This window comes from Sporosarcina sp. SAFN-010 (assembly GCF_059415065.1).
The window spans coordinates 1-55,767 of record NZ_JBPFDS010000011.1; the positions used below are offsets into that span (position 1 = coordinate 1).

76 protein-coding genes and 1 riboswitch (1 of these 77 only partly in view) are annotated in these 55,767 nt (G+C 42.0%); of the genes, 67 read left to right on the forward strand and 9 right to left on the reverse strand.

All coding sequences use genetic code 11. The features are described from left to right. On the forward strand, positions 1–939 hold a 939-nt coding region (locus ACR65F_RS12590; protein WP_440504604.1), incomplete at its 5' end, for a transposase. Between the two features lie 242 nt (positions 940–1,181). On the opposite strand, the gene ACR65F_RS12595 is transcribed toward ACR65F_RS12590, so the two are convergent. Then, positions 1,182–1,646: a hypothetical protein gene (locus ACR65F_RS12595; RefSeq protein WP_440504605.1), complete on the reverse strand. Its 465-nt coding sequence runs from the start codon at positions 1,644–1,646 to the stop codon at positions 1,182–1,184. Continuing rightward, on the reverse strand, positions 1,643–2,002 hold the full coding sequence (locus ACR65F_RS12600; RefSeq protein ID WP_052245959.1) for a hypothetical protein: 360 nt from the start codon (positions 2,000–2,002) through the stop codon (positions 1,643–1,645). Before ACR65F_RS12600 ends, ACR65F_RS12595 begins: the two co-directional genes overlap by 4 nt. Before the next feature lie 169 nt (positions 2,003–2,171). On the opposite strand from ACR65F_RS12600, the gene rpmG reads away from it, so the two are divergent. The 4 genes from rpmG to ACR65F_RS12620 all read left to right on the forward strand — a co-directional run bounded on the left by rpmG (position 2,172) and on the right by ACR65F_RS12620 (position 5,185). Then, the gene (gene rpmG / locus ACR65F_RS12605) at positions 2,172–2,321 is read left to right on the forward strand and encodes a 50S ribosomal protein L33 (protein WP_025784754.1); all 150 of its coding nucleotides are present in this window, start codon (positions 2,172–2,174) and stop codon (positions 2,319–2,321) included. A 66-nt stretch (positions 2,322–2,387) separates the two neighbouring features. Further along, positions 2,388–2,957, forward strand: coding sequence for a 5-formyltetrahydrofolate cyclo-ligase (locus ACR65F_RS12610; protein WP_039043815.1), 570 nt, complete (start codon positions 2,388–2,390; stop codon positions 2,955–2,957). Next, a complete protein-coding gene (locus ACR65F_RS12615) occupies positions 2,939–3,160 on the forward strand; it encodes a YqgQ family protein (RefSeq protein WP_231567276.1) in 222 nt (73 codons plus the stop codon). The genes ACR65F_RS12610 and ACR65F_RS12615 overlap by 19 nt, the downstream gene beginning before the upstream one ends. Positions 3,161–3,262: 102 nt before the next feature. Further along, on the forward strand, positions 3,263–5,185 hold the full coding sequence (locus ACR65F_RS12620) for an LTA synthase family protein (RefSeq protein WP_039043816.1): 1,923 nt from the start codon (positions 3,263–3,265) through the stop codon (positions 5,183–5,185). Positions 5,186–5,296: 111 nt separating this feature from the next. Here the strand turns inward: ACR65F_RS12620 and ACR65F_RS12625 are convergent, their stop codons facing one another. Beyond that, positions 5,297–5,476: a DUF2759 domain-containing protein gene (locus ACR65F_RS12625; protein ID WP_025784750.1), complete on the reverse strand. Its 180-nt coding sequence runs from the start codon at positions 5,474–5,476 to the stop codon at positions 5,297–5,299. A 161-nt stretch (positions 5,477–5,637) separates the two neighbouring features. On the opposite strand from ACR65F_RS12625, the gene ACR65F_RS12630 reads away from it, so the two are divergent. Beyond that, a complete protein-coding gene (locus tag ACR65F_RS12630; RefSeq protein WP_440504606.1) occupies positions 5,638–6,273 on the forward strand; it encodes an MBL fold metallo-hydrolase in 636 nt (211 codons plus the stop codon). Between the two features lie 32 nt (positions 6,274–6,305). Here the strand turns inward: ACR65F_RS12630 and ACR65F_RS12635 are convergent, their stop codons facing one another. Next, positions 6,306–6,548, reverse strand: coding sequence for a DUF2626 domain-containing protein (locus ACR65F_RS12635; protein ID WP_025784748.1), 243 nt, complete (start codon positions 6,546–6,548; stop codon positions 6,306–6,308). A 263-nt stretch (positions 6,549–6,811) separates the two neighbouring features. Here ACR65F_RS12635 and comGA point away from each other — a divergent pair, with 263 nt between their 5' ends. Genes comGA through ACR65F_RS12650 form a run of 3 tightly spaced genes read left to right on the forward strand, consistent with a single transcriptional unit; the run spans position 6,812 to position 8,959 of the window. Beyond that, complete coding sequence (comGA, locus tag ACR65F_RS12640) at positions 6,812–7,813, forward strand: competence type IV pilus ATPase ComGA (protein WP_440504607.1); 1,002 nt, start codon at positions 6,812–6,814, stop codon at positions 7,811–7,813. Continuing rightward, entirely contained in the window at positions 7,776–8,861 is a 1,086-nt protein-coding gene (gene comGB, locus ACR65F_RS12645) for a competence type IV pilus assembly protein ComGB (RefSeq protein WP_440504608.1), read from the forward strand. The genes comGA and comGB overlap by 38 nt, the downstream gene beginning before the upstream one ends. 14 nt (positions 8,862–8,875) lie before the next feature. Beyond that, a complete protein-coding gene (locus ACR65F_RS12650; protein WP_440504703.1) occupies positions 8,876–8,959 on the forward strand; it encodes a prepilin-type N-terminal cleavage/methylation domain-containing protein in 84 nt (27 codons plus the stop codon). A gap of 53 nt (positions 8,960–9,012) precedes the next feature. On the opposite strand, the gene ACR65F_RS12655 is transcribed toward ACR65F_RS12650, so the two are convergent. From ACR65F_RS12655 to ACR65F_RS12665, 3 genes are read right to left on the reverse strand one after another with little or no spacing between them, the layout of a single operon-like run. Then, a complete protein-coding gene (locus tag ACR65F_RS12655) occupies positions 9,013–10,875 on the reverse strand; it encodes a recombinase family protein (RefSeq protein WP_440504609.1) in 1,863 nt (620 codons plus the stop codon). A 16-nt stretch (positions 10,876–10,891) separates the two neighbouring features. After that, positions 10,892–11,365 (reverse strand): ImmA/IrrE family metallo-endopeptidase, encoded by a 474-nt coding sequence (locus ACR65F_RS12660; RefSeq protein WP_440504610.1) that lies wholly within the window; start codon positions 11,363–11,365, stop codon positions 10,892–10,894. Then, the gene (locus ACR65F_RS12665; RefSeq protein WP_440504611.1) at positions 11,362–11,673 is read right to left on the reverse strand and encodes a helix-turn-helix domain-containing protein; all 312 of its coding nucleotides are present in this window, start codon (positions 11,671–11,673) and stop codon (positions 11,362–11,364) included. Before ACR65F_RS12665 ends, ACR65F_RS12660 begins: the two co-directional genes overlap by 4 nt. A gap of 338 nt (positions 11,674–12,011) precedes the next feature. On the opposite strand from ACR65F_RS12665, the gene ACR65F_RS12670 reads away from it, so the two are divergent. The 8 genes from ACR65F_RS12670 (at position 12,012) to ACR65F_RS12705 (ending at position 17,803) form a co-directional block, all read left to right on the forward strand. Continuing rightward, a complete protein-coding gene (locus ACR65F_RS12670; RefSeq protein WP_440504612.1) occupies positions 12,012–12,194 on the forward strand; it encodes a helix-turn-helix domain-containing protein in 183 nt (60 codons plus the stop codon). Positions 12,195–12,212: 18 nt separating this feature from the next. Continuing rightward, the gene (locus tag ACR65F_RS12675) at positions 12,213–12,407 is read left to right on the forward strand and encodes a hypothetical protein (protein ID WP_440504613.1); all 195 of its coding nucleotides are present in this window, start codon (positions 12,213–12,215) and stop codon (positions 12,405–12,407) included. An 86-nt stretch (positions 12,408–12,493) separates the two neighbouring features. Continuing rightward, positions 12,494–12,772, forward strand: a complete 279-nt coding sequence (locus ACR65F_RS12680) for a hypothetical protein (protein ID WP_440504614.1) — start codon at positions 12,494–12,496, stop codon at positions 12,770–12,772. Positions 12,773–12,787: 15 nt separating this feature from the next. Further along, the gene (locus tag ACR65F_RS12685) at positions 12,788–13,096 is read left to right on the forward strand and encodes a hypothetical protein (RefSeq protein ID WP_440504615.1); all 309 of its coding nucleotides are present in this window, start codon (positions 12,788–12,790) and stop codon (positions 13,094–13,096) included. Positions 13,097–13,168: 72 nt separating this feature from the next. Further along, a complete protein-coding gene (locus tag ACR65F_RS12690) occupies positions 13,169–14,485 on the forward strand; it encodes a coiled-coil domain-containing protein (protein ID WP_440504616.1) in 1,317 nt (438 codons plus the stop codon). Then, the gene (locus ACR65F_RS12695; RefSeq protein ID WP_440504617.1) at positions 14,485–15,591 is read left to right on the forward strand and encodes an ATP-binding protein; all 1,107 of its coding nucleotides are present in this window, start codon (positions 14,485–14,487) and stop codon (positions 15,589–15,591) included. Before ACR65F_RS12690 ends, ACR65F_RS12695 begins: the two co-directional genes overlap by 1 nt. Positions 15,592–15,616: 25 nt before the next feature. After that, a complete protein-coding gene (locus ACR65F_RS12700; protein ID WP_440504618.1) occupies positions 15,617–16,204 on the forward strand; it encodes a hypothetical protein in 588 nt (195 codons plus the stop codon). A gap of 21 nt (positions 16,205–16,225) precedes the next feature. After that, positions 16,226–17,803, forward strand: coding sequence for a DEAD/DEAH box helicase (locus tag ACR65F_RS12705; protein ID WP_440504619.1), 1,578 nt, complete (start codon positions 16,226–16,228; stop codon positions 17,801–17,803). A 218-nt stretch (positions 17,804–18,021) separates the two neighbouring features. Here ACR65F_RS12705 and ACR65F_RS12710 read toward each other — a convergent pair whose 3' ends face one another. Further along, entirely contained in the window at positions 18,022–18,456 is a 435-nt protein-coding gene (locus ACR65F_RS12710) for an immunoglobulin-like domain-containing protein (protein WP_440504620.1), read from the reverse strand. Between the two features lie 111 nt (positions 18,457–18,567). Here ACR65F_RS12710 and ACR65F_RS12715 point away from each other — a divergent pair, with 111 nt between their 5' ends. From ACR65F_RS12715 to ACR65F_RS12920, 42 genes are all read left to right on the forward strand, one after another. Beyond that, complete coding sequence (locus tag ACR65F_RS12715; protein ID WP_440504621.1) at positions 18,568–18,693, forward strand: hypothetical protein; 126 nt, start codon at positions 18,568–18,570, stop codon at positions 18,691–18,693. Positions 18,694–18,833: 140 nt separating this feature from the next. After that, the gene (locus tag ACR65F_RS12720; protein ID WP_440504622.1) at positions 18,834–19,073 is read left to right on the forward strand and encodes a hypothetical protein; all 240 of its coding nucleotides are present in this window, start codon (positions 18,834–18,836) and stop codon (positions 19,071–19,073) included. A gap of 131 nt (positions 19,074–19,204) precedes the next feature. Further along, positions 19,205–21,424 (forward strand): AAA family ATPase, encoded by a 2,220-nt coding sequence (locus ACR65F_RS12725; RefSeq protein ID WP_440504623.1) that lies wholly within the window; start codon positions 19,205–19,207, stop codon positions 21,422–21,424. Between the two features lie 307 nt (positions 21,425–21,731). After that, entirely contained in the window at positions 21,732–22,037 is a 306-nt protein-coding gene (locus ACR65F_RS12730) for a MazG-like family protein (RefSeq protein WP_440504624.1), read from the forward strand. After that, entirely contained in the window at positions 22,034–22,432 is a 399-nt protein-coding gene (locus ACR65F_RS12735; protein WP_440504625.1) for a RusA family crossover junction endodeoxyribonuclease, read from the forward strand. The genes ACR65F_RS12730 and ACR65F_RS12735 overlap by 4 nt, the downstream gene beginning before the upstream one ends. Further along, positions 22,432–22,647: a hypothetical protein gene (locus ACR65F_RS12740; protein WP_440504626.1), complete on the forward strand. Its 216-nt coding sequence runs from the start codon at positions 22,432–22,434 to the stop codon at positions 22,645–22,647. Before ACR65F_RS12735 ends, ACR65F_RS12740 begins: the two co-directional genes overlap by 1 nt. A gap of 142 nt (positions 22,648–22,789) precedes the next feature. Then, positions 22,790–23,203, forward strand: coding sequence for a DUF722 domain-containing protein (locus tag ACR65F_RS12745; RefSeq protein WP_440504627.1), 414 nt, complete (start codon positions 22,790–22,792; stop codon positions 23,201–23,203). Positions 23,204–23,400: 197 nt separating this feature from the next. Beyond that, positions 23,401–24,006, forward strand: a complete 606-nt coding sequence (locus ACR65F_RS12750; RefSeq protein WP_440504628.1) for a BA5345 family protein — start codon at positions 23,401–23,403, stop codon at positions 24,004–24,006. A 155-nt stretch (positions 24,007–24,161) separates the two neighbouring features. Continuing rightward, the gene (locus ACR65F_RS12755; RefSeq protein ID WP_440504629.1) at positions 24,162–24,602 is read left to right on the forward strand and encodes a hypothetical protein; all 441 of its coding nucleotides are present in this window, start codon (positions 24,162–24,164) and stop codon (positions 24,600–24,602) included. Between the two features lie 100 nt (positions 24,603–24,702). Further along, complete coding sequence (locus tag ACR65F_RS12760; protein WP_440504630.1) at positions 24,703–25,539, forward strand: terminase small subunit; 837 nt, start codon at positions 24,703–24,705, stop codon at positions 25,537–25,539. Continuing rightward, positions 25,514–26,713 carry a PBSX family phage terminase large subunit gene (locus ACR65F_RS12765; RefSeq protein WP_440504631.1) on the forward strand — a complete coding sequence of 400 codons (1,200 nt, stop codon included), beginning with the start codon at positions 25,514–25,516 and terminating at the stop codon, positions 26,711–26,713. The genes ACR65F_RS12760 and ACR65F_RS12765 overlap by 26 nt, the downstream gene beginning before the upstream one ends. A gap of 9 nt (positions 26,714–26,722) precedes the next feature. Beyond that, the gene (locus ACR65F_RS12770; RefSeq protein WP_440504632.1) at positions 26,723–28,084 is read left to right on the forward strand and encodes a phage portal protein; all 1,362 of its coding nucleotides are present in this window, start codon (positions 26,723–26,725) and stop codon (positions 28,082–28,084) included. Further along, a complete protein-coding gene (locus ACR65F_RS12775; RefSeq protein WP_440504633.1) occupies positions 28,081–29,103 on the forward strand; it encodes a phage minor head protein in 1,023 nt (340 codons plus the stop codon). Before ACR65F_RS12770 ends, ACR65F_RS12775 begins: the two co-directional genes overlap by 4 nt. 440 nt (positions 29,104–29,543) lie before the next feature. After that, the gene (locus tag ACR65F_RS12780; protein ID WP_440504634.1) at positions 29,544–30,128 is read left to right on the forward strand and encodes a DUF4355 domain-containing protein; all 585 of its coding nucleotides are present in this window, start codon (positions 29,544–29,546) and stop codon (positions 30,126–30,128) included. 124 nt (positions 30,129–30,252) lie between these two features. Continuing rightward, positions 30,253–31,137 carry a phage major capsid protein gene (locus tag ACR65F_RS12785; protein WP_440504704.1) on the forward strand — a complete coding sequence of 295 codons (885 nt, stop codon included), beginning with the start codon at positions 30,253–30,255 and terminating at the stop codon, positions 31,135–31,137. Positions 31,138–31,163: 26 nt separating this feature from the next. Next, the gene (locus ACR65F_RS12790) at positions 31,164–31,463 is read left to right on the forward strand and encodes a hypothetical protein (protein ID WP_440504635.1); all 300 of its coding nucleotides are present in this window, start codon (positions 31,164–31,166) and stop codon (positions 31,461–31,463) included. A gap of 9 nt (positions 31,464–31,472) precedes the next feature. Next, entirely contained in the window at positions 31,473–31,829 is a 357-nt protein-coding gene (locus ACR65F_RS12795; protein WP_440504636.1) for a phage head-tail connector protein, read from the forward strand. Beyond that, positions 31,816–32,136 carry a phage head closure protein gene (locus ACR65F_RS12800; protein WP_440504637.1) on the forward strand — a complete coding sequence of 107 codons (321 nt, stop codon included), beginning with the start codon at positions 31,816–31,818 and terminating at the stop codon, positions 32,134–32,136. The genes ACR65F_RS12795 and ACR65F_RS12800 overlap by 14 nt, the downstream gene beginning before the upstream one ends. After that, complete coding sequence (locus tag ACR65F_RS12805) at positions 32,136–32,561, forward strand: HK97-gp10 family putative phage morphogenesis protein (protein WP_440504638.1); 426 nt, start codon at positions 32,136–32,138, stop codon at positions 32,559–32,561. Before ACR65F_RS12800 ends, ACR65F_RS12805 begins: the two co-directional genes overlap by 1 nt. Positions 32,562–32,565: 4 nt before the next feature. Beyond that, positions 32,566–32,967, forward strand: coding sequence for a DUF3168 domain-containing protein (locus tag ACR65F_RS12810; protein WP_440504639.1), 402 nt, complete (start codon positions 32,566–32,568; stop codon positions 32,965–32,967). A gap of 11 nt (positions 32,968–32,978) precedes the next feature. Then, positions 32,979–33,503, forward strand: a complete 525-nt coding sequence (locus tag ACR65F_RS12815) for a phage major tail protein, TP901-1 family (RefSeq protein WP_440504640.1) — start codon at positions 32,979–32,981, stop codon at positions 33,501–33,503. 70 nt (positions 33,504–33,573) lie between these two features. Beyond that, a complete protein-coding gene (locus ACR65F_RS12820; protein WP_440504641.1) occupies positions 33,574–34,026 on the forward strand; it encodes a tail assembly chaperone in 453 nt (150 codons plus the stop codon). A gap of 116 nt (positions 34,027–34,142) precedes the next feature. After that, the gene (locus tag ACR65F_RS12825; RefSeq protein WP_440504642.1) at positions 34,143–34,349 is read left to right on the forward strand and encodes a hypothetical protein; all 207 of its coding nucleotides are present in this window, start codon (positions 34,143–34,145) and stop codon (positions 34,347–34,349) included. Positions 34,350–34,365: 16 nt separating this feature from the next. Beyond that, a complete protein-coding gene (locus ACR65F_RS12830; protein ID WP_440504643.1) occupies positions 34,366–38,427 on the forward strand; it encodes a phage tail protein in 4,062 nt (1,353 codons plus the stop codon). Then, positions 38,428–39,321 carry a phage tail family protein gene (locus tag ACR65F_RS12835; protein WP_440504644.1) on the forward strand — a complete coding sequence of 298 codons (894 nt, stop codon included), beginning with the start codon at positions 38,428–38,430 and terminating at the stop codon, positions 39,319–39,321. Between the two features lie 14 nt (positions 39,322–39,335). Further along, positions 39,336–40,136 (forward strand): hypothetical protein, encoded by an 801-nt coding sequence (locus tag ACR65F_RS12840; protein ID WP_440504645.1) that lies wholly within the window; start codon positions 39,336–39,338, stop codon positions 40,134–40,136. 13 nt (positions 40,137–40,149) lie between these two features. After that, the gene (locus ACR65F_RS12845; RefSeq protein WP_440504646.1) at positions 40,150–43,377 is read left to right on the forward strand and encodes a Gp37-like protein; all 3,228 of its coding nucleotides are present in this window, start codon (positions 40,150–40,152) and stop codon (positions 43,375–43,377) included. 13 nt (positions 43,378–43,390) lie between these two features. Beyond that, positions 43,391–44,335: a hypothetical protein gene (locus ACR65F_RS12850; protein WP_440504647.1), complete on the forward strand. Its 945-nt coding sequence runs from the start codon at positions 43,391–43,393 to the stop codon at positions 44,333–44,335. Between the two features lie 17 nt (positions 44,336–44,352). Next, complete coding sequence (locus ACR65F_RS12855) at positions 44,353–44,592, forward strand: hypothetical protein (RefSeq protein ID WP_440504648.1); 240 nt, start codon at positions 44,353–44,355, stop codon at positions 44,590–44,592. Between the two features lies 1 nt (position 44,593). Then, entirely contained in the window at positions 44,594–44,743 is a 150-nt protein-coding gene (locus ACR65F_RS12860) for a hypothetical protein (RefSeq protein WP_440504649.1), read from the forward strand. 151 nt (positions 44,744–44,894) lie between these two features. Continuing rightward, complete coding sequence (locus ACR65F_RS12865) at positions 44,895–45,116, forward strand: hypothetical protein (protein WP_440504650.1); 222 nt, start codon at positions 44,895–44,897, stop codon at positions 45,114–45,116. An 86-nt stretch (positions 45,117–45,202) separates the two neighbouring features. After that, positions 45,203–45,781 (forward strand): hypothetical protein, encoded by a 579-nt coding sequence (locus ACR65F_RS12870; protein ID WP_440504651.1) that lies wholly within the window; start codon positions 45,203–45,205, stop codon positions 45,779–45,781. Between the two features lie 85 nt (positions 45,782–45,866). Continuing rightward, positions 45,867–46,406, forward strand: a complete 540-nt coding sequence (locus tag ACR65F_RS12875) for a phage holin family protein (RefSeq protein ID WP_440504652.1) — start codon at positions 45,867–45,869, stop codon at positions 46,404–46,406. Next, positions 46,403–46,669, forward strand: a complete 267-nt coding sequence (locus tag ACR65F_RS12880; RefSeq protein WP_440504653.1) for a holin — start codon at positions 46,403–46,405, stop codon at positions 46,667–46,669. Before ACR65F_RS12875 ends, ACR65F_RS12880 begins: the two co-directional genes overlap by 4 nt. A gap of 2 nt (positions 46,670–46,671) precedes the next feature. Then, positions 46,672–46,803: a hypothetical protein gene (locus ACR65F_RS12885; RefSeq protein WP_440504654.1), complete on the forward strand. Its 132-nt coding sequence runs from the start codon at positions 46,672–46,674 to the stop codon at positions 46,801–46,803. Then, positions 46,796–47,560 (forward strand): N-acetylmuramoyl-L-alanine amidase family protein, encoded by a 765-nt coding sequence (locus ACR65F_RS12890; RefSeq protein ID WP_440504655.1) that lies wholly within the window; start codon positions 46,796–46,798, stop codon positions 47,558–47,560. Before ACR65F_RS12885 ends, ACR65F_RS12890 begins: the two co-directional genes overlap by 8 nt. Before the next feature lie 268 nt (positions 47,561–47,828). Beyond that, complete coding sequence (locus ACR65F_RS12895; RefSeq protein ID WP_440504656.1) at positions 47,829–48,716, forward strand: M23 family metallopeptidase; 888 nt, start codon at positions 47,829–47,831, stop codon at positions 48,714–48,716. Positions 48,717–48,973: 257 nt separating this feature from the next. Continuing rightward, the gene (locus ACR65F_RS12900) at positions 48,974–49,195 is read left to right on the forward strand and encodes a transcriptional regulator (protein WP_440504657.1); all 222 of its coding nucleotides are present in this window, start codon (positions 48,974–48,976) and stop codon (positions 49,193–49,195) included. A 17-nt stretch (positions 49,196–49,212) separates the two neighbouring features. Beyond that, complete coding sequence (locus tag ACR65F_RS12905) at positions 49,213–49,605, forward strand: YhjD family protein (protein ID WP_440504658.1); 393 nt, start codon at positions 49,213–49,215, stop codon at positions 49,603–49,605. Then, positions 49,606–49,875, forward strand: coding sequence for a YolD-like family protein (locus ACR65F_RS12910; protein WP_440504659.1), 270 nt, complete (start codon positions 49,606–49,608; stop codon positions 49,873–49,875). A gap of 15 nt (positions 49,876–49,890) precedes the next feature. Then, the gene (locus ACR65F_RS12915) at positions 49,891–50,220 is read left to right on the forward strand and encodes a YolD-like family protein (RefSeq protein ID WP_440504660.1); all 330 of its coding nucleotides are present in this window, start codon (positions 49,891–49,893) and stop codon (positions 50,218–50,220) included. A gap of 74 nt (positions 50,221–50,294) precedes the next feature. Further along, a complete protein-coding gene (locus tag ACR65F_RS12920) occupies positions 50,295–50,504 on the forward strand; it encodes a hypothetical protein (protein ID WP_440504661.1) in 210 nt (69 codons plus the stop codon). A 37-nt stretch (positions 50,505–50,541) separates the two neighbouring features. On the opposite strand, the gene ACR65F_RS12925 is transcribed toward ACR65F_RS12920, so the two are convergent. Continuing rightward, a complete protein-coding gene (locus ACR65F_RS12925; protein WP_440504662.1) occupies positions 50,542–50,733 on the reverse strand; it encodes a hypothetical protein in 192 nt (63 codons plus the stop codon). A gap of 415 nt (positions 50,734–51,148) precedes the next feature. Between ACR65F_RS12925 and ACR65F_RS12930 the strand changes: the two genes are divergently transcribed. The 8 genes from ACR65F_RS12930 to gcvPA form a co-directional block, all read left to right on the forward strand. Further along, positions 51,149–51,382, forward strand: a complete 234-nt coding sequence (locus tag ACR65F_RS12930) for a competence type IV pilus major pilin ComGC (protein WP_495160521.1) — start codon at positions 51,149–51,151, stop codon at positions 51,380–51,382. A 20-nt stretch (positions 51,383–51,402) separates the two neighbouring features. Continuing rightward, the gene (locus ACR65F_RS12935; protein ID WP_440504705.1) at positions 51,403–51,816 is read left to right on the forward strand and encodes a hypothetical protein; all 414 of its coding nucleotides are present in this window, start codon (positions 51,403–51,405) and stop codon (positions 51,814–51,816) included. Further along, on the forward strand, positions 51,809–52,105 hold the full coding sequence (locus ACR65F_RS12940) for a hypothetical protein (protein ID WP_440504664.1): 297 nt from the start codon (positions 51,809–51,811) through the stop codon (positions 52,103–52,105). Before ACR65F_RS12935 ends, ACR65F_RS12940 begins: the two co-directional genes overlap by 8 nt. After that, the gene (gene comGF / locus ACR65F_RS12945; protein ID WP_440504665.1) at positions 52,102–52,548 is read left to right on the forward strand and encodes a competence type IV pilus minor pilin ComGF; all 447 of its coding nucleotides are present in this window, start codon (positions 52,102–52,104) and stop codon (positions 52,546–52,548) included. Before ACR65F_RS12940 ends, comGF begins: the two co-directional genes overlap by 4 nt. Next, on the forward strand, positions 52,529–52,705 hold the full coding sequence (locus ACR65F_RS12950) for a hypothetical protein (RefSeq protein WP_185737028.1): 177 nt from the start codon (positions 52,529–52,531) through the stop codon (positions 52,703–52,705). The genes comGF and ACR65F_RS12950 overlap by 20 nt, the downstream gene beginning before the upstream one ends. A 4-nt stretch (positions 52,706–52,709) precedes the next feature. Continuing rightward, complete coding sequence (locus ACR65F_RS12955) at positions 52,710–53,270, forward strand: shikimate kinase (protein WP_052245960.1); 561 nt, start codon at positions 52,710–52,712, stop codon at positions 53,268–53,270. A gap of 91 nt (positions 53,271–53,361) precedes the next feature. After that, positions 53,362–53,453, forward strand: a riboswitch (glycine riboswitch). Between the two features lie 141 nt (positions 53,454–53,594). Next, positions 53,595–54,695 (forward strand): glycine cleavage system aminomethyltransferase GcvT, encoded by a 1,101-nt coding sequence (gene gcvT, locus ACR65F_RS12960; RefSeq protein WP_440504666.1) that lies wholly within the window; start codon positions 53,595–53,597, stop codon positions 54,693–54,695. Positions 54,696–54,743: 48 nt separating this feature from the next. Next, on the forward strand, positions 54,744–55,767 hold the 5' portion of the coding sequence (gene gcvPA, locus ACR65F_RS12965) for an aminomethyl-transferring glycine dehydrogenase subunit GcvPA (RefSeq protein ID WP_440504667.1). The gene runs 323 nt beyond the window's last position; the window shows 1,024 of its 1,347 coding nt (coding positions 1–1,024); it begins with the start codon at positions 54,744–54,746; the stop codon falls past the right edge of the window.

The window sequence follows — 55,767 nt, forward strand, 5'->3', positions numbered from 1 at the left end:
ACAGATCTATTCGAACAGATCTTTTATCGAGTACTAAAGGAAGTCGCAGATCGTGGGCTACTTAGCTCGGAACACGTGAAAGCAAGTGCAAACAAACGGAAGTTCCAAAAGAAAGTTGTCCGTATAGAAAGCAGAGCCTATGAACGAAAGCTCCAGGAAGAGCTCAACATAGATCGTGAGAAGAACGGTAAAAAACCATTTCCACCAGAGAAGTTTGAAAAAGACGAGCACAAAGAAATTAAAGAATCCACAACAGATCCGGAAAGTGGCTACTATGTAAAAGATGAGCGGACAAAGCAGTTTGCTTATTCTTATCACGCAGCCACGGATGAAAGAGGGTTTGTGCTCGCAACTATCGTCACTCCCGGTAATGTTCACGATAGCAATATGCTTCAACCGCTCGTCCAGAAAATTATCGATAAAGTAAAGCGTCCACTGGCTGTCGCCGCTGACGCTGCCTATAAGACACTAGCTATCGCAAACTATCTCCTAGAAAATCAGATATTGCCGGTGCTTCCTTATAAACGGTCCATGACAAAGGAAGGCTTCTTCAAGAAAGATGAGTACGTCTATGATGAGCATTTCGATTGTTACCTTTGTCCAGTGATTGATCAGTGCACGAAAAGTAAGAATCAACAAAAGCTGATTCAGCGTCACATCAGGCAAGAATATCTAGATGCAGCAGAAGAATTGAGACATCATTATGAAATCAAAGAAATATACGGGAAACGCAAAGAGACGGTTGAACGAGTCTTTGCCGATGCCAAAGAGAAGCATGGTATGCGATGGACAACCCTGAGGGGACTTAAAAAAATGTCTATGCAGGCGATGCTTACTTTCGCTGCCCAAAATCTGAAGAAACTTGCCAACTGGACATGGATCCCACCTGTAAGGGGAAATGCACATACATATGGAATGTCCTGTGGGACATCGAGTTGATTGGAGAGCAGGGCGGCGACTCCTGGGGGATCAGCGCAGCGCGAAGACCCCGCAGGAGCAAAGCGACGAGGAGGCTGAGGGCAAGCCCCCTGGAAAGCGTCCGACCGGAACGGAGATCAACGGCTCTTGACCAGTTGCAGATTTATACGAACAAAAATCAAAAGGGTTGGAAATCATTTCGATTTCCAACCCTTTTGTCTACAGTCTGAGACAAGCTTAGTATCACTAAGCTTGTCTTTTTGTTAGTGCTTTACAGTTGTAAGTTCTTTGGCAAGATCCGCGAAATTCATGGATGAATCTACTTCATGTTGCCCGATCTGCATCTTTCCAGATAAGCCATTTTTAGTTAGATATCCTTCAAATTCGGTTGCACTTTTTATAATTCCCGATTTTTCAAGAGAATCAGAAGCATCTTTAGAAGTATCACCGGACGACAAGGTGAGAATCATCTTGGTAACAGAGTCCTTCTTCTCGGATTCGTCGGACTTTTGTGTAGATACTGTAGTTTTATCATCAGCTTTGGTAGCTTTTTGTGCGTCTGCTAAAGCAGCTTTAACAGTAGCTAATTCTTGATTGAGCTCTGCAATTGCCTTGTCCTGATTCACAGAGTCTTTGTCTTCTGAAGAAATAGTCGCGCTTGTGAAAAATAAAACAGCGCCTGCTGTTAAGCACCCGACGCCTATAAGTTGGAGGAGTTGTCGGATCATACGCGCACACCTTTCGAACGGAGGACTGAAAGTACCTGTTCAGAAGGGAGGGAAGAGCGTTTGGATATGTCGTCAATAGAATATCCTTGCCCGTGAAGTGCAATAATCTGACTTACGATAATCGTATGTACTGGTTTCTGCATTTCATTAGTTCGGGGTAGTTGAGTGATTGGTGCTGGCTCTACCATTAACTCTTCTTCTAGTGCCTTCAACCTTTTTTTCAATTGGCTGGTCTCTTGGTGTAAACTGATTGAAATTTTTTCGATTTCGTCTGTATTCGGTTGCTTTGAACCAAAAAAGATGGAAACGAACAAAGCAATAATCCCTACTATCATAAGGGTGATAGGCAGTGACACAATAGCGCCCTCCTTGGTAAGTTAGTTTACTTAATGGTACCATATCAAAAACCAATTAGGGAATTTAGATTTCTTGCTAGACAATCATTGAATTTATGATACAATAGAACAGTCGTATAAATCATGCTCATAAATACTCTACTATCGCTGATGAGTGGGAGGGACAACAATGCGCGTAAATATTACACTTGCTTGCACAGAATGTGGTGAGCGTAACTATATCACAAAGAAAAACAAGCGTAACAATCCAGAACGTCTTGAAATGAAAAAATATTGCTCACGTGAAATGAAGCAAACGCTTCACCGTGAAACGAAATAATTGCTCATGCCAAAACCTATCACGGTTTTGGTTTTTTCTTTCAAAAAGAAGGGAAGAGAGTATATAATGAAAACTATAATCAGGAAAAATTGTTTATTGAAATTGAAAAATATGTCTGCGGATGAATATATAAGAAAGTCAGAATGTATCCGTTTACGCTTACTTAAAACCGCAGAATTTATAAAAGCTGAAACGATAGCTATTACTATATCACGTCAGACCGAAGTTCAAACACGTACAATTATTGAAGCATGTTGGACTTTAGGGAAAAATGTTGTAGTTCCGAAGTGTAACCCGGAACAAAAAACAATGGATTTCAGAGGGATTACTTCATTTGAACAACTAGAGACAGTTTACTTAGATTTACAAGAGCCTAATCTATTAACGACAGACTCTTTGAATAAGATTGAAATCGATTTACTGATCGTTCCCGGAGTTGTGTTCACAAAAGAGGGGTACCGCATAGGCTATGGAGGCGGTTATTATGATCGTTATCTAGAAACTTATACTGGAGAAACTATATCCATTGCTTTTGAACTTCAGCTTGTCGACCAAGTACCGATTGAAAATCATGATGTACCAGTGCGAAAAATAATCACAGAAGAGCGTGAAATTCAATGCAACATACAGGAATGAAAGAATTTTGGGACGTCATAAGACTTATGAAGCGTTTCGGTGCATATATCTATACGGGTGATAGAAGAGCGGATATATTATTAATGCAGTCCGAACTGAAAGATTTGTATGATGACAAACTTATCATGAAAGAAGACTATATCAGTGCATCATTACTTATACGAAATGAGTTGTCCAAATGTGTGGAAACTCCCGAAAAGTAGACACATCATTCCAATGTATTTTGTTATAGTGAAACTTTTGTGTGTCCTAAAACGTTATTATAAGGTAGATGCATGTTTTCGATTTAGAAAGGACGAGATGAAATGAATAGAATTAACTGGCCGAAACACTCCGTGCTAGTGGTTGCAGTTCTTGCAACCTGGCTAACGACCTACTTCGGTTATTTGACAAGTTTTAATATGAGTATAGATAATATGGTTCAACAACTAATTCTTTTTATAAACCCACTTAGTTTTTTATTGTTAGTTTATGGAGTAGCACTATTTATCAAAACAACGAAACGTCGTAATATTTATATAATCACTATCAGTGTAATGACATCGATTGTAATGTTCGCGAACGCAGTGTTTTATCGTTTCTTCAGTGACTTCATAACCATTCCAACGCTTTTCCAAACAAATAACTTCGGAGACTTGTCTTCATCGGTCATGGCAAATATTCATGGCACTGATATTTTCTTTTTCACGGATGTAATTATTGTGGCACTTGCTGTGAAATTTATCCCCCAGCCAACCGAGACCGTAAATCAATTTAAAATGGGTCGCCGGTTATATTTCATCGCAACAGCGGCATTGTTTATGGTGAACTTAGGTCTTGCTGAGGCAGAGCGTCCTCAATTATTGACACGAAGCTTTGATCGTGAATTGCTTGTGAAAAACATTGGTACGTACAACTATCACATTTATGACTTGATTATCCAGTCGAAGTCACATGCACAGCGTGTACTGGCTGATGGCAGTGAGCTTTCTGAAGTCGAGAACTATGTACATGCGAATCATAAAGAACCAAGTGTAGATATGTTCGAAGATGCAAAAGGACGTAATATTATTACGATTTCTCTTGAATCCCTTCAAAGTTTTGTCATTAACCAAGAAATGGATGGTCATGTAATTACACCATTCCTTAACGAATTGACAAAGGATGAAGATACATTCTACTTCGATAACTTCTACCACCAAACAGGGTTAGGAAAAACATCGGATGCAGAATTTATTGTTGAAAACTCAATTTATCCGAGAAATGGTAGTGCCGTGTTCTTTACACACAGTGGTAATACATTCGATTCTATGTCAGAAAAACTAGCTGACAACGGTTATTTTACTAACGTAATGCACGCGAATAACCGGAGCTTCTGGAACCGTGACATCATGTACAAAGCTCTCGGTATTGAAAAGTTCTATGATGTAGAGAGTTATGATATTGGTGAAGGTCAAGCTGTAAACTGGGGAATGAAAGATATTCCATACTTTGAACAGTCTGTAGAGATGATGAAAGAGATGCCACAGCCATTTTCTTCTCGTTTGTTGACTTTAACCAATCACCACCCTTTTGACTTGGATGATGAGGATATGCTAATTCCTCCATATACATCAAATTCGAAAACGTTAAACAAATACTTCCAAACGTCTCGCTACTTGGATGAATCGATCAAAGTATTATTCGAAGAGCTAAAAGAGAGTGGACTTTACGATAATTCCATTATTGTGATGTATGGTGACCACTATGGTATTTCTGAAAATCACAACAAAGCAATGAGTATGTATTTAGATAAAGAAATTACACCGTTTGACAATACTGAGCTTCAAAAAGTGCCATTCTTCATTCACATTCCTGGCAATGGTAAAGGAAAAGTGATGCATGAACTTGCTGGCCAAATGGATATTCGTCCTACAGTACTAAACTTGGCCGGAATTGATACGAAAGACGATTTACAGTTCGGCTCTGACTTGTTCTCGAAAGAACATGAAGACTTTGTAATTTTTAGAGACGGCAGATTTGTAACGGACAAATACGTTTATGCACATGAGGTTTGTTATGATGCTGAAACGGGTGAACCTACAGATGGAGAGCTATGTGCGCCTTATGTAGAGCGAGCATCCAAAGAACTTGAGTACTCAGATACAATTATTAATGGTGACTTGCTACGATTTAAAGATGGGCAAGGTAATCATTCAGAACCGCAGACAGAAATAAAACAACAAACAGAAACAAAAGGTAAAGAATAAGAAAAAACCCGATTGCGAGTTATTATGCGCAATCGGGTTTTCTGTGTGATCTAATAAGGAGAAAAAAGAAAACGTCTTTTGCAATTAAGCAAAAGACGTTTTCGATTGACATTAATGTAGGGATGGTGGATAGCCTTGGAAAACAATTGTAGCAATTGTAAAGCCACCAAAAATTACGGCTGCCAATAAGTTAAATACAATACTGAGCAAGTTACGCTCTTTGAATCCTTGCACGGTACCAACTACAGCTAAAATAGCAATAAGACCAAAAATAACCATTAAAAGATTCATGAATGATGACACTCCTTTCAAAAAAGAACAGATGAATGCCTAGTTAGCAATACTCACCTTCTATTGTACTGTTTCGTTGATAGTTTGTCGAGTTGTAAACGTGACGATTGTTTGAAATTTTTGCAAGGATTCCGTACTATAAAGTAGAGGAGGCGATTCTTATGAAAATTAAAACCTTACCACTCGGACCTATACAAGCGAATTGTTATCTGATTAGTAGTCCCAACGGTAATTGCCTAATAATCGATCCAGGAGAAGAGCCAGAGAAAATTATTGAAGCAATCGAAGCGGCAAATATGAAGCCGATAGCGATTTTACTGACACATGCACACTTCGATCATATTGGAGCACTTGAGCCAATACGTAAGCGATACGACATTCCGGTATACATCCATAAAGATGAAAATTTATGGTTACGCAATCCGGATTTAAATGGATCAGCGAAATATCCAATGTTAGCACCTGTTGTATGTCAACTGGCAGATCATACTATTGACCGTGAAGGTACAATGCAACTCGGTCCTTTTGAGTTCGAAGTACGCCACACCCCAGGCCACTCACCAGGAAGCGTAAGTTACGTTTTTCATGATAATCGGTTCGTTATTGTTGGAGACACGTTGTTCCGCCAAGGAGTTGGTCGTACAGACCTTCCTGGAGGTAACACACATCAATTGCTGACAGCGATTGAGCAGAAGTTATTATCTTTAGACGAAGATTATAAAGTCTATCCAGGACACGGGCCAAAAACAACTCCTAAAGACGAGATGGACTCAAATCCATTTCTAAATGGATTTTAAAAAAAACAGCCGAATTTCGGCTGTTTTTACTTTTAGTGTCCTGCTCCTGGTACGTGAATGAATGTTGCATAGTACGTGAACCCAACTGTAAATAACATTAAGTACGCGCCAAACATATACAAGTACATTCTTTCAGTAAGTTTCATGTAGCCAAGCAGCATGAAGAAAATAGTACTTGCGACAAATAAAAGTGCGACTTGGTCCATATGACCAACAAAAAACATAACTGCGAAAATCCCTGTCCAGAAACCACACAGCTTGAACATATTATCCATAAGTGCGTCCCTCCTTACAACAATACAATAAACTCCTCTCTATTATATAGGATAGTGCTGTCAAAAGTAAACTCAAAGTAAAGGGTTCGATGTGACAAATCCGTGATTTTAAAATAATTTTAATTAAATGAAAATTAAATTGACATACGGCTATGGGTATCCAAAATGCTACTTTCGCGCAAACTATTCCATTTTGTCTTAAGGGGCATTATACTATGGGCAAGACATAAAGCGGTCTTATGTTTATAGAGAGAGGGGTGTACATGGAAACTCAAGAAAATGTGATTGAACAAAAGTGTTTTCAATTATTGCAAAAAGCAATTGATGTGGATGCAACAGATATTCACCTTGTACCAACTGAAGATGGCTATGGCTTGTTTCACAAAAAAAGCACCAAGCTGGAACGGATCGGTAAACTCCCCCCACAGTTAGCGACCCGCATGATTTCTTTTTACAAATTCCTATCTTCCCTCGATATTAGCGACCGCCGAAAACCTCAAAGCGGTTCATTCCACAAACAATTCAACAAAAGTAACTACTCATTTCGTATTTCAACAATTCCATCCATACATTTAAATGAAAGTGCGGTCATACGGATTCAACAACATGACCGGATTGTATCACTTGATCAATTATGCATCGAACCATCATGGGCTGAAATGCTGAAACACTCCATAACTAAGCAACAAGGTCTTTTCATGATCACAGGTCCAACTGGCTCCGGCAAGACCACGACTATCTATTCATTAACTGCACATTGTGTTAATGAGTTAGAGCGTCACGTAATTACATTAGAAGATCCCGTTGAGAATCCTCATAGTCATTTATTGCAAATTCAGGTGAATGAACGTGCGGGTATGTCTTATGCAGCGGGACTCAAAGCAATTCTACGCCATTCGCCGGATGTCATTATGATAGGTGAAATTCGTGACGCAGAAACAGCGAAAATTGCTGTGCAAGCTTCTTTAACGGGTCACTTAGTTTTAACTACTGTCCACGCAAAAGATCCTTTAGGCTGCTTTTATAGGATGATGGATTTCGGTATCTCGCCAGAGGAACTGCGGCAGACGGCCGTTTGCATTTCAGCTCAGCGTCTCATTCGTAAATCTGATGGCGAATTGGCAGCTGTTTTTGAGATTTATCAAGATGAAGAATTAGAGAATCTTAAAGACTCCCTTAGTAAGAAAGAACCGATCTATCTCTCTGAGGAAGGGAGTGTAGAGGCAGTTGCGAGAAAATACAGTAACTCCAATTATTCATCCTAAGCGTTGGTATTCACGAAAAAGAAATTCGTTATACGTTGTAAAAGACAAGTCGCTGTTTCTTTTGCGTGCTTCTGAATTACTGCAGGAAGGCTATACGATTCACGAATGTTTTTCTTTATTACTACCTCATCACAGTTTAAATAGTTTGAGCTTGATACAAGAAGTTGATGACATTTTTAGAGAAGGAGCAAACGTTTCCGAAGTACTTAGAGTACTAGGATTTCCAGACAGGATTTTATTGTCTGTTGAGTTGTCGGAGACTGATGGAAGGTTAGCAGAAGCGTTGAATGGCGCGTCCCTACGTCTAGAAGCAGCACAACAAAGAAAACAGAAATTCATTCAAGCAGCGACTTATCCAGTTGTACTCATGTTGGCTATGGCGTTATTGCTGATTGCATTCAAGATTTATTTTCTACCGAACTTCGAGACACTAGCAACTTCTCGTTCGGTAACAACTCAAGGTATTGAAAAATACTTACCTCGTGTGGTAGCGAAAGCACCTGATATGTTATTAGGAGGAATCGGCGCTGGTGGGGCTTTGTTAGTATTTACTAGAATCTATTTGAAACGATTAAGTCCTGCAGCAAAAATCAAAAGAGTAGTAGCGCTTCCGTTTGTTGGTGAAATGTATAGTAGCGTTTTGACGAGACTATTTGCTTCTGAAACCGGAAACTTACTCTCAGCGGGTAATTCAATTCAAGAAGCGATGACTATTTTAACGAAACAAAAAACGGATCCCATTTTAGCGCGAGTTGCACAATCGATTCATGAGGAAGCAGGAAAAGGAGAACCTTTTCATATAGCGATAAATCTTACAGATGGGCTTACACGAGACTTATCGTTCTTTGCAAAACACGGATCTGACAGTGGCCATTTAGCTAAGGAATTGTTGCTCTATAGTGAGCAGTTAGGGAGCACAATTGATCGAAAAGTGAATCGGATGATGGCCATGTTGCAACCAGTTTTGTTTGTCGCTCTAGCCGTTTGCATAATTGCAGCGTATTTAGCACTATTATTGCCCGTATACGGAATGATAAAAAACATGTAAAAGGAGCAAATCCAATGAAATTTTTACGCAATGAGAAAGCGTTCACTCTGATAGAAATGATGATTGTTCTATTAATTATTTCTGTTGTTAATATATAGATTTGAAATAATGACTATATCAATGCGTGTTTAATTATAAAAAAATATATGGACTACCTTAGATTGAACTCCCTAATATATTTCAATACCGTTCCTTGTGATGTTTTTAATTCATGTGCAATATCTATACTACTTATTTTTTGATTTTTAGAAAGTATATCTTTGATGCCTTGTACTAATACCGCTTTTCTCTCCGGACTACCTTTACCTAGTTTCATGTTTGAATAGGGACCGAAGCGTCTTTCATCCTCTCGTAAAGTCTGTGCATTCAGCTCTGTAAGTCGTTTCAATTCCATAAATGATATAGGCTTAGGTTGAGCTTTTAAAAGCTCCTGTGTGGACTCATAGCGTGCTTTTTGAGAGGCTATCAACATCTCTTCATATACTAACACCGTATCATCTATTTTAATTTTAACCTCAATTGGTAAGTTTCTTAGTGTGTGTAATTTCAATACCAATTCATTAGTGTCAGGTAATAGAATAGCACTTTCAAACAATGTACCAAATAATTCTTCTTTATCACGATCGTTATATTCTTCTTCGAGCCGATGGATAGACGCTAAATGTTCCTCTATATAGGTTAAATTATCAATGATGATTTCATAGCTGTATTGATCAGACTTTATTAGTTCTATCTTTTTCAAGACATCCGTTAATGTCTTATTAAACTCCAAACTTTTCAACTCAATTTCCTTGGATTTATTATCAAGTTTTTCTTTAGACCATTTACCATCAACATATAGATCTAATAACTTATCGAGTTTTTCGTTGTTTTCAACGATAGAAGTTTGTAGGAAGTTTGCTTTAATTTCTAATTCGTTTAACCTTTCAGTATCTGTAAATTCAATATCAAGATATAATTTAGCTGTTTCTTCACTCAGTAAAATGTCTTTTACTGCTTTTGTAAGCGGTCTGACAACTTGTAGAGCGTTGTATCTTGGCTCTGCAGGACAAGGATCTGCCAGTCTTCCATTATGACTTAAATACCATCTACGTTTGCCAGTTTTATCTGCTTGAGCTTGTTGCAACCTAATTTTGCGATTGCATATTCCACATTCGATATTTAACAGGCCTAATGGATGATGATCATGCCTGTAACTAGGGAATTGAATATCATTATTTTTAACGCGATGTTGAATCCGATCATAGTTTTCTTTTGATCTTAGATTTGGATATGCCCCTTCAGCAAAAATTGTTTCTCCATTTGAAAATGTTTTTTCAAGAACGCCGTGATATGTTTTGGCGTTTAATTTTGTGTAAACGGTATTGGAATGCCAGGGTCTTCCGTTGGGTGTTTTGGAAAAAGTATTTAGGTGATGTGCTATTGCCCCAACCCCATATCCATCTTCAAGGAACATTTTATCAATGTATGGAATAACCCATGCGAATTGTTCGTTAATTGAAACTGTCTTTGTTTCTTTATCAAATATATATTCATCTGGCTGCCGCCCCCAAAGTTTTCCTTCTCGAGTGTATTGTCTCAAACCTCTCGACATTTTTCGGAGCATATCTTTTCTTGATCGTTGTGCAAGTAGATTTTTCAAATCAGACATGAACTCATCATCAATATTAGTTAAATCTACAATGTTACCAGGCTCTGCAATTTTAACTTGGTTATCTCGTAGTACACCTTTAAGGTATTCCCACTTCACGGTATCTAAACGAGATAAACGGTCTTGTTCGATACAAAGTACAACATCCACAAGTCCCTCTTCAACCGCATCCAACATCGCTTCTAACCCATCTTTTTTTAATTTAGTACCACTATCCACGTCCTTATAAATATCGACAATTTTCCAATCCATCGAATTTGCATATCTTTTTAATTCGTATATTTGAGCACTTAAACTATATCTATCTTCTTGCAATTTAGTGGACACGCGGATATAGATAGCGACACGTAAATTAATTGACATATAAAATAAACCTCCTTTAGAATCTATTTTTTTCTAATACGCCAAGCGGTTCGAAGTACACCGCATAATCATCTACAATCGCAAAAAGGCCATGCTCCTCTTTATAACGATAGAGTGTTTCCTCGATAAAGGGTTCAGTTACTCCCAAATAAAAAGCCAATTCATATCTGTTTTTAATGCCGGATTTATATGCGTCTATAAAACTAGATAAAGGTACTAGCCTCTTGTAAGCCCAATTTCTCGCTCTTTTCTCCTGCTTCCTATTCATTAGCTTTGTTTGATCTAATATGACTCCACAGGAAGTATGATAGTGCCCTAGCTCCTCGGCTAGGACACAGCATTTTTCAATACTCGTGGGAATTAATTTATTGATTTTAATAAAGTTGTCAGAATATAAACCTTTGATTCTTCCTTTCAAAGGTTCCTCGTAGACTTCTACGCCCTGTTGAAATGCTTCATGCAGTAATTTCTCGTAAGGCAAATAAATCACTCCTGACCTTTTCGCTTCATACGTACGAATTCTTTAAAACGCTCAATTTCGTCTAGTTCATCATCTGTCCACTCTTCACCGTCATGGTGTGCAGCTATTGTTTCAATGTGAGTCTCTTCAGTGCGACCCAAAAGGTAATCAACGGAGACATTAAAGTAGTCTGCAACTTTTTGTACATTCTCAGTTTTAGGGGAAGATGTATCCCATCTGCGAATTTGCCCATTTGAAATACCAGTCTTTCTTTCTACCTCTGCAATAGTAACTTTTTTCATAGTGCATAATTTTTTAATCCTATTGACTAAACTCACTTATATCAACCTTTCGTGAGCTTATGAAAATAAAAATAGCATTTGCGCTATTTATGTATTGACAATTAGCGAGCGCGCTACTATACTTTGTTCATAAGCTACTTTATTCGCTAAAAAGCAACAAAAAACAGGACCTATTAAAATACATTTTTTCGTTGGGGAACGGTTAAATGGCGTATTTAAAGGCTTTTTTAAGTCTTATTTAGCTATGCATTGATAATAGCATGTACGCTAATTTAGGTCAATACATTAGCGAATAATTTAGCTTAGTATTCTTTGGAGCGCTGTGATACCGAGCCAATGACGGTATATCTCATGAAAAGAAAGGTGGTTCTGATATGTCGCAAGATTTAGGGATACAAGTTAGGTCGGAATTATTCAAACGAAAGATGAAACAAAAAGAGCTGGCCGATTTGGTAGGCATTTCAAATGCTTACTTGTCCGATATTATAAACGGTCGGAAAGATGGTCCCAAGGCCCAAGAACATATTAAGCACATCCAAAAAATCTTATCCATCTAATAATAAAGAGGTGTTTTCATGGAATTGATAAACCGTGAGTTAGTAAAAATACGTACACACCTACCTGAAAAACTGGCAAAGTTATCAGTTCGAAACTCTCAACAAGCTTTAGATTTAATTCAGCATTGGGGAAATGGAACGAAACCCCTTAGAGAAATATGGGATTTGGCGAACGACAATTTAACGGAGGTAATCGAATGTCCATCAAAGTAAAGGCTTGGAAAAATCTAACGCTACAACAAAAGTTGGCATTAATTTATTTCGCTTCACAAAAGTAATTAATAGAAAGGAGTCTAATCATGGAAAGGACAAGCGTTTGTATCCTACCAGGTAAACCAGAAATAGCATTCAAAGAAATGCGGGAAATCTGGACGTCTAAATGCGGATCTTGGAAAGTCGAAGCAAAAGTGGAGGGTTTAGAAAGCGTCCCGAAGTTTAAAGTTCGAACTGTACGGATCTTGCGTAGAAATTCGAAAACAGGGGAATTTTACGATGCGGATTTGAATCCAAAGCTCAACATCCCATCGCCAGTGAAGAGAATCTATGGAGACTTTCGGAAGCTTGTTAGGGAATTTTGAGAGGAGGTGAAACAGATGAATATTACAAAGGCTGATGAACTGAAGGAGCTTTCAGAATCGGGACGTGTTGAATTTGAGAAAGGCGTGTTGGAAGGCCCCTTTTTTAAAAATATTCTTGGTCAAATGGAAGAAGCGGCACTGAAAGGATACAGCGGATTTGAGAAAACTATCTACGACACTGAGGAGATTCGAGAGTTGAAAGTTATTCAAAAAGCATTTTTAGATGCAGGTTACGAGTGCAAATTTGAGTTTGAGAACCACAAAAATCTATTGGGTTTATCGTATACCACTCGAAAATTCGTAGTCGACTGGAACAAAAAATGACCGTCTGGCAGGACGGCCACTTAACACATTACACACATTCAGTTTACCACGTATGAGGGAGGAATTGGACAAATGATTAAAATCAATAAGTTGGAAATCGAAAACGTCAAGCGTGTCAAAGCCATCAAGATTGAGCCGACTACTAACGGTCTCACAATCGTTGGTGGGAGAAATAACCAAGGTAAAACAAGCGTGCTGGACTCTATCGCTTGGGGGTTAGGTGGCAATAAGTACAAGCCGAGCCAAGCAGACCGAGAAGGAAGCATGGTTCCACCTTATCTCAACATCACGCTGTCCAATGGATTGGTGGTTGAGCGTAAAGGTAAAAACAGCGAACTGAAGGTATTAGACCCGAATGGCGAGAAAGCCGGTCAACAATTGCTGAATAGCTTTGTCGAAGAGTTCGCTATTAATCTTCCAAAGTTTATGAATGCGTCGAACCAGGAGAAAGCGAACATCCTGCTTCGTATTATCGGGGTAGGCGAACAACTTGCTCAATTCGAGAAAGTAGAGAAAGAAGCATATAACAAACGCTTAACTATCGGTCAGATTGCTGACCAAAAACAAAAGTATGCGAAAGAAATGGCTTACCATAACGATGCACCGAAAGAGTTGATTTCTGCGTCTGATCTTATTCAGCAACAGCAAGCAATCCTTGCGAAGAATGGTGAGAATCAACGTAAACGTGAGCAGGTGCAGTATATCCAGAATAATTTTGACCAGCAAATACGGGAAGTCGAGAGGATACGTAAAGAGCTGCAAATCGCAGAAGGTAATTTGCAGAAAACATCGCAGGACTTGGAGACAGCTAAGAAATCTGCAATCAATCTACACGATGAATCGACTGAGGAGCTACAGGCGAATATCCAACAGATCGATGATATCAATCGGAAAGTCCGTGCGAATCTCGATAAGGACAAAGCTGAGCAGGACGCTTCGGAATATCGTGTCCAGTACGAAAAGTTGACTGCAGAAATTACAGATATTCGAAAGAGCAAAACGGATTTGCTGCAAAATGCAAATCTTCCACTTGAAGGATTGTCGGTCGAAGACGGCGAGTTAATCTTCAATAGTCAGAAGTGGGACAACATGTCCGGCGCTGATCAGTTACGTGTTTCCACTGCCATCGTAAGAAAATTGAAGCCCGACTGCGGTTTTATCCTACTAGACAAATTGGAACAGATGGATTTAGAAACATTGAATGAATTTGGGACATGGCTAGAAGGAGAGGGGTTACAGGCAATCGCTACTCGTGTCAGTACTGGAGAAGAATGCTCCATCATTATCGAGGACGGCTATGTGGCTGGACAAGCAATCGTAGAAAGCCAAGTCGAGGAAAAAGCGGCACCAGCACAACAGCCTACAACGTGGAAAGCAGGTGAGTTCTGATGCAAGTTATCAGTGGGAAAATGCAGACAGCAAAAAAAGTTGCAATCTATGGTCCAGAAGGTGTCGGAAAGACGTCACTTGCAGCACAATTTCCGAAACCGATTTTTCTTGACGTGGAAGGCTCTACTACTGAACTAGTAGTAGATCGTCTGCCAAAGCCATCGAGCTGGCAAATGCTCGAACAGCAAGTAGATTGGGCGAAAAATCAAATTGGAACATACAAAACACTGATTATTGATACAGCGGACTGGGCAGAAAAACTATGCGCTAATGACATTTGCTCGAAACAAAGCAAAAAGGGCATCGAGGATTTCGGATACGGGAAAGGCTATGTGTATTTGTCCGAAGAGTTCGGACGTTTTCTCAATAAATTATCTAATGTTGTGGAATTAGGTATGCATGTCGTCCTAGTAGCCCACAGTCAAATTGTTAAATTTGAGCAACCCGATGAAATGGGCAACTATGACCGGTACCAGTTGAAGCTTGAGAAGAAGGTAGCACCACTTGTTAAAGAGTGGGCTGACTTGTTGCTCTTTGTAAATTATAAAACATTCAGTGTCGCAGCTGATGAACATGGGAAAAAACACAAAGCACAAGGCGGTCGACGTGTGATCTACACGACACACCATCCGGCCTGGGACGCAAAGAACCGACAAGGCTTGCCTGACGAGTTGCCCCTTGATTATGGAGCGATTGCGCATGTATTTGAAACAGGACAAGTTCAACAACAATCGATTTCAACACAACAGCCAGTGATTCAAGAGCCTGTTAATCCGGCTCCACAGCAACAGCCGGCACCAATAGAACAGCCAGTACAGCAACCAACATCGACACCTACTGCGCCAGTACAGCAATCACAACCGGCACCTCAGCAGGAACAACAGAAACCGCTTGATCCAAACATTCCTGCTTCCTTGCGAGATCTTATGCAACAGCATGGAGTGGGCGAATTGGATATCCAAGTAGTCGTAGGTCAAAAAGGTTATTACCCAATCGATACACCAATCGTCAATTACGACCCTGGTTTCATCGAAGGTGTGCTCGTAAGCGCTTGGCCGCAAGTGCATCAAATGGTATTAGACTACCGTGAAAATCTACCGTTTTAAAAATAACAATTAGGAGTGATCAAGAATGTCACAAGAACGCGAATTAGGTTGGGATGACGAGATAGTAAAAGAAGGTGGAGGCTTTACGCTTCTACCCGAAGGTGACTACAACTTTACAGTAACTAAAATGGAACGTGCACGATTTTCAGGAAGTGCGAAAATGCCTGCGTGTAATCAGGCGAAATTGGAACTGGCAATACAATCCGCTGAACATGGTGAAGTTACAGTTTTTCATAACTTATTTCTACACACGAAAACAGAAGGCTTGTTATCTAACTTCTTCATAGGGATCGGACAAAAGAGAGAAGGTGAGCCCCTTCGTATGAACTGGGGGCAAGTTGTAGGGGCCTCGGGCAGATTGAAACTCGAAATCAATAAATATAAGAGTAACAGCGGTGAAGACAAAACGAATAACCAAGTGAAAGAGTTTTATAAACCAGAAGTGGCTCAAGGCTACCAAGCACCACAACAACAGCAATATCAGCAACCTGCACAACAGCCTCAACAAACGTATCAACAACCACAGCAACCTGTTCAACAGAACCAAGCTCCATTCCCGACAGCTGGGCAGACGCAACCACAGCAAGGTGGCTATACGCAGGGGCAGTTTTAACGAAAGGGGCAGGATTGAACTATGGAACTTCGTGATTATCAAGAAGAAGCACGTCAGGCAATTCAACAGGAGTGGAGAGAGGGCGTTAAGAAAACGCTTCTCGTCCTTCCTACAGGTTGCGGTAAAACAATCGTATTCTCGAAAGTGATTGAAGATCGAGTGAAACAGGGCGAGCGTGTTCTCGTCCTTGCCCATCGGGGCGAACTGTTAGATCAGGCAGCAGATAAATTAGAAAAATCCACCGGATTAAAAACTGCAACGGAAAAAGCAGAACATACTTCAATTGGTAGTTGGTTCCGTGTTGTCGTTGGAAGTGTCCAAACATTAATGCGTGAAAAACGTCTTCATCAATTTGATGAAAATCACTTCGATACTATCATCATTGACGAAGCACACCATTGCATTTCAGATGGTTATCAACGTGTGTTAAATCATTTTGATGCAAATGTGTTGGGTGTAACAGCTACTCCCGACAGAGGGGACATGCGAAACCTAGGTTCTTACTTTGAAAGTATGGCTTATGAGTACACGCTACCCAAGGCAATCAAGTCCGGTTACCTCAGTCCGATTAAGGCGTTAACGCTTCCATTAACTCTCGATTTATCGACAGTCGGACAACAGGCGGGTGACTTCAAAATGAGCGACTTGGGAAATGCACTGGATCCGTATCTGGAATCAATTGCAGATGAAATGATCAAGAATGCTTCAGATAGAAAGATTGTCGTATTTACTCCACTTGTTAAGACCAGTCAGAAGTTTGTAGAAATCTTGAATGCAAAAGGCTTTCGAGCTGCAGAGGTCAATGGTGAATCCAAAGACCGCGCAGAAATATTGGAAGATTTCGAGAACGATAAATACAACGTCCTCTGCAACTCTATGCTTCTCACTGAAGGTTGGGATTGTCCAAGTGTTGATTGCGTAGTCGTGTTACGACCGACAAAAGTAAGAAGTCTATACAGCCAGATGGTTGGGCGCGGTACCCGACTACATCCTGGTAAAACTGAATTATTGCTACTCGATTTTTTGTGGCATACGGATCGCCATGAGTTGTGTCACCCAGCGCATCTGATTGCGGAAAATGACGAGATTGCCAAGGCGATGACCAAGCAGATTGAAGAAGCTGGCGTTCCGATGGATTTGGAAGTAGTTGAAGTAACCGCTGCAGAAGATGTCGTGGCTCAACGTGAAGAAGCTCTTGCCAAACAGCTGGCTGAAATGAAGAAACGGAAACGCAAGCTAGTGGATCCGCTTCAATTCGAAATGAGTATCCAAGCTGAGGACTTGGCTGGTTACGTTCCATCATTCGGGTGGGAAATGGAGCCACCGTCTGATAAGCAGATAAAGCAATTAGAAAAGATCGGTATCCTACCGGACGAAATCGACAATGCAGGGAAAGCCACTAAGTTACTCGATCGATTGGACAAGCGCCGCGAAGAAGGCATGACCACTCCTAAGCAGATTCGATTTTTGGAGCAACGTGGATTCGAGCATGTAGGGAGTTGGAAGTTTGATAGTGCAAAGTCATTGATTGACCGAATCGCTGCAAGTGGTTGGAGAATCCCTGCAGGTATTAACCCGAAAGAATATAAGGGCGAATAACGTTCTGTTCTTTGAATAACCTTCCAACTCTCTATTAAGGAGAGAAAGAGCTCACGAGTGCGTTAAATGACACGCAACTACTACAGACCAAGCGGTTGGCGTTCTCTCCTTTATTGAGAGTTGGAATGAAAGGATATTCAAATTAAGACGTGCCAGACAGATAATGTGCATCAACTTGCTCTGTTAATAAATAAAAAAGAGCCTAACTTGGCTCTTTCTCACTCTACTACTTCAAACGGAGCAGCAAGTCCATCAATAATAGCCCGATATTCTCCAGGGGTTAGTTTATACTTTAGACCCTCTACATCAAGAACTATGGATGACAATTTATTCGGTGGATGAATGAGCCCTTTTAGTGTGAAAAATTCAGATTTCATTGGCACATTATACCAAGTATTTCGCACTTTTTTTTCAAGAAATACATGAGTACCTGTTGTGTATACTTGATTACTGTCATTTTGAATATTAACAATGATTTTCTTAATTGATGTTGGATATTCAGCTTTCTCAGTTTTGATAGTAACACCATTTTCCGAGTCCGGTCTTTTTTGAGAAGGTGCTTCTTCCTTAAGATGTGAATCATCTGCTTGGTACCAAGTAAAACACACAAGTATCAACGCAATACAAAAAGCAGTAAAAATATATTTTTTCACTATTAAAACACCTCCCGCATTCATTGTACCAATAATTGGATAGGGAAACAGTGAAAAGTTGTTAATGTTCATTCCGATGATTTTACGCATTAACAGAAAGGAGAGAAGTGAATGCACTATGAATGCAGATATTGCGACTTAGGATTTCCGTCAACATATGAGGGGGATACGGTGTGCGGTTCTTGTGGAGCTGAATGGGAAGCAGCAAAAATACTTGTTGAAGATGAAGAAGAATAGGACGTATTTCGAAGACAAAGCGTCACAAGGAAGGTGATAGAATGACAATTTTAACAACGCCGGAAGTAGTTGCATTCATTGCTGGAGGTATTTTGCTAGGTGTTTTCGGATTTGCGTTTGGAAGATTGAGTAAAAATTGATTGAAGGCGAAGATACTCAGGCAATCGAAAGGGATTGATTCAATGGCAATGGCAAAAGAAAAAGCACTACCATTTGTCGTTCGTTTCAAAGCCAATGAATTAAGTTTGTCGCAAGGCGGCCTAGTGACGATCAACGGTGCAGATTATCGTGTGTCCATGATTCTCTCGATTCGACCTTGCGGGAAAAAGATCGTTGAGGTCACATTACTGGCACGAGCCCTGAAAGGAGAAATGGAATGAACGAACTATTCGAACGTTACGCGCTTTACGTACATTTCTATTTACAAACCGGTGATGTTTCTCATATTGAAAAAGCAAACGAAATCAAAAATACAATTATGGCAGCGTCTTAACGAAAGCGGGTAATCTCATTGGAAAATAAATTAGACCTTATTGAATTGCTAGCCTACGTTGATCCCGCCGCTTTGGATTACCAAGAGTGGGTCAACGTAGGAATGGCATTGAAACACGAAGGATATACAGCAAGTGACTGGGACCAGTGGAGTGAGAGTGACAGCCGTTACCGTGCGGGAGAATGTTTCAAGAAGTGGACTTCCTTCGAAGGAAACGGCTCACCAGTTACCGGTGCCACGATTACTCAGATGGCTAAAGATAACGGTTGGCAACCACGTTCTCAGCGCGAAGATCACGAGCTCGATTGGAACGATGAAATCTCGGGTGATTATGTAGTCATCGACAAAAACTGGATTGAAGGCAAAGAAATCAAAGAACCGTCTGCCTGGAATCCAGTACGTGAATTGACTCGATATTTAGAAGCACTCTTCGAATCTACTGAAAACGTTGGGTATGTAACAGAAACTTATGAGGTCACAGATGATAAGACAGGTGAAATAGTTCATAAGCCGACAAAGGGAGCGTCTGATCGCACAGCCGGAAAATTGATCGAACTACTGTCTCAGAGCAATGGAGATATTGGCTCTGTACTTGGCGATTATAACGAAAAAGCGGGAGCATGGATCCGCTTCAACCCGCTTGATGGAAATGGTGTAAAGAATGACAACGTCACAGAATTTCGTTATGCCTTAGTTGAATCAGACGGCATGGAAATTGAAAAGCAGAATGCGGTATTACGGGAATTAGAATTACCTATCGCGTGTCTCGTACACAGCGGAAAACGGAGTTTACACGCAATCGTTCGCGTAGATGCTGCTGATTATCCAGAGTATCGGAAACGTGTCGATTACCTATATGACGTTTGTAAGAAAAACGGCTTCATCGTTGATTCGCAAAACAGAAACCCTTCACGTCTGTCCCGTATGCCAGGCATTGAACGTAATGGTAAAAAGCAGTTTATTGTTGATACAAACATTGGGAAAGCGAATTGGGAAGAGTGGAACGAGTGGATTGAGGGAATCAACGATGATTTACCGGATCCTGAAAGCTTAACTGATTTCTGGAATGATATGCCGGAAAAAGCACCGCCTTTGATTCATGGACTACTAAGACAAGGCCACAAGATGCTGATGGCTGGACCATCTAAAGCAGGTAAGTCATTCGCGCTCATTGAGTTGTCGATTGCATTGGCTGAAGGTAGAAAGTGGCTTAGTTGGGATTGTACTCGTGGGAAAATCCTTTACGTCAATTTGGAGTTGGATCGCGCTTCTTGTCTCCATCGATTCAAGGACGTGTATACGGCGCTAGGTTGGCCGCCTGACAATCTATCCAATATCGATATCTGGAACTTACGTGGGAAGTCTGTACCCATGGACAAGCTTGCGCCTAAATTAATCAGGCGTGCACAAAAGAGTAATTACATCGCAGTCATAATTGACCCGATTTATAAAGTTCTGACTGGTGACGAAAACAGCGCAGATCAGATGGCTCATTTCACGAATCAGTTTGACAAGATTTGTACCGAGCTAGGTTCAAGCGTCATCTACTGTCACCATCACTCTAAAGGTTCGCAAGGCAACAAGAAGTCGATGGACCGTGCTTCAGGTTCTGGCGTATTTGCTCGAGACCCGGATGCATTGATTGACTTAGTAGAGTTGGAGCTTACCGATTCACTCATGAAGCAAGAAGAAGGAAAAGCCATGTGCGCTGTCTATCAAAAGTACATGGAGACTCATAACTTCAACTACTTGGACGAGCATGTATCGCAAGATGATTTGCTGTCTGTCACATCGATGGTAGATCACGCGAAACGTTCAATTCCTGATTATATGGATGCAGCCAACAAGGAGGCAGACGCAGCTGTTCAGAAAGTTCGTATTCGCTCAGCTTGGAGAGTAGAAGGGACATTGCGAGAGTATCCGAAGTTTGAAGCGGTTAACATGTGGTTCGATTATCCGGTTCACGTTGTCGACGAAACAGGTGGCTTGAAGGACATTGAGCCTGAAGGTGAAGGACCAGCATGGAAGAAGAATTTCGATAAAAAGAAGTCGAATAAGGACCGTAAAGAAGAACAGAAGGAAGCACTCGAAACTGCTTATGAAGCGTGCTCAATTGATGAGAATGTAACAGTAGATGCACTAGCTGAATTCATGGGCGTGACCGATAAAACTGTAAGAAATAGGATAAAAACTCATGGAGGATTCTGGGTAGACGATGGTCAAGTCGGAAGAAAATAAGAGGGAAAAAGTCGAGAACTTTCCCTTTCCCTCAACAGGGAAAAAGTCGAACATTTTCCTTTCCTTCTCTAGGGAAATTATCGATACTTTTCCCTACTTTCCCTGTGAGGGAAAAAGTCGAGGATTTTCGAGAATTTCCGAGGGAAGGAAAACCCTATACTACGTATAGGTAAATTACCCTTCCCTGACGGTCATGAGAAAAAAGGTGGTGGGCTTAAGCTCTGCCCGCCACACACTTTTCTCTTTCCATGACAATGCAAAATTTCAAAGCTGAAAAATAGAATGTAAAATAATGGAGGTTTTAAAAATGATGCAAGAACAAATTGGACGTATTCGAAAACGGGCTATTGAACGTGGATTAGATTCAGGTGATCCGCGAGGGCAAATTTTGAAGTTAGGTGAAGAATATGGTGAACTTTGCGCAGGATTTGCAAAAAACAATATGGACGAAGTGGAAGATGCCATCGGGGATATGGTTGTTGTTCTGACGAATCTTTCAACACAGTTAGATTTAAATATTGAGGATTGCGTGAAGCGAGCCATGGACGAAATTCAGAATCGAAAAGGCAAGATGGTGAACGGCGTTTTCGTGAAAGAAGCTGATCTGGAATGACGACTGAATTCTTCATGCCTATGAAAAAGGTTCCAACTACAACGCATCAACAAAAGCAGGTAACGGTTAGGGACGGCAAGCCAGTATTCTACGAACCGGAAGACTTGAAGGCAGCGCGTGCGAAGTTGTCGGCTCACTTAGGTCAACATGTGCCTAGAAAGAAGTACACGGGTCCTGTGCGGCTCACTACGAAGTGGTGCTTCCCTGTTACCGGAAAATACAAAGACGGCCAATACAAGCACACCAAGCCTGACACAGACAACCTACAAAAGTTGCTGAAAGACTGCATGTCGGATTTGGGATTCTGGACAGATGATGCGCTAGTAGCTTCAGAGATTGCTGAAAAGTTTTGGGCAGATATGTCGGGAATCTATATCAAGATTGAGGCGCTCTGATGGACTATGAAAAATTTTTCGCTGATGTCATCGAGTGGATCCATGCAGTCAATCAAAAGGCTGGAGAACACGGCATGGAGAGTAAAGCATTTTGGGATTGGATTATTGCTTCGTCAGAAAAGATCTGTGAACGACATGGCAACGCTAAGCTTGCACTCCTGCAAATGGCAATGATGTTTGATTGGCTCGATGAAGTATACGCTGGAAGGGGGTAGTTACTGTGTCTGAAACTTTAAGCGAGGACTACCGGCAGGAATTGATAGCCTTACTTGTACTCTGGACGGGATGGAGACGAGAGGCGTTTGAAAATATGGACGACCGGCGGCTGTTACATGAACACGATAGGAGAGTGGGGAAGTGACTACAAAGTTACGAGTGGGAACTGTGAAGCATATCGAAGCTGAGTTTTTTGATTACTACGAAACACTAAAACGGATTCAACAACGTAGAGAAGAATTGCTAGCGGGATCTAATGAAGAGTTGGTTGGAGGGAAAAGCAATCTGCCATCCGACCCGACTGGAAGCGTAGTGTCAAGGATGATTGCTGATAAACAATTGGAAGAGTACGAGCGTATTACTTCTGCAATCGAACATGTATATAATCTTTGTGACGATAACCGAAAAAAGCTAATCCGTTTAAAATATTGGACGAAGCCACAACTAAAGAGTTGGGAAGGCATCGCACAAGAAATCAGTATCAGTCGAGCCACTGCGTTCCGCTGGCGTGATGAAATTATTCAAGCAGTCGGTGAGTTGCTCGGATGGCGATAATTTTAAATTGATACCACTATGAGACTTTCGGGGTCAATTTCCGGGTTATTATGGTAACGTGGATAACTTCCATACAAGATCACGCTCGCCATTGCGTGTAGAAACCCCTGACGTAAAACACTCACTTTATTGTGGGTGGTTTTCTTTTCCATTCATATTAGATATGATAAGAGGCATAAGAAACGGGGGATGAAGCGTTGAATATTGAAATGAGGCACATATTAAGATGGGGAGTGCCTGGTTGGTTATTTATAGCAGCGAATTTGATAACATTGATATATTATAAGCCTACGTTGCTAAACAACTTTCTAAAGGAGAGTTTAGGTATAGCGTTTTTAACAACCGCGATATTGTTATGGTCGGGGATAGTTGTTGGTTATTTGTTTTATCAAGTTTATTTTGGTGTTAGAGAAATACTTCGTGAAGTAAACAAATATAAAGATCCAGCGGGTTATACTTCCAAGGAAGGTTATGTATGGCATCTTTATATTTTAGAAGTTAAAGACGAGGAAGATAGAAAATATATAACGGGAAGACATGCATACTACTTAACAGTAATTCATGGTTTCGGTTCTTTATTATCTATATGGGCAGTAACCATGATAATTGATTTAATTGTGTTATTAACCCAAGGCTATAATAATTTTATTTTATATAAATTTTTTATTGAAAGCTTCTTTGCTACTTTCGCCTTTCTAAGTTACACTCATTATCATTTTGATCTGAATAATTTTAGAGTGAGTTTACTAAACGAAAGTAAACTTTTGAAAACAGATATATTTAAGGACACAAAAAATAAATAAGATAACTTCGTGGAAAAGTTTCCATACTTGAGGGGTTTGAGTCACATCCAATCGGGTGTGGCTTTTCTTATTCTCTCTGCGGTTTTATTTTGAATGACTTTTCAAACTAATGCGTATCCTGTAACATGGTATCAAATGGATGCGGAGGGATTTGAATGGCAGAAACAAAGTCGTTTCGTGAAACACTGAAAGAGAATAATGCTAAATTCAAAGAAGGCATGCAAGCTGATAAAGAAAAACGAGCAGCTCAACATGCCGAAAACAAGAAACAGTGGAATCAAAGCAAGGCGAAAGTGAAAGAAGACTTGCAGTCGATCAAAGCACCTGACTTCACAGGTGTGAAAGATGAATTCAAAACAAAGTTTGCAGAATCGAAAAACGAATTCAAAGAACAACACGAAGAGAATAAAGCGAAGTTCGCAGAAAAGAAAGCAAGCCCTAAGACTGACGCTCCCGTTAAACGTTTTAGAGCATCTGACGTTTTAGTGATGGGACTATCATTGTGGTTAGCAATACCTTTACTTGTCGTTATCTTCATCGTAGGGTTGTTAGCAGTAGTCGGTGCATGGGATTGGATAGTAGGATTATTTAACTGACATCTCTATGGAGGTGTTTTTTTAATGCAAATAAACGAAGCGATTAGCATAAGTGGGGTGATTTAGAAATTATAGAGTACAGGAGGCGGAAGTGATGTAGATGACAAATTGGGAAGAAATCCAGAACGAATGGGAAGCCAGTGATATATCATTCAAAGAATTAGCAGAAAAACACGGACTGAAAGATTCAACAATCCGAAGTCGAAAGAATCGCGAGAAATGGCAGCGCGGAAATGTAGAACGCAATGCAACGCCTACAACGCAACGCAAGAAAAACGTTGCAACGAAAAAAGAGGAATTCGAGCCTGTTGTAGAGTCGGTTGACATAACTGATAAGCAACGGCTTTTTTGTCTTTACTACATTAAATGCTTCAATGCGACCAAGGCGTATCAGAAGGCATATGATTGCAGTTACTCGGTGGCGAATGTGGAGGGTTATCGCACCCTGGTAAAACCTAGTATCGAAAAGGAAATTCGTAGGTTAAAAGCGGAAATGCAGAGTGAACTGTTTTTAGATGCTACAGACATTGCAAGAGAGTATTTGAAAATGGCTTTTGCTGATATAACAGACTTCCTTGCATTCGGAACTAGAGAGGTCCCTGAGTATGATGCGGAAGGAGAACCTCTTCTTGATTCAGAGGGTAAACCCGAGACACGGACAGTTTCTTTTGTAGAGTTCAAGGACTATACAGAAGTAGACGGGACGATGATTCAGGAGATCAAGCAGGGGCGCGATGGAGTGTCTATCAAGCTTTACGATAAGCACAAGGCAATGCAGGAACTAGATAAGCGTTTGTTGTCTATGGACCAATTAAAAGTCCAGAAACTCAAAGCGGAAATTGAGAAACTAAACAGCGCGGATGACAACGAAGCCGAGAAAGATGTAGCTGCTGCTTTAAGGGGGTTAGTCAATGGAATTAACGCCAAAGCAGATTGAGGTTGTAGAGAGCGTCCGCACAGAAGACCCGAAGATATTGATTATGAGTGGTGCAAAGCGTGCGGGTAAAACTCACGTGGCTTTGTTGCTATTTTTAGCTCATGTAGCGAAATACGAGGGAGAGGGACTTGCCTTTATCCTTGGTGGAGCGACTTACTCATCTATATGGAGAAACATCTTGGATGATATGGAGAAGATTATCGGTCGCGACATTAAGTTAGATAAAAAGAACTCCTTTCAACTATTCGGAAACAAGATATATGTTTTTGATGGATCTAAATCAGATTCATGGAAGAAAGCGCGGGGCTTTACAGCTGCCGGCGCTTTTTTGAATGAAGGAACAGCATTACATGACATGTTCGTGAAAGAAGTCATTTCTCGTTGTTCATACAAAGGCGCACGCATAATCATCGATACCAACCCTGAGAATCCAGGACATCCTGTAAAAGAGGATTATATAGACAAGGATGGACAGACCTTAGACAGCGGACGCCTGAATATCAGAGCGTTCCATTTTACGTTGTACGACAATATCTTCCTTGACCCTGAGTATGTTGAGAGTATTGTCGCTTCTACCCCATCCGGAATGTTTACGGATAGGGATATTAAAGGGCAATGGGTTGCAGCTGAAGGTGTTATCTATAAGGACTTCGATCAGCATGTTCATTACATTACTTCAGAAGAGGCCGAGAAACTTAATTTTGTTCGCTATTGGGCTGGAGTTGACTGGGGTTATGAACACTATGGATCCATTGTAGTTCTCGCTGAAGATGATCAAGGTGATATTTATTTGGTTGAAGAGCATGCAAGACAACACGAGGAAATTGATTACTGGGTGGTCGTAGCGAAAGATATCAAAGCGAGGTATGGAAATATCAATTTCTATTGTGATACAGCGCGTCCTGAACATAAAGTAAGATTCCGCAGGGAAGGTATTCGTGCATTTGATGCTGACAAAGCTGTCGTTTCCGGAATTGAAGAAGTGGCACGACTGTTTAAATTAAGAAAGCTTAAGGTAGTTAGCGATAAGGTGGATCGTTTCAAAAAAGAAATATTTATGTACGTATGGAATTCAACGACTGGAGAACCCGTTAAATTATGGGATGACGTCCTAGACGCATTACGTTATGCGATATATACGCACTTGAAACCGAAAAGACGAAAAACAAGGTAGGTGAAGCCATTGCTCCATTTTAAAAAGCTGATAGACCAACAGGGAATCACTCCTGATCTAATCGCTAAAATCATAGAAGCACACCAGGAAGACTACAACCGGATGAAAGGGTTGTATCAGCGCTACAAAGCAGACCTAGACGGTCCGAAGATATTCACGCGTCCTTCTCTGGTTCACGAGGATTTCGAGACTGGTGGGAACGCCCATGTCACACGAATCGATGACAAAGTAGATAACCGACTCAATAACGCATTTGATGTGGATATCGTGGACACGAAGGTTGGCTACATGTTCGGCCATCCGATTGGCTATAACCTGGACATCCAGGACGCGGCATTAAAGAAAGAGATCGACACGTTTATCCTCCGCAATAATACAGAAGATATCGATTCTGAATATGGGAAGATGGCCGCTATTTGCGGTAAGGCTGCTCGATTAGCCTATATCTGCAAAGAGGGCGATGAGCGACTGAAGAATATAGACCCGTGGGAAGTAGTTTTTATCGATGAGGATATCCACGAGCCGGCTTATTCTCTGCGTTATTACACAGTGGACGAAACGGTATACGCTGAATTTTACGATGATATCTACATTCACTATTACGAGCAAAGCAATGGTTCGTCGTTTGTGGAGAAAGATGTGGTGCCGCATGTATTCGACTTCAATCCGTTATTCGGGTTAGCGAACAATCTTGAGCTGAAAGGTGATGCGGAAAAGGTATTGTCACTGATTGACGCATACGACAGAACCCTCTCCGATGCTTCCAATGAGATTGAGCAGTATAGACTTGCCTACCTCATTCTTAAAGGCTTAGGCGCTGATGAAGAGACGCTAAGAGACGTGAAGAAGTCAGGGATGTTCGAACTCTTCGAGAAAGATGACGATGTCTCCTATCTCACGAAAGATATCAACGATCAGATGATTGAGAATCACTTAAACCGATTGGAAGACAATATTCTCCGATTTGCTAAGTCAGTCAACTTCACCGATGAATCATTCGGTGGTCAAGTGAGTGGAGTGGCGATGAAATATAAGTTACTAGCCTTGGAAGCGAAGTGTACGACGATGGAACGTAAATACGTCTCCTCTCTGCGCTATCAATTCAAGGTTATTTTTAGTGCCTGGGCAAAGCGGAAAAGCATCGGGAAAGATGATTACCTCAAGGTGTTCTACCAGTTCAAGCGTAATCTCCCTGTCAATCTCCTAGAAGAAGCACAGGTGCAATCACAGCTTAAAGGATTCGTGAGTGAGAAGACGCGACTCGGATTGTTCTCTCAGGTGGATGATGTTGAATACGAACTGGATGAGATGGAACAGGACACATTGAAAGTCGGACCCACCTTAGAGCCGTTGGCAGATGATGAAGAATGAACCAATTCGATATTGAAGCAGCGCTGAATGATTTACTGGCAAAGGCAGAAAGCGATTTGGAGAAAGTCTTCGCTAAACGATTAAAAACAATTCTCTTTCAGGTTTCCGAGATGTTCAGGAAACACGAAAAGAACGGTGAACTGTCGTTTACAGATCTAAACAAGCACAATCGATTCCAGAAGGAAATGAAGCTGATAGCCGATACGCTATCCAAGGATTACTCCCACATTGTGAAGGTGATGCAGGAGACGGTTGAACAGCAATACGTAACCAAATACCTTATGACCGCTTATCTGGTCGATATGGCAGTTACAGACGGTACAGAGATGGGCTTCTCGATTCCTTCTCTTCCCACTATTAAACAAGTCTTGCTGAACCCCATTGAGTTCTTAACTCTCTCAAAAATCATGGAGCAACACAGGAACGATATTGTGAGGAAAATCAATATTGAGATAGCGCAGGGACTGATTGCCGGCGAGGGATACGCAACCATTGCGAAGAGGATTGAGAAGCAAGTAGGCTTTGCATCCAAGAAAGCGCGACTGGTTGCCCGGACTGAAGCAGGCCGCTCTCGTTCGATTGCAGCCGAAAACGTAATGGAGGAAGCTTCTGAATACGTGAAGATGACAAAGGTGTGGGCGTCTATGCTAGACCATCGTGTCCGTATGACGCACAGACAGCTGGATGGCAAGGAAGCGGACAAGGATGGTTTATTCCATTACAAAGCGAATAAGACGGTTGCTCCTCGCTTGTGGGTAGGTCCGGACTCTGCTGCACTTTCTATTCAATGCCGGTGCCAGATAATCATGAAGGTGAACGGTAAGCTCCCTGAACAACGCCGCGAACGAGATTACATGGATGATAAATATCAGCAGAGACTTGCGGATAAGATTGACCAACTCATGTATGACGATGATATGACATACAAGCAGGCGTTGAAGAAAGCACAGAATGAGATAACTCCGCCTAGTCGTGTGATTCCTTATGTGAGCTATGACCAGTGGTTGAGAAAACGGTGATCAGTGGATACTGCGTTATAAAAAAACAAAATCCCCTTCCTTAAAGGAAGAGGAGAATTGCCGCTACTGTAGTAATAGCTTTAATTACTAAGTCACTGGAAATTTTGATATGGATTTCCATAACCACACCTCCTTGAAGAGAGGAGGATTTCAGGTTTTTAGGATATTTATGTAATATCGGAGCGGCCTGTCCTCTCTTCAATTACCAATTTAAAGATAACACGGTATTTTAACAGAGTAAACGCTATCTTATCGACAAAGTTCGACACAACCGAAAGGAAGTGATCCGTTATCTCGGTTCGTGCATCCGTCATTGCACCAGTCGATGCGTAACAGACTATAAACGCGATAACGCTTGTCCTGAGCATGACAACATAAAAGGCTTATTTATTATGCGTTCCATGGGCTTTTAGCGTGTGGTGGGCAAAGGAGGAATTACATTGAAAATTGATATTGAACAGTTAAAAACATTGGTGGAAAGTGGCGACAAGGCGGCTCTTGAATCCCACATTTATAAAGCGTTGGAAAAAGAGGACGTTGCGTTGGTGCGGTCGGTCAATGCAGATGTACGGAGTGTCATTGATGCAGAGAAAGACAAGCATCATAGCAAGGCGTTAGATACATGGAAAGCGAACAATCTAGACACTCTTGTAGAAGCGGAAGTCAAAAAGCTGAATCCGGACAAATCCCCTGCTGAAATCGAACTTGAAAAGCTGAAGAAGCAATTCGAGGACTCAGAGAAAGCTCGAAATCGTGAGAAGCAGATGAATCAAGCGATCAAGACAGCAACGGACAAAGGATTGCCAATTGACCTGCTGGACTACTTTGTAAGCGATGACGAAGAGAAAACGACTGCTAATCTTTCGAAGTTGGAAGAGGTCTATAACAAGGCTGTGCAAGCATCAGTAGACGGCAAGTTCAAGGAGAATGGTCGAAACGTAAATTCAGGCGGCAATGGTTCACCAAGTACAATCAAGTCCATTCAGGACATGGCAGCGGAACACAATATCCGCAATCAAAACTAAAGAAACCAGAAGGAGACTATTGAAAATGAAAAAATCATTTAAACCGCAACTTAACAAAAAGGGATGGTTGACACTCAACATCCAGCACTTTGCAAAACAAACGTATACACCGGATCACGTTCTTATGTCAGATGTGAAGACAGGGAAGATCCCTGAAGAACAAGGCGGCTTAATTATCGAGGATGTTATCAAGGGTTCCACAGTCATGAAGCTTGCTAAGAATGAGTCGATGACCGCACCGAAGAAAAACTTCTCGTTTAAAGCAAAAGGTGCCGGTGCTTATTGGGTATCTGAAACAGAAGTAATCAAGACTTCTAAGGTTGAATGGCTACAGGCTTCTATGACTGCTGAAAAGCTCGGTGTCATCATCCCATTCTCGAAAGAATTCTTGCGTTATACAGCGAAAGAATTCTTCAACGAAGTAAAGCCGCTAATTGCTGAAGCATTTCACGAGACATTCGACATTGCTGCACTATTCGGGACAAACTCTCCATTCGCTACACACGGGAGTGGTAAAGCCATCTTTACAGGTGCTACGGATGCGGGAAACTCTGTCGCACTGGGAACAGGTGCCAACTTGCAGGATGACATCTTCTCGCTTATGGCATTGATTGAAGCGGATGGATTTAACCCTGATGCGCTCGCAACTACGAACGCATTCAAGCAAAACCTACGTACAGCTAAGGATCCTAACCACGCTCGACTGTATACGGATTTGAACAACGTAGAGGGCTTGCCTGTTGCGTATGCAAAGCCGGAAGCATGGGACAAGACGAAAGCCGCTGCATTGATGGGTGATTGGGATTATGCACGCTACGGTATTCTCCAGGGCATCGAATATGCTATCTCAGAGGATGCACAGTTATCTTCTGTTGTAGGTTCAGATGGAAAGCCTATCAACCTATTTGAACGTGATATGTTCGCGCTTCGTGCCACGATGCACATCGGTTACATGAACGTGAAGCCGGAAGCATTCGGTGCGTTGACTCCTGTTGTTCCTGGACCATAATACAAATTTGTTAGGAGGAAAATGAAATGACTAAATACAGCAAAGCGTCTGACAGCTTAGTGAACGTTGTAGACGCTAACGGCAAAGCGCACAAGGTGACACAGCGCGCTTTCGATGTGGTGTATGTGCATCAAGGGTACAAGTTATCGGACGGTGAGGTCGAGGTAGTGAATGACCCTGAAGAAGTTGATTACTTCCAGTCATCCCGTGAAGAACTTGAAGCCGTCAAAAATGACGACTTGAAAGCATTCTTGGATAAAGAAGAAATCGAGTTCGATGCGAAAGCGAAAAAAGAGGATTTAATCGATCTAATCCTCGGAGAGTAGGTGGTATGAATGGACGTAGTATTCAAACCTTCTCAAGCAGATGTGGATGAAATCAAAGGGATTCTTGGAATTCCGGTAACTGATACATCGAAAAACGAATACATTCAAACCATGCTCCCTCTTCTGCTTGAATCGGTGATGGCTTACACGAACAACAACTTCAATATCCAAACAGACGGCACATTACGCATACCAGGTGGCGTGAAAATTTACTTGGCCAAGGCAATTGAACGCAACACAATGAAGACAGGCTTATCGGCTCGGTCGATGGGTTCTGTCTCTTATTCGTATGACCATTCAGTTCCGAACGAGCTAAAAGATTTCCTGAAGCCATACAGGAAGGTGAAGTTCCATGCTTCAAGATGAGTATCCACATACAGTGACATTTCAGTCGTTTAAGAAGGTGTCTGATGGTGGAGGTGGCTATGTAGAGGAATGGTCGGACGTGCTCACAATATCCGGTTTCATGGACACTCCTTCCAGCCGAGAGATATTCCAAGCCATGCAGTTACAAACTCCACTTGACCGTAACCTTTACTATCCATATCGAACTGATGTTAACGAGAAAATGCGATGCACTTTCGAAGGTGAGATATATGAGCTCATTGGTAAGCCACCAGATCAGGGCGGACAACATGAAATCATGAAGGTTCCGCTTAAGTTGGTGCCATAATGGCAGGGAATAACGTCAAGGTTGGTAACCGTGCTTTGGCTAATGCTCTTAAAAAATACGGAGATAGCGTTATAGATGATGTTAAACGGATTATCACCGAAACCGCGTATATCATAATGAACAATGCGAAGGTAATGGCGCCTGTGGATGATGGAAACCTACGAGATTCAATCGAGGTCGAAATTGTTCCAGGAGGAATGACTGCCATTGTCAGAGTTACCGCGAATTATGCCATTTACGTTGAGTACGGGACTGGTATTTATGCTGTTGAGGGTAATGGTCGTAAAACGCCGTGGACATACTACTCTGACAAGCTCGGTCGATTCGTGACTACCGAAGGGATGAAGCCCCAACCTTTCTGGGACCCAGCTATAGAGAAGGGGCAGCGGCACTTCCGAAAAGAAATGCGAAAAATAGGCAGGTGACAAGATGGTTCAAACGGCAATGTTCGAACTACAAAAAGGAATATTTCAGAATCTCACATCCAATCCCTCGCTCACTGCTAAAGTGACGGGGGTTTTTGATTCCGTGAATGAAGGGCAGGAATTCCCATATATCACAATTTCCGAGCCGTTCATGCTTCCGTTTGAGACAAAGCAGAAGTTCGGAGAAGAATTGTCCATCGTCATACATGGCTGGTCAACCTATAACGGCAAGAAAGAAGCGATTGACATATTGAATCTATGTCTTGCTTCCCTTGCTATGAAAATGAATCTGGATGGTTTTGCGATACAAAAAGTAGAAGTGAGCTCAATGCGAGTATTCGATGATGCAGACCCACGTATCAAGCACGGCGTACTGACGATGAAATACACCATACAAAACAATTAGGAGTGATATAGATGCAACAAGGTAAAGATACGATTCTCTTAGTTCAGTCCACGGATGCAGCACTAGCTGCAAAAGGTTTGTTGATCGGGAATCTTACAGAAAACAGCTATTCCATTGAAAATGATGTGCTCGATGAATCAACTAAGTTTGGCCGCATTGTTGGTTACGGACAGAACAGTGAGTCATTCGAGTTAACAGCTTACGGCGAGACAGGTGACCCCGGACAGAAAGCAGTCCTTGATGCGATCAGGAACAAGAAGCAAATCAAAATCTGGGAAGTTGATATCAACCTCAATTCTACGGAAAAGCATGACGCTGTCTTTGCATACGGCATTGTGGAATCAGTGGAGAAGTCAGCTGCACAAGATGGCTTTGTAGAGATTTCAGCAACTGTACAGGTTATCGGTTCTTCCCAAGAGGGTGAAATCGATGCGCTACCTGCGGAAATGATTGATTTTGCGCGATATGGATTTGAAGCGCCAGGCGCGTCTACGGGCGAGTTCCCTGACCAGCAAACGGCACCACCAGGACCGTAATGGAGGGCAGGGATAACCTGCTCTTCTTTTTTAATACCACAAATGCGAATTTACTAGGAGGAAAATATAGATGGCGATTTTAACAATCAAAGGTAAAGATTACGAAGGTAAATGCACGTTTAAGTTCGACCGATTAGCAGACTCGAAATACAACGAAGCGGATGCTAATGGGAATGAAACAGGAGGGTTTATGTCGCTGTACATGCATTTGCTCCAATCATCCACAAAACACCTTCCTGCTTTTTGGGACTGCGCGCTTGAATATCTCAAAAAAGAGAAGCCGTCACTAGAGGACATCGAAGAAGCACTTGAACAACGCATTGAAGAGGATGGCGACGCAGATCAGTTATTCCGCGAAGCGTTTAAAGCGGTAGATGAATCGGGGTTTTACAAAAAACAAGCCAAGAGTTTCTGGAAGAATCTCGAAATGATGAAAGAGTCGGGCGTGACGGACGAGGAAAAAGCGGACAATCTGAAAATGTACAACATGATGGTGGACGCTCGAAACGAACTGACAGAATAGATTACGACCAACTATTAATCGATGCCGCCCACCTGTTGGGTGTGTATGATACGGATCTCATCTATTCCTGGACTCCTCGAGAGTTTAGGAACTTTACCAAAGGTGCACAACTCCGCGTGATTGACTCATATGAATTGAGTGCTATTTCAGCAATCTTTACCGCAAAAGTTAAGCGTAAGAAGCGTGTGAAATTGAAAGATATTTACGATGCTGAAAAAGCTCGTAAAGACCTAATCACACCTGCTCAACCTGTGGAGTTGAATCTTGAACGCTACAAGAAAGCGCAGGCAGCTATGAGGAGCTATAAACCAAACATGAGCTAGAAAGGAGGAACAGCGAGTGATTGAAAACTTCCAAGCAATCATCGGTGCAAAAATTAACGACTTCAACCGGAAAATGAAGCAAGTTGATAAGAAAGTAAGAGAGACCGCTTTTGAAGCAACCAAGCCAATCGGTGCGAATATCAGAGAGTTTCAAGCGAAAATGAAAGCTGTTCAAGCTACCACAAAGCGTGTGTTGAAACGTGATGACAAGACTATCAGTGCGGACATTTCACGATTCTTGCGTAAAGCGGCAGAAGTAGCGGTAGTTGCTCGCGCGTTAACCCGGGATAACATTGTCATACCTATCCGCGCTACGTGGAAAAACTACCAGAATACAATGAGAGCTATTGCCACGTTCTCGCGGAACATGAGTGAAATCATGCAGATGACTGCAAGGGGTATTATGATTTCTCTCTCTCCTGCTGTTGTCCCTATCATTGCATCGGTTGTGGGCTTACTAGGACAACTAGGACCCATGCTCGGAACAATTGCAGGTTCAACATTCGCACTTGGTACAGCGTTTGCTACAGCGGGTATTGGAGCGGCTGGATTTGGCGCTATTGCGGTAACAAATCTTAAAGATGTGTTCGGCGCTTCTTCTGATTTAAAGAAGCTACAGGAAAAACTAGATGACGCTACAGATTTAAAAGAGCGTAATAAGATTCTGAAAGAAATGCAGGCGATCCAAGGCTCGTTGAATTCCGAACAAACCAAAGCATTAACTTCCATGAATAAGTTGAAAGATACATGGTCAGGAATTGCTAAGGGACTGGAAACAAAAACGATTCAAATCTTCACGCAGTCTCTTGATATGTTTGGCAGCGTGCTCACATCGCTCACGCCAATGTTTGCCGGCGTTACAGACGCGGTAGGTAGATTGACTTCTAGTCTTGGTCAGACCATCAAATCTGACAGTATGAAAGCGTTCTTCGACTATCTGAATAAATCTGCAGGTCCTATGCTTGAAACAATCACGAAAGCGGCAGGGAACTTTATTCAAGGGTTCCTGAACATGATGGTCGCTTTTGGTCCATTAGCTGAAGATACTGCTGCCGGATTCTTAAGAATGTCGGAAGGTTTCGCGGAATGGTCATCGAAGTTGGGCGAGAGTGCAAAGTTTCAAGCGTTTGTGGACTATGTGAATGAGAACATGCCGAAAATCAGGTCGATATTCAGTGACGCGATCCAAGGCATGATTAACATGTTCGCCGCGTTTGCTCCATCCTCTGCGGATATGATGACGAGCTTGCAGGATATGATGGAACGGTTTAAAGAATGGTCGTCCACACTAGCGGAGAACCAAAGTTTCCAGAACTTTATCAATTACATCAAAGAGAATGGTCCGCAAGTAGTCTCGCTAATCGGTAACATAACGACATTCCTGGTGAATCTCGGGATTGCTCTTGCTCCGATTGGTCAAACAATGCTAGGGCTAATCAATAGATTCTTAGAATGGTCCAGCGCGATGATGGAGAATCATCCGTGGGTCGGGAAGATTATAGCTGCGGTTGTGGTATTTGGTGGTGCGATGTTAGCGGCACTACCTCACGTGATTGGTCTTATTGCTGCAATTGGTACACTAGCAACTCCAATCGGTGCGGCGCAAGTGTCCATATTATCGATGGCAGCAACTTTTATCGCTAAAACGTCGGCCATGGTAGCAAATACAGTTAAATCAGTCGCGACAATCATAGGAAGATGGGCGCTTATGGCTGCACAGTCAGCAATCCATGCAGCAAAAGTAGCGGCATCCTGGACGCTAGCTACTGGTGCGAAAATGGTTACAGCCGTTGCTAAGATGGTTGCTTCTGCGGCAACGTTTGTCGGCAAGTGGTTGTTGATGGCAACTAAAGCGACTGCAAGCGCAACAAAGCAAGCCGCTGCTTGGACACTGTCTACAGGAGCCGCGATGGCGAAGTCAGTCGCTAATATGACAAGGACAGCCGTGTTATTCGTAGCGAAATGGGTCTTAATGGGCGCGCAAGCCTTGGCTCAAGCCGCACGTATGGCAGCGGCATGGTTACTCGCACTCGGACCAGTAGGATGGGTTATTGCAACAGTAGTTGGTTTAGCTGCACTAATCATCGCGAACTGGAGCAAAATTAAAGCAAAAACAGTAGAAATTTGGAACAACATTTCTAATGCTGTCAAAAATGCATGGACTGCTGTGAAGCAAAAAACGGTCGAAGCTGTAGTGGCTCTCGGAAAAGAAATCGGAAAAATTCCAGGCAAGGTATTGGAATTCAGAAGCCAAATGCTGTCTGCCGGTAAAGATTTGGTCATGGGATTAATTAACGGAATCAAGAATATGGCGAAGGATGCGATTGGCGCAATAACTGGCGTTGTCAGTGGAGTCGTAAACAAAGCCAAGTCTCTGTTAAAGATTCATTCACCATCCCGTGTATTTATTTCGATTGGTGAGTTCGTGGGTAAAGGGATGGCGATAGGAGTATCAGCCACTCGTAAAGCGAATGAGAAAGCTATTCAAGGTGTAACCGCCGCTGTAACTGCAGTAGCCAAGAAACATGCTTCTGAGTTGTTGAAAATAGATGCGGACGCAAGAAAAGATCGTGCAGCTGTCCAGAAAGATAGTGCGAAGAAAGAGCATGAGCTTGAACGTAAAGCAGCTCAATCTATCCAATCTATTCATACAGGGGCAGCAACGAAGAAACGGAAACTGACCGCTTCCGAAGCGTTGCGAATCCGTAATATCAAAAAGGATTTAGCTGTTAACATTCAAAAAATCGAAGAGGACAGCAACAAGAAAATCGCTTCGATTAATGCTAAAGCGAAATCCGAGAAAACTAAAACAGAATCAAGTTTGGCGAAAGAGCGATTAGATGTCATTAAGCAATTTATTGATGATAAAAAGTCCACAGAAGAACTCTCGCTCGTTGCTGAAGCAAAGGTATGGGAAGCATCGATCAAACTGTTTAAAAACGGCACGAAAGAAAAAGTCGAAGCTCAAAAAGCTTATAAGAACGCTGTTCAAGCAGTCAACAATGAGATTACTGCGATCAACCAAGAATACTCGGACAAGATGCAGAAAATCAATGATGAGTTGGCGCAAAGCGAAAAGCAACTCAATGAGGAATACAGCAAAGCCTATAGCGATCGTATTAAGGATATTAAGAACTTTGCAGGCTTGTTCGATGAGTTTGTCAGTAGCTTTGAAGGTAGTGGACAGACGTTACTGAACAATCTGCAAAACCAGGTTACTGGGTTGCAAGATTGGCGCACAGTCCTAGACTCCCTGTGGGGCAAGATAGACGACAAGGATCTCATGAAGGAACTTGAAGCGATGGGACCGAAAGCCCTCGGCGAGCTCCAAGCGTTGAACACCCTATCTGCAGCAGAGTTGAATAAGTACACAGCATTGTATCAACAGAAGACGGCAATTGCGGTAGATCAAGCGACGTTAGAATTGGCTGACTTAAAAGCGAATACTACTCTCCGCATTGAAGAAATGCGCGCAGCGGCTAACAAAGAACTGGATGTACTGAAGACAGAGTGGGTAGCTAAGATAGGTACAGTCACAAAGGCTACAGACACTCAACTCCAAACGTTGAAGCAAGTCGGAGTTAACGCCGGTAAAGGGTTGATGAATGGCTTGGCTAGCATGGAGGGTGCGTTAGTAGCAAAAGCGACATCTATTGCCAACGCAGTAAAAGCGGCAATGGCGAGCGCTCTCGACATCCACAGTCCATCTCGTTGGATGCGTGACATGATCGGTAAGAACATGATGTTCGGATGGATTGATGGAATGGAAGCGATGAAGTCTAAAGTCGTTGCCATGTCGGCACAATCTACCGAGTGGATGAAGCCGAATCTTGCCGACTTGAGAATGGCGCCGCTTGATACACAAACGCAAATGACGGCGCTGAAGCGTCAGATTAAACAGGAACTGAATGTGGACATGTCAGTGAATCATTCAGGTTCAGTAGGCGCAGGAGTTGGTGGAGGGTTCAACCAAGAGGTGCATTTGCACTCACCGAAAGCTTTATCACCATCAGAAAACGCACGAGCTCTTGCCCAGGTAGGGCGGCAACAGGCATTGGCATGGAACGGAGGTTCATAATTGGAAAAACTAACCTTCTTAAACAGTAGAGGCGAGTCCATCGTATTCGATGGTCCACCTTTTTATTTGGTCAGCGTGAACGGCTTGGGTGATGTATCAGCTACCGTTCAACGTCAGAAAGCACCATATCAAGATGGAAGTACTCGAATCGGGAGCACATTGGAAGAAAGAGTCATCCCGATTGAGTTTTTAATTGTTGGTGAAAATTACTCAGAAGTATCCGAATTCCGTATGAAAATGGGTCGTGTTCTCAATCCCAATTTGGATGAGGGTACATTACGTTACGAAAACGGCCTCGTTGTTAGAGAGATTAAAGCAAGCGCTGAATCTGTTCCGTTCTTCCCAGATGGTTCTGGAAGTCGAACAAGCGAAATGCAAAAAGGTCTTGTTACATTTGTTGCATCTAACCCATTTTGGAAAACGGCGGTGGATACCGTTGAACAACTTGTGACGTTCAGTGGGGGTTTAACTTTTCCGCTTCGTTTGCCTACAATCTTTGGTAACCAGGACAGCCAAGCGAAATCCCGAATCGTCGTAAATAACGGGGATTCTCCTACACCTATTGAGATTACTTTCGAAGGACCAGCTACGACTCCTATACGCATCGATAACGAAACGACTGGGGAATTCATTGAGGTTAACCAAAGCTTATTGGAAGGTGAACAGCTATGGATTAGTACGGCGTTCGGTAGAAAGAGAGTCGAAAAGATTCTCGCAGATGGCAAACGAATCAACGCGTTCCACCATATCTTGGTCGACCCGACCGGCGCCGGTCCGTCTAGTACATTCTTTCAGCTACAACCAGGAAATAACTTGATGACCTATAACACTGGTGTCGAATATGAAAAAGCACCGGTAACAATCCGGTTTCAGCCGCGCTATTTAGCAATATAAGAGAGGTGAATTAAATGGCAGAAGAATTTATGATGTTTGACTCTGTGGATGGAGACAGGGAAGTAACTGCCGCAGATTTTGCAAAGTACTACACTGAGATTCTGACAAATGGTGTGTTCCATCGAAATGGCCTACCTTCCTTGCGTCTGACAAAGGGAGCCGGATTGACCACATCGGTGGAAATAGGTGCAGCATTTATCGAAGGATATATGTACCGCAATACAGCACCGATTGAGCTGTTACACGCTGTCGGGAATCCGTCCTATCCTCGCATAGACCGAGTGGTAGTACGGCTAGACAGAACTATCTCAAAGCGATATGTAAGAGTGTTTGTGAAAGAAGGAGTGCCTGCAACAACACCACAACCACCTGTATTACAACGCGATGATTTTGTGTACGAACTCAGTCTCGCACAGGTCAGGGTAAGTGCAGGTGTATCTGCAATTAACAGTGTGACGGATGAGCGGATGGACCAAGAACTTTGTGGTGTCGTGTCCTCTATTATCCAGGTACCTACCTCAGCATTCTTGCTTGAGTGGAGGGACTTTTTTGATGCAACGGTCGCATCCCTCGATGTGGTGGTTGCGAATTACAAAAAAACACTTGCTGATAATAAGGCAGCCGCCGATCAGTCTCTGACTGAATATGTTGCCAAGTTAGAAAAAAATCTAGCAGGCTATGGAACGGAGTTTTCTAACTGGCTCGCTCAACAACAAACGAAAGGTTTTGTCTTAGGTGGGTTCAGGGTCTATATTGGTCCAACTCCACCTGCCAATCCCAGTCAGTATGACAGATGGGTCGATACCAGCAAGTAAGTGAGGTGATTAGATGATTCATATTTACAATGCGGATTTTGAATATCAAGGCGAAGTCGACGTGTTCGAAAGTTTGATGTGGGTTCGTCGGTGGTCGAAAGCAGGAGACTTTCAAATCGTCCTCAATGCTCACACGTTCGGTATCGAAAAACTAGTAGAAGGTCATATTCTCACCATCGGTCCTGATAAAACAGGCATTATCGCACATATCGAAGAAGATACGTCAGAAAGTGGCAAAGCGAGTGATCAGATACTTGTACGTGGATTGGACTTAAAAGGTCTAATTGGAAAGCGTATTACCATTCCTCCTGTCGGATTGTCGCACGATGCTTTGACTGGCAATGCGGAAACAATCATGAAGAGCTACGTGGATGCAAACACAATTTCTACTAAGCCAGAACGAATCATTCCTAGATTATCAATTGCTCCCGATCAATTACGCGGTCCGTCTTTTTACTATCAAACAAGACATCAACCATTACCAGATGAATTGGAAAAGTTAAGTCTTGCATCTAATTTAGGGTGGGACGTTTTATTTACTGGAAAAGGCTATATCTTCGATACGCCCTCTGGTAATGATTTATCAATCCTGCAATCAGTCAACTCACCAGTAATATTCGGCGTGGAGTTTGATAATGTAGGTGAGCAAAAAATCATAACGAGTAATCTAGATTATCGAAACGTTGCAATTGTAGCGGGGCAAGGCGAGGGTGCTGACCGTGAAATAGTAGTAATTGGAGATGCTTCGGGATTAGATCGTAACGAGGTTTTTATTGATGCGCGAGATATCGAAGACGGAGCGAATCTCCCTGATCGTGGACGACAAAAACTTGCAGAGTATACAAAAGTGGATTCTTTTGAAACAGACATACTGACAGATGGTCCATTTGAGTATAAAAAAGATTGGGATTTAGGCGATATCGTCACCATTCAAAATGCGAAGAAGACACGTACTGTACACGAACGAATTGTTGAAGTGACAGAAATCCACGAAAAAGGAAGCGGCTTTCAGCTACGGGTAGTTTTCGGTAACGCTCTTCCTACATTAATCGAAAAAATTAAACGGGAATTGGACGAGCCTGAATTTAATGACGGTAGAGATGGCGTACCAGGTCCAACCGGCGAAACTGGACCACGAGGACCTCAAGGTTTACAGGGAATTAAAGGTGATACCGGAGAACGTGGGCTTCAAGGGTTAAAAGGTGACATCGGATTGACCGGTGCCACTGGTCCACAAGGTGAACGAGGATTTAAAGGTGACACAGGTTTGCAGGGACCAAAAGGTGATATAGGTCCAGCGGGTCCGAAAGGGGATACAGGTCTTCAAGGTGTAAAGGGAGCTACTGGTTCAACTGGACTCAAAGGAGATGCCGGCTACACGCCTGTCAAAGGAATTGACTATTTTGATGGAGCGACAGGACCAAAAGGTGACGCAGGAGCAAGAGGTCCACAGGGATTAAAGGGAGATACTGGAGCAACCGGCGCTAAGGGAGATACTGGGTTAACTGGACCGGCAGGCATACAGGGCGAACGCGGTCCCCAAGGGTTACAAGGCCAGCAAGGTGAAGCAGGTTATACGCCAGTTAAAGGTGTTGACTATTTCGACGGTCTGCAAGGACCTAATGGGGATATTGGGCCGAGAGGGTTGCAAGGTATCCAAGGCATTAAAGGAGATACAGGCCCTATTGGTCCAAAAGGTGACCAGGGGATTATGGGTCCTCCTGGATCCTCGCAATCCTATGTACTGTTCGAAAAAAACTTTATTTCGTCTGCGAATCAAACAGACTTTACCTGGTTAGACGGCTGGAACTTCCCAGTGGGAATTAGGGCAGTTAGTCTCTTTGTAAATGGGAAACGTCAACCACAGGATGCATTTACGGAGAAGGCAGACGGTAAGGGGGTGACAGTGCAGCCTGGAATAGATGCCGGTCAGTACGTTTTGATTGTTGCTCAGATGGCAGTGGTGGACTTACAAGGACCACGAGGAGCGCAGGGTGTGCAAGGAATTAAAGGAGAGAAAGGAGATAAAGGTGACCAAGGAATCCAAGGTGTGAAAGGAGCTACGGGAGCTACCGGTCTTACAGGTCCCGCGGGTCCGAAGGGTGAAGCGTTCAAATACACCGATTTCACCGCCCAACAACTGGAAGGTTTGAAAGGTCCCCAGGGATTGCAGGGCGTAAAAGGGGCTACCGGGAGTCAAGGTCTAAAAGGCGACAAAGGGGATACAGGACCAATTGGACTGACAGGTCTTAAAGGAGACATTGGTGCTCAAGGTCCGCAAGGCTTGAAAGGTGATGCGGGATTAACTGGAGCAACTGGTCCCGTAGGTCCCAAAGGAGACACGGGTTTAACTGGTGCTACAGGTCCTAAAGGCGATCAAGGTATTCAGGGTGAGAGAGGGAACCCGTTTGTTTACACAGATTTTACTGCACCACAACTAGCATCGCTAAAGGGCGAAAAGGGAGATACAGGAGCTAAGGGTGCAACAGGCGCAACAGGTCCTATCGGTTTAACCGGAGCTAAAGGTGACCAAGGAATTCAAGGCGTCAAGGGTGAGAAAGGTGATCCTTTCGTTTATACAGATTTCACCGCAACCCAACTCGCAGGATTAAAAGGAGAGAAGGGTGATACCGGAGCGACGGGAGCAAAAGGTGATACTGGTCCTCGTGGATTGCAAGGTATCCAGGGGATTCAGGGTATTAAAGGGGACGCGGGAGCAATTGGATTGACTGGACCTAAAGGCGATAAAGGAGATACTGGCGCACAAGGTCCTCCTGGGGCAGCAGTCGCCGATTCTGTGGAATGGCTGAATGTGCTGGGGAAGCCGACTGTATTCCCACCTTCTGCCCACTCACATTCAATTGCCAATGTTACAGGGTTACAGTCATCCTTGGATTCCAAAATGAATTCTGTTTCCGTTGGTTCAACTGCTGATCCAAACATCACCCAAGAATCCTACATTTTAACGAATCATGCGAACAGTCCCGGTGGAGGTGTCTACTGGCACATTCTCACATACTTCTATTCAGTCAGAACTGGAAATCGGGCACAGACAGCAGTCACGTATAACGGAAATGTGCCGCGATTTATGATTCGTCATATTTACGGAACTACTTGGACACCATGGGCTGAGTTAGAAACTGTTACAGGTGCTCAGAAGAAGGTTGATGATTATAAGCCCGTCCACATCGGAGCCACGCCCCCCGCAAATAAAAATTTGGTTTGGTACGACACCAATTAAAGGAGTGATGCAAATGGTTAAAGAAAAAATTTGGGACCCGACCACTTCACAGTGGGTTCAAACTGCACCAACCATGGAAGAGTTTGCGACGCATAAGGCGGATTATGTGAAGCATCCAGGGGTTGCAAAATCAAATAATATTGCAAATGCTTATTCCGTAACATTAGACCCTAGTCCAGGTTCTTACTTGGAAGGTATGGGAATCGTTGTTACAGCTAACGCAGATTCCTCAGGAGCCACTACATTAAACGTGAATGATTTGGGTGCGAAACCTGTCCTGAAAGCAAACGGGAAACCCGTTACCAATTTAAAGAACAATGGGGTTTATACAGTACGTTACAATCCTTCAGCAATTGGCACGGGGGCTTTTATCTTACAGGGTGAAGGGGGGAGTGGAAATTTACAACCGAATCAAGCCTTAAAAGGATACACCTTTTCCAATGACGAGGGAGATCAAGTCGGGTTAGGAGATGCGAACCTAGTATCCACAAACATTAAAAGTGGTGTGCGCATTTTTGGGGTAAACGGATCTTTGATAACTTTCGGAACGGTTACACCAGGAGATAACACCATGTTGGTTAGTTCGCCGGCTAAACGACGAATTGAGCAATGGCAAGCCGCGGAATTTTCAGCTTTAGTTAAGAGTGTCGTGTTGTTTGTCACCGGTGTCGTCAGAGTCAAATTCACAATGCAACAATACACAAGCGCGCTAGCAGGTGGAACGCGACTAGGTATTTTTGTGAATGGAGTTAAATTTGGTGCTGATTATTATTCCGGCGCCAGTGGATCGAGCACTTTGCCTATGACTTACACCGTAGATGTGCCCATTAAAGCAGGTGACTATTTGCAACTCAAGGGACACGCGTTGAGTATCCCGTCATATACGCTATATGCAGACGTTTACGATTTCACCGTGGGCGTGACCGAAAGACCATTCGCGACTATTGATTTAGAATAGAAAGGGGTATGTAGCTAATGAAGGTTACTATTCAATATTTAGATGACGTAGAAAAGGAATCAATCATTGCAGATCAATTGTTGAAAGGTAGTTTCCTAGTGGAACAACAGAATGTAACAGAAGGTAATTTTCTAGTGTTCGATGATGAACAACCCATTGGAAACAGAATCGACGGGCTACAAACAGACAACATGATTGTTATGATGTCCCTAGCCGACATATATGCAGAAATACAAACACTAAAAGGGGGTGCTTAATATGGCGATGGCATACGCTACTTTAATCAGTCGAACATCTTTCACTGGTTACACAATCGAAACGGTTCCGACAAACCTAAAATCACAGGTATTAATATTGCTAAAAGGAATGGGATTGGATGGGCAAGGCAACCCACTATCCACTGTGTAACACACAATCAATAAACGCAGCATAAGCTAGCGTTATTTTTTATGGCTTTTTTGCAACTCCAATTATACTAATATATGTTACTTAGTATTACTTTCGCTTAAAATGCATATACTATAATAGGTTGAAAATAATTATTTGAAAGAGGTACATCATGTCTAAAAATATAATTGAAGAAATAGCATTAGAAGAAACACGTAAGGTTTTCTCAGAGTTTAAGGATACTAAACCGACTTATATTTCAGATTTAGCTTCTGACGCGACTGATAAAGTTTTATATTCTCTAGGATCAAATTTTATAGAATCAGAGTCAAGGATTAGGGAGGAGTTTGTAATACATTTGACCGGTATTAAGAAAGATCTCGGTCTAAAGTGAATATTCGGACCATAATGCGTCATAGTGAAAATTAAAGGAATCCTTCCTCTTTTGTCGAATTGTGGATGAAAAGGGGAGGGAACATTATGAGCTTTGTATCGGTAATAGCAACCCGACGCTATATCACATTTATGAGCGATGGTCGTGTGACGAATTATGAAAATAATACTATTCAAGACGAACAGTATAACAAAGTTAAAAAAGCAACGGAATCAATTATCTTTAGCGTGACTGGGGATTTTCATACTTCAAAAGTGTTATTCGAAAAATTTCATCTGTATAATTGTATAAATGCAAAGACATTTATAGAAGACATGTTTAATAGTGTTGGTAAGGGCAAGACAAATAAAGATTTTCAGGTATTGGTGGGCGGACTAGATGAAAAGAACGAGGTTTTTTTCTCTGGATTCAATTCGCAAGAAACAGAGGGATTGCAGTTTATTTATCCTACGGAGCAGACAATCAGACATGGATCGTCTGGCAATTTTGATGGTGCGCAAACCCTTATAGGTGAGCTGATTTCAGAACACTGTGCTGAATATAATAGGTTCACTCTACTGGATGCTCAAATGATTCAAGAGCGTGTAAATAAACGTGTATCAGAGTTGGATTCAACTGTAAATGACAGGGTGTTCAAAAATTCAATATTACTTTCAAATGCGTAATTCTTAGAACGTCCACACCGGGCGTTCTTTTTGTTTACCCAAAAAAGAGAAAAGGGGAGTTAAGGGATGGAAGGAGTGAAAGTAGGTGACTCGTTTGGAAGTTACGGGGGTTAAAGGCATCGGGGCACTATTCATCAGCTTCCTGATCTATCTCATTGGCGTCATTAACGAGGCGGTTGTTGTCCTTATGTTTTTTATGATTCTCGATGGGGTTACGGGATTGTTAAGAGCATATGTGACCAAATCGTGGGATAGCACGATAGGATTCGCTGGCGTTGTAAAAAAGTTAGGCGTCTTCGTAATGATTGGTATGGCTGCAGGCATTGAATATATGGTGATGTCAGTAGGACAAGATCCTAAAGGTTTGGTGCTTCTAGGTGTCACATCCTTTTTTATTGTAAATGAAGGGATCAGCATTTTAGAGAACTGCGCACAGATAGGGCTGCCGATTCCGGCAGTTCTTTTTAATGCACTCGAAAAGATGCATCGTGATCCATCAGGTAAGGAACAGCGGCTGATACGGTCCCCCATGTTGGATCGTATCGACAAGAAGGAACTATTGAAAGAGAACGAAGCACTACACACACAGCTAAACAAGAAGAAAGAGGAGGAGAAGAAACAATGACAGCAGTATTGATTTTTGCAACAATCTTAGCACCAATTATCTTAGCGGTGACTGAACTATTCAAACGAACGTTTACACTACCCAAAACCATCATCCCGCTCATCGCTTTTGCGGTGGGTCTTTTTATTGGTTTTGCAGCATCACCGTTTACGGAGCTAGATATTGTATTGCGATTGTGGGCAGGCGGTTTAGCTGGATTAGCAGCTACAGGGATTTTTGAATTAGGAACACCGAATGAAGGTAAAACGAAAGGGGCTAATTAATTATGGCTAAAACAGAATGCGCGGTTTGTACAAAAGAGATTGATGTACTGGACCAGTTTAATGGTGAAATGCTCTGTCAGGATTGCTATGAGAATTATAAGAATGAAGAGAGCGAGGTGACAGACCATGAGTAAAATCTTCATCGATCCAGGACACGGAGGTCACGATCCAGGAGCCGTAGGAAAGCAATCGAAGGAAAAGGATAATGTATTGAAAGTCGGATTGCGATTGAAAACATTGCTTGAAAGCGCTGGACACACGGTGAAAATGTCTCGCTCTACAGATGTGTTTATTGGGCTGTCTGAACGTGCTCGTATGGCTGACGCTTGGGGAGCTGACTACTTTATCAGTCTCCACGATAACTCTGCGACCTCGTATGCTTCTGGCTTCGAGACGTTTATCTATAACGGCCCTGTGAGTGATACAACCACGAAACTACAGTCTGTCATCCACAAGGCGATTGCAAGTAAAATCGGAATCCGTGACCGTGGACAAAAACGAGGTAACCTAGCTGTATTGCGTGAGTCAGCTATGCCGGCTGTGTTAATTGAGTATGCGTTTATCTCCAATGGGAGTGATGAAAGTATCTTAATTAATAAGGTCGAACAACTGGCACAGTGGACGGCAGAAGGGATTACAGCTTATGCAGGAGGTTCTGTTGAACCTGCAGCTAAACTGACAACACCAAAAGAGGAGGAATTTCTAATGTTAAATTCACGAGAAAGCGAAGAAATGGCTAAGGCGTATGAACTCGCGAGAAAAAAAGGAGTCTTTTCTTCTGATCAACATGAAAAAGACGTTAGAGCAGGTGAAATGGCTCCAAACCGTGCTATCCATCTTGCTACAGTTATTGCGGGTGCGTCACTTAACGGAGGGAAACGTATTGAATAACTTAGCCACCTATTCTATTTTAATAGGATGTTCTTCTAGTGATATCTATGAATTGAAAGTAATACAAGGCTAATAGATTATATGATTTATGTTTTTTCGACTAAATAGTCTAATAATCTTAATTTAATTGAAATATTCGTATTACTAATGTATCAAAATGTCATATTTCGTAAATTAACGTAACATTTCTGCAATGTTGTGTTAAGCTTGCCTAGTAACAACAAAAAAGGAGGAGTTTCCCATTAATAAAAAGCTAGGTAAATTATTTTTGAGTTTCATTTTAGTATTTGGTCTATTTGGTGTAATTCAAACTTCATCAGCTTCAGCTGCGCAAACGTTTATTAAACCTATCAATGTAAACATCACTAGTGGTTTCGGTTATCGAGTTCATCCAAAGGATCATGTACTAAAATTGCATGCAGGAGTTGATATGCCTGTTGTTGAAGGCACATCAGTAAAAGCTTCAGCAGCAGGATCAGTTGTTAAGGCAACTTACCATTCGGGTTGGGGAAATTATATAATGATACGTCATTCCATTGGTGGACAAACTTACGATACAATTTATGCACACTTATCTAGCATTGGTGTAGCTGTAGGTAACACGGTTTCACAAGGACAAATTATAGGTAAAAGCGGAAATACTGGAAATTCGACAGGGCCACACTTACATTTTGAATTGCATAAAGGTGGTTTTTTATCTAATAATAATAACGCTGTTGATCCGAAACCATATTTAGAGGGGAAAATTAACCCTGAAGTAGTTCATAGCTATGATGGCTCATGGGCAACTCTAACAATAGAAACTGCTGATGGTTCATCAAATGCTAATCTATTTGGCAACCCGGGATATGGATTGATTGGAAAAGTATCAAATGGATCTCAATATCCTGTTTTCAAAAAAGCATTAGGCTCTGATGGGTTTTATTACTATGCTATTGGAAGCGGCTATGTACATGACATTCATTCTACAGTGAATCCTTACAGAGCTACAGTTAGCCATACTACGAACGTGAATGTATACGACAAGCCGAACGGCGCTTACAAAGACCGCGTAGCTCCGGGCGCTAAATACAAAGTTTATGGAGCATTGGAAGGCTGGTATGATCTTGGTCAAAACACTTGGATCAAATCAGAGTACGTTAAGGTTGTAAAATAAGTAGTACCTTAATAATCGATCAAAGCCCTGTCCTTAATTGGATAGGGCTTTTTTATTTTATTGAGTTGGTATTTTGGTAAGTATTGCTTATATAAGGTATTAATTGTAGATAAGATGGCGATATATTGGTATTATTAGATAGATTCGTCAGAATCGCTGTATAAATTTGAACTCTATCCTTCATTGGATGGGGCTTTTTATTTTGCTTTACATAAGAACAATTGTTCTCTATACTAAAACTGAGGAGGGGAACAAATGTGCGTAAAACATTAGAGAGAGCTGTGAATTATGGTGAGACGTTAGATATGATGTATTTGGCCAAGGATGGATCAATCACTAAACGTAGAGTTAGTGTGCTTCTGGTAGGCGATTCATCTTTTAGAGCTTATTGCTATTTACGGCAGTCTAAACGTACCTTTGTAATTGAAAATGTTTTAGCACTTGTTCCCATCATCGAACGTGAAAGGGCAGTGATCTAATGCTCGCTACCAGGATGATGACCAACGAAACTGTAGAACAATTTGAACACATGATATACCTGCCGATGTTGCTAACCATTTTAGATAAAGATACTAAACAGATTGAAGCGACGCCTGTTAAATTTACTTCACCATATTTGGCTGTGGTAAAGAGAGCAATGAACAATATCCACAATGACCTCAAAGACATTCATCAATATTTTAACCGTAATAGAATGAAGCTGATTAAAGAAGGAAACGACGGTGACTTTACGACTTATCTTTTTTCTGTCGGGTCTGAACGGTATCAAAGAAAATACATGAATCTCAAACTGAGGAATCACTCACAGGAATTACTGGAGATATATTTGATGGGTGGATCAGTGCGAAATGGAGAGATAAAGCACGTTACAAAAGGGAGGACGAATTAAATGGTTGGAATTCCAAAGCCAGCGAAAGCTAAGAAGGTTGCTAGTGCTAGACCTCAACTGACAGAGTACGACTATCAGGAAATCGGCGAAAAGCTTAATGATGCGCAGGAGTTTGAATCTGTGGTTGAAATCACGATTTTTCATCAGAAAAAACACAAGAGTTTTGTTGGAGTGATTTCTAGTGCTGATGGTCAAACAGGTGTGATGTCGTTGCGAGTTAATTATGAAGATATCAAAATCAACATGAACGATATTGTAAGCATTAAATAAGACGGGACTGATTAGATGCTTCGAGACCGAGGAAAAATCAAATGGACAGCGCTCATGCTACCAGAACATGTAGGACTGCTTCGTGAGTGGCAAGCTGAGGATGATTACGTTGAACGTCCTGAGCTGTCAGAGTGGGACTTGGAAGCAATGCAGGAAGAGTTGGACAGAGCACTTAAAATGAAATGCCAGACATCTGTAGAAACATGGGGTGACGGTAAGGTTACAAGTTATCTAGGCACGATTGAATCCATCGATTTACATACGCGCCGTGTCATGCTGCAGGACCCTTTTGAATTGGAGCGTATCAAGTTTAAGGATATTGTGAGTGTGCAGATTAAATGTTAAAAGCAAAATATTTAGAAAAGTAAGGAGGATTACCCACTACCATTGTCGTATATAATTGACAAGGAGGTGGGAATGTGAAAAGGTATTCTGTTTATGTTTTGCTGAAAAACGGTAAGGACGTACAGTTTGAATCGGTCGATAATCCATTAGAAATAGAGCCTGTACATATTAACGGCGCTGAAATGGTTATGACAAAAGAACAGTACGGCATCAATTTGCTTCAAGTAGAAAGATTGGAAGTAGTGGAGTTCGGCAAGGGGAAAATCGGAGAATTGGTACAATAAAAAGAGAGGGGGCATACGCCTCTCTCGCTCTGCTTATTTAGTAATCGTAATCAAAAATATTTATTACCACATCATCCTTCACGATGGTAAACTTTACAACGTCATTGCCATCTGTCACTGTCATGTAATCGTCCACAAGTGAGTATCGTAAGTTGTGCTTGTTACAAAAATACTCCATATCATCTAATGTCATTGATGTCTGTTCAAATAGATCGATAATCTTCTGCATTAAATATCCCACTTTCATTTTTAAGGCGACTGCTCTTGATTGAGTGACGCCTTTTTTATTTGTCGTCATTAAAAAAATTGATGGTGTGCTCACAGTAACAAGTCCGCTAAGAGCTGTGTTTACAGGAGGATATAACAAGGCCGTGGAGCGTGTAGGGAAGAAGCAGGGGAGAATATCAACTGAGGAAAACAAGCCTCGAACTGTGAGGTCTGTGCCATTGTATAACTGGTTAGTAGAGCGTAAGGATAATTGTGTTCCTTCTATATAAGAGTAAGCCAATGTTCGAAAATTGGTTATTGTAGTAAATAATAAAGACAGTCATTTACTGACTGCCTGTGCTTCAATACATGCATTGGTATAGTTTGATTTATAAATTTATAATTTTAGTGTACTGATTTTAGTTGCGATTCCTAACGTGACAAAGCACTCGAAATCCATTGACACAAAGGGTTGTGATGCTTACTTGAAAATGGTGGAAGGGCAAGTGCAGGCTTACAAAATGGATACGAAACAAATTCCTACTAGTCTTGAAGATCTAACTGCTAAAGACTATTTGCCTGCAGAGGCGAAATGTCCGGATGGTACTGTGCTAACCATAAATGCAGAAGGGAAAGTGATTAATCCTAAATCAGCTTCTGGAACTGAATGAACAATTCGACTGAACAGGGTATGACGTTTTTGGAGTTGCTCCTAGTTCTCACACTCTTAGGAGTCCTAACTGCAATTATAGTGCCGGTTAGCAGTGGATGGACAACCGTGCAGTCGGAACGGGACGGGCTTGAAGCATTTAAGGCGACTATTCAAAAGATGCAGGCGTATTCCATTGCACATCAAACCACTACGTGGCTTAGTTTCACGAATGACGGGAAAACGTATTCGGTGACTTACTCTGATACTAATGAGAAGACAAAAACCAACTTTCCACCAACCGTAAAATTTGACAACACGAGTACATTACGGAATATCAGTTTTCAGGAAAATGGAAATATGTATAAAACAGGGACCATGACTTTTGAAACTTCAAGTGGATCGAAAAAGATTCGATTTCAGTTCCAAAGGGGGAGGATGCTGCTCTATGAATGAATCAGGTTATTCTTGGCCGGAAGCCATCTTAACATTAACTATTATGATGGTCATTTTTAGTACGTTACTGCCTTTATCGTTTAGGATGCTATCAGGATTAGAAAACAAAAAACATGAAATGAGAGCAAAAGAAACGATGTATCAAGGGGCTTTGCTCTATACGACTTATGGAATTAGCGGAGGAGTTCGAACTGAAGAAGGTACGGAATATGAATGGACGGTAGTAAATGATCGGCTGTGCGTCAATTACCCAACATCCAAAAATACAGAAATGATATGTACACCGTGAAGGAAGCCCGGCATGAGTCAGGATATACGTTGCTTGAAAGTTTGTTTCAATTGCTCATTGCGGCAGCGTTCCTACACCTCATAATCCTGTTCTTGCTCTTTAAAGAGTCCACACATAGCCAGTTAACAGATAGTCAAACTACTGAATGGGAGTTGTTTATGGTAGATTTGCAAACAGATCTCTCAGCAGTGCAAATGATTGGCGTCAACAATGATGGAACGATATTAACTGCCTTTACGATGGATACATCTACTAATACCGAGTATAGCAGCGTAGGTGGTGTCATACGAAGGAGAGTTGGAAGTCAGGGGCATGTCCCATTGCTAACAAACGTGCAAAAAGTCAATTTCGTTGATGAAGGTCCATTACTCGTAGTCTCTGTAACACTTCAAGATGGGACCGAACGCCAAAGGAGGGTTGCGGTTGGTCTTAGTGAAAAATGAACGAGGAGTCGTCCTTGTTATGGCACTTGCATTATTATTTTTCGTCTCCCTCTTTCTTTTTACATTCGTTTCGTGGCATGATAGTTTATATGGAACGTATGATTCGCTGGGAACGGTTTATGAGAAGGCAGCGATAACAAAAATGCAGGGCGGATGATTTTATGAACAAAGTATACCTAGTTGGATTCATGGGGTGTGGAAAAAGTGCAATCGGTAAGCGATTGAGTTTTTTTACAAAGCTCCCCTTTTATGACATGGATCATGAAATCGTACAGAAAACAGGTATGACGATCCCACAAATTTTTGCAACATATGGGGAAGAACGATTTCGTGAGATGGAAACCGAATTTCTTCAAACCTTTCGAGACGAAAAGTGTATCATTGCAACGGGTGGCGGTGTTGCTATGCGTAAAGAAAATCGCAAGCTCATGCGTGCAACTGGACTGGTGTTTTTCCTTGATGCCCCTTTTCGAGATATCTGGAGAAGGATTGCAACGGATAAAAACAGACCGATCGTTCAGCGCTCTTCCCGCGCTGAAATCGAGTTGCTTTACCACAAACGCTACGATGCGTATAAACAATCCGCGCATTTCATGGTTCAGACAAGGCAGCGATCTCTTAGTAAAGTCACCGAGTACATCGCATTCCAAATGGAACGTTTGTCTAGTGAAACGGATTCTATTGAAATCCCTTATGATCCATTAAGCAGCGCTCAAAAGTAATTGCACTTCAATCGACAAACTGGTAAGATAGGGTCGAAAGATATTAGTTTTCGGAATCTTAAACTATCTTGCAGCGAATTGAATAGTGCGGATGAATGCATGGGGAGAGAGCGCAAAAAGCGCCGCCGAAGGAGCAAGTGACAACGTCATGAATCTCTCAGGCAAAAAGACTCATGTTGGACGCATCTCTGAACAGTGTTGGTCAATTGTGGCCGACCTCTGAAGTTAGCTTCCGCAATAAGGAGCGTTCAGAAGGATGAACAGGGGCTCTCTTTTAAAAAAGGGGGTCTCTTTCTTTTTTTTAGATGAATGGGGGAGATTGTGTTGTCAGGAACTTTGAAACGAACACCGCTTTTTGATAGTTATGTGCGGTATAATGGAAAAACTATCGATTTTGGTGGTTGGGAACTACCAGTTCAGTTTTCTAGCATAAAAGCAGAACATGAAGCTGTACGAACAAAGGCTGGACTCTTCGATGTATCCCACATGGGTGAAGTTCTCGTTAGTGGTGAAGGCGCATTACCTTTCTTGCAAAAGCTTGTGACGAATGATGTTGCAAAATTAGTGGACGGGCAAGCGCAGTATACTGCTATGTGTTATGAAGATGGCGGCACAATCGATGATTTGTTAATCTATAAACGGGGAGAAAACGACTATCTTTTAGTTGTTAATGCATCCAATATTGAAAAAGATGTTAGCTGGATGAAAAAACAAGCTAATGAAGACGTGCAAATTGACAATCAGTCGGAGAACTGGGCGTTACTTGCATTGCAAGGACCTAAAGCAGAAACTATTCTACAACGCCTTACAGATGAACCACTGTCAGAAATCCGTTTCTTCCGTTTTAAAGACAATGTGGATATTGCTGGTGAAAAAACGTTGTTATCGCGTACCGGATACACTGGAGAAAATGGTTTTGAAATCTACTGTTCTCCTGAAGCAGCAGTTATACTCTGGGATAGAATACTAACTGAGGGGAAAGAAGATGGTATAGTTCCAACAGGTCTCGGTGCGAGGGACACGCTTCGTTTTGAAGCGGGTTTACCATTGTACGGTCAAGAGTTGTCGAAAGAAATTTCGCCACTGGAGGCAGGACTTGGTTTCGTTGTGAAATTGAAAAAGGAAGAGGACTTCCTTGGTAAGTCAGTTTTGGCTGCACAAAAGCAAGATGGCGTTCCGCGCAAACTTGTCGGAATTGAAATGATAGACAAAGGGATTCCGCGTACAGGATATCCCGTTTATCACAATGACGAATTGGTCGGTGAAGTAACGACTGGAACACAATCTCCTACACTGAAAAAGAATATAGGCTTTGCTTTAGTGAACCAAGAGGTATCTGATCTTGGACAAGAACTTGAAGTGGAAGTCAGAAATAAAAAGCTGAAAGCTCTAATTATCGAAACACCATTTTATAAGCGCTCATGAAGTGAAACGGATACTATTTCCGTACAAAGGGAAAGAGGGGAACTATTTATGATGCATCGTTATATGCCAATGACTGAAGCCGATCGAGAAGAAATGTTAAATGTTATCGGAATTTCTTCCGTCGACGAACTGTTCGCAGACATACCTGAAAGTGTTCGTTTCACTAGGGATTTAGCTATTAAGGAAGCAAAATCCGAATCTGCATTACTCAAAGAGCTTTCGAGATTAGCGGCGAAAAATGCGGATTCCAAACAGTATGCATCCTTCCTTGGAGCAGGCGTTTATGATCACTATAAGCCAATCATTGTCGACCATGTTATTTCCAGATCTGAATTTTATACAGCGTATACACCGTATCAGCCGGAAATTTCCCAAGGGGAGCTTCAAGCAATCTTTGAATTCCAAACGATGATTTGTGAATTGACAGGAATGGATCTTGCAAACTCTTCCATGTATGACGGTGGTACGGCACTTGCAGAAGCGGGAACACTTGCAGCAGGACATACAAAACGTAAAAAACTGCTTGTTTCTGAAACGGTACATCCTGAATCCCGCGATGTAGTTCGCTCTTATGCAGATGGTCAACAGATTGAAGTTATCACCATTCCGCAAAAAGATGGCGTGACAGATGTCGAAGAATTAAAGAAATTGTTGGCTGCTGACACGGCTGCTGTTCTAGTGCAATATCCGAACTTTTTCGGTCAAGTTGAAGAATTGCAGGCAATCGGCGAGTTGGCACACGACAATGGTGCATTGTTTGTCGTATCCTCCAATCCACTGGCGCTTGGAATTCTTACACCTCCAGGGGAACTTGGTGCGGACATCACAGTGGGGGATGCACAACCCTTCGGTATCCCTGAACAGTTCGGTGGACCACATTGTGGCTATTTCGCAGTAACTAAGAAACTTATGCGTAAAGTTCCAGGACGTCTTGTCGGCGAAACGACAGATGATCAAGGTCGACGAGGCTATGTACTGACATTGCAAGCGCGTGAACAGCATATTCGCCGCGATAAAGCCACTTCCAATATTTGTTCAAACCAAGCCTTGAACGCACTTGCAGCTTCTGTTG

Bases quoted from the DNA above. Each gene is read 5' to 3' on its own strand.
- ACR65F_RS12845 (WP_440504646.1), top strand. From the start codon at position 40,150: ATGATTCATATTTACAATGCGGATTTTGAATATCAAGGCGAAGTCGAC.
- ACR65F_RS12860 (WP_440504649.1), top strand. From the start codon at position 44,594: ATGGCGATGGCATACGCTACTTTAATCAGTCGAACATCTTTCACTGGT.
- ACR65F_RS12765 (WP_440504631.1), top strand. From the start codon at position 25,514: ATGGAATTAACGCCAAAGCAGATTGAGGTTGTAGAGAGCGTCCGCACA.
- ACR65F_RS12690 (WP_440504616.1), top strand. From the start codon at position 13,169: ATGATTAAAATCAATAAGTTGGAAATCGAAAACGTCAAGCGTGTCAAA.
- ACR65F_RS12730 (WP_440504624.1), top strand. From the start codon at position 21,732: ATGATGCAAGAACAAATTGGACGTATTCGAAAACGGGCTATTGAACGT.
- ACR65F_RS12840 (WP_440504645.1), top strand. From the start codon at position 39,336: ATGGCAGAAGAATTTATGATGTTTGACTCTGTGGATGGAGACAGGGAA.
- ACR65F_RS12680 (WP_440504614.1), top strand. From the start codon at position 12,494: ATGGAAAGGACAAGCGTTTGTATCCTACCAGGTAAACCAGAAATAGCA.
- ACR65F_RS12885 (WP_440504654.1), top strand. From the start codon at position 46,672: ATGGCTAAAACAGAATGCGCGGTTTGTACAAAAGAGATTGATGTACTG.
- ACR65F_RS12650 (WP_440504703.1), top strand. From the start codon at position 8,876: ATGAAATTTTTACGCAATGAGAAAGCGTTCACTCTGATAGAAATGATG.
- ACR65F_RS12820 (WP_440504641.1), top strand. From the start codon at position 33,574: ATGGCGATTTTAACAATCAAAGGTAAAGATTACGAAGGTAAATGCACG.
- ACR65F_RS12675 (WP_440504613.1), top strand. From the start codon at position 12,213: ATGGAATTGATAAACCGTGAGTTAGTAAAAATACGTACACACCTACCT.
- ACR65F_RS12940 (WP_440504664.1), top strand. From the start codon at position 51,809: ATGAATGAATCAGGTTATTCTTGGCCGGAAGCCATCTTAACATTAACT.
- comGA (WP_440504607.1), top strand. From the start codon at position 6,812: ATGGAAACTCAAGAAAATGTGATTGAACAAAAGTGTTTTCAATTATTG.
- ACR65F_RS12850 (WP_440504647.1), top strand. From the start codon at position 43,391: ATGGTTAAAGAAAAAATTTGGGACCCGACCACTTCACAGTGGGTTCAA.
- ACR65F_RS12935 (WP_440504705.1), top strand. From the start codon at position 51,403: ATGACGTTTTTGGAGTTGCTCCTAGTTCTCACACTCTTAGGAGTCCTA.
- ACR65F_RS12800 (WP_440504637.1), top strand. From the start codon at position 31,816: ATGCTTCAAGATGAGTATCCACATACAGTGACATTTCAGTCGTTTAAG.
- ACR65F_RS12630 (WP_440504606.1), top strand. From the start codon at position 5,638: ATGAAAATTAAAACCTTACCACTCGGACCTATACAAGCGAATTGTTAT.
- ACR65F_RS12955 (WP_052245960.1), top strand. From the start codon at position 52,710: ATGAACAAAGTATACCTAGTTGGATTCATGGGGTGTGGAAAAAGTGCA.
- ACR65F_RS12855 (WP_440504648.1), top strand. From the start codon at position 44,353: ATGAAGGTTACTATTCAATATTTAGATGACGTAGAAAAGGAATCAATC.
- ACR65F_RS12805 (WP_440504638.1), top strand. From the start codon at position 32,136: ATGGCAGGGAATAACGTCAAGGTTGGTAACCGTGCTTTGGCTAATGCT.
- ACR65F_RS12795 (WP_440504636.1), top strand. From the start codon at position 31,473: ATGGACGTAGTATTCAAACCTTCTCAAGCAGATGTGGATGAAATCAAA.
- rpmG (WP_025784754.1), top strand. From the start codon at position 2,172: ATGCGCGTAAATATTACACTTGCTTGCACAGAATGTGGTGAGCGTAAC.
- ACR65F_RS12910 (WP_440504659.1), top strand. From the start codon at position 49,606: ATGGTTGGAATTCCAAAGCCAGCGAAAGCTAAGAAGGTTGCTAGTGCT.
- ACR65F_RS12655 (WP_440504609.1), bottom strand. From the start codon at position 10,875: ATGTCAATTAATTTACGTGTCGCTATCTATATCCGCGTGTCCACTAAA.
- ACR65F_RS12870 (WP_440504651.1), top strand. From the start codon at position 45,203: ATGAGCTTTGTATCGGTAATAGCAACCCGACGCTATATCACATTTATG.
- ACR65F_RS12915 (WP_440504660.1), top strand. From the start codon at position 49,891: ATGCTTCGAGACCGAGGAAAAATCAAATGGACAGCGCTCATGCTACCA.
- ACR65F_RS12715 (WP_440504621.1), top strand. From the start codon at position 18,568: ATGCACTATGAATGCAGATATTGCGACTTAGGATTTCCGTCAACATAT.
- ACR65F_RS12610 (WP_039043815.1), top strand. From the start codon at position 2,388: ATGAAAACTATAATCAGGAAAAATTGTTTATTGAAATTGAAAAATATG.
- ACR65F_RS12810 (WP_440504639.1), top strand. From the start codon at position 32,566: ATGGTTCAAACGGCAATGTTCGAACTACAAAAAGGAATATTTCAGAAT.
- ACR65F_RS12890 (WP_440504655.1), top strand. From the start codon at position 46,796: ATGAGTAAAATCTTCATCGATCCAGGACACGGAGGTCACGATCCAGGA.
- ACR65F_RS12905 (WP_440504658.1), top strand. From the start codon at position 49,213: ATGACCAACGAAACTGTAGAACAATTTGAACACATGATATACCTGCCG.
- ACR65F_RS12685 (WP_440504615.1), top strand. From the start codon at position 12,788: ATGAATATTACAAAGGCTGATGAACTGAAGGAGCTTTCAGAATCGGGA.
- ACR65F_RS12790 (WP_440504635.1), top strand. From the start codon at position 31,164: ATGACTAAATACAGCAAAGCGTCTGACAGCTTAGTGAACGTTGTAGAC.
- ACR65F_RS12775 (WP_440504633.1), top strand. From the start codon at position 28,081: ATGAACCAATTCGATATTGAAGCAGCGCTGAATGATTTACTGGCAAAG.
- ACR65F_RS12925 (WP_440504662.1), bottom strand. From the start codon at position 50,733: ATGCAGAAGATTATCGATCTATTTGAACAGACATCAATGACATTAGAT.
- ACR65F_RS12670 (WP_440504612.1), top strand. From the start codon at position 12,012: ATGTCGCAAGATTTAGGGATACAAGTTAGGTCGGAATTATTCAAACGA.
- ACR65F_RS12625 (WP_025784750.1), bottom strand. From the start codon at position 5,476: ATGAATCTTTTAATGGTTATTTTTGGTCTTATTGCTATTTTAGCTGTA.
- ACR65F_RS12695 (WP_440504617.1), top strand. From the start codon at position 14,485: ATGCAAGTTATCAGTGGGAAAATGCAGACAGCAAAAAAAGTTGCAATC.
- ACR65F_RS12815 (WP_440504640.1), top strand. From the start codon at position 32,979: ATGCAACAAGGTAAAGATACGATTCTCTTAGTTCAGTCCACGGATGCA.
- ACR65F_RS12760 (WP_440504630.1), top strand. From the start codon at position 24,703: ATGACAAATTGGGAAGAAATCCAGAACGAATGGGAAGCCAGTGATATA.
- ACR65F_RS12785 (WP_440504704.1), top strand. From the start codon at position 30,253: ATGTCAGATGTGAAGACAGGGAAGATCCCTGAAGAACAAGGCGGCTTA.
- ACR65F_RS12595 (WP_440504605.1), bottom strand. From the start codon at position 1,646: ATGATCCGACAACTCCTCCAACTTATAGGCGTCGGGTGCTTAACAGCA.
- ACR65F_RS12620 (WP_039043816.1), top strand. From the start codon at position 3,263: ATGAATAGAATTAACTGGCCGAAACACTCCGTGCTAGTGGTTGCAGTT.
- ACR65F_RS12705 (WP_440504619.1), top strand. From the start codon at position 16,226: ATGGAACTTCGTGATTATCAAGAAGAAGCACGTCAGGCAATTCAACAG.
- ACR65F_RS12635 (WP_025784748.1), bottom strand. From the start codon at position 6,548: ATGGATAATATGTTCAAGCTGTGTGGTTTCTGGACAGGGATTTTCGCA.
- ACR65F_RS12880 (WP_440504653.1), top strand. From the start codon at position 46,403: ATGACAGCAGTATTGATTTTTGCAACAATCTTAGCACCAATTATCTTA.
- ACR65F_RS12740 (WP_440504626.1), top strand. From the start codon at position 22,432: ATGGACTATGAAAAATTTTTCGCTGATGTCATCGAGTGGATCCATGCA.
- ACR65F_RS12865 (WP_440504650.1), top strand. From the start codon at position 44,895: ATGTCTAAAAATATAATTGAAGAAATAGCATTAGAAGAAACACGTAAG.
- ACR65F_RS12700 (WP_440504618.1), top strand. From the start codon at position 15,617: ATGTCACAAGAACGCGAATTAGGTTGGGATGACGAGATAGTAAAAGAA.
- ACR65F_RS12755 (WP_440504629.1), top strand. From the start codon at position 24,162: ATGGCAGAAACAAAGTCGTTTCGTGAAACACTGAAAGAGAATAATGCT.
- ACR65F_RS12615 (WP_231567276.1), top strand. From the start codon at position 2,939: ATGCAACATACAGGAATGAAAGAATTTTGGGACGTCATAAGACTTATG.
- ACR65F_RS12735 (WP_440504625.1), top strand. From the start codon at position 22,034: ATGACGACTGAATTCTTCATGCCTATGAAAAAGGTTCCAACTACAACG.